This window comes from Paenibacillus sp. Marseille-Q4541 (assembly GCF_018310695.1).
Taxonomy (GTDB): Bacteria; Bacillota; Bacilli; order Paenibacillales; family Paenibacillaceae; genus Paenibacillus.
In genome coordinates this window covers 1-57,671 of the sequence record NZ_JAGXCY010000011.1, presented here as the reverse complement: position 1 = coordinate 57,671, position 57,671 = coordinate 1, and the positions used below count along the sequence as shown (strand labels likewise).

Genomic DNA, 57,671 nt, shown 5'->3' with positions numbered 1-57,671 from the left:
ATGATCGCTATGCAGAAGGAAGCATAGAGTCCAATCATGGGACTAACCCCTGCAATCAGGGAGAAAGCAATCGCTTCCGGTATTAATGCTAATGCAACGACCATACCGGATAAAATATCTGCTCTTACATTAAAAAACCAATTACTTCTCCATCGCTCTACCAACTTTACTCCACACCTCTTCTTTTAAATATATTTAGGTAGTCCTTCTCAATCCCATAAGGCCAGACTATACTAAATAACTGTAATAAAAATCCTTCGTTAGTCTATCACGAATCGTTCCTAAATGGAACCTTTTTGATACTAATGATTATGTTATGATAATAATTAAAAAGTGTAATTTAGGAGAAACACCTATGTATATCGGATATATGAGACCCTATCAGGATGACGCTGATCTGAGCATTCAGACAAGCAATTTAGGTAAGTTATCTTGTGATAAACTTGTCGTAGAAGAACACGCATCCGCCAAAAGAAGAAATGATCTCGATCAATTAATCAGCGATCTAAAACCAGGAGATATTATCGTCGTATACAAATTGTTTGCACTCGCCGATTCTACAAGGCATCTCGTTGAACTCTTGCAAACGCTTGAAAAGAAAAAAGCATATATCTGCTCTCTTTTTGAGGGGATTGATACAAGTAGACCCGAAGGATATCCTTTTCCGGATATCGTCAAACATCTAGTCGATTTTCAAAGTGATGTCATTAGTGAAAAGACAAAAAAGGGGCTTTATGAAGCCAAGCAAAAAGGAAATAACCCAGGACGTCCTCGGAAAGCAGACGATAATGTAAAAAGAGCCATAGTAATGTATCAGAGTAATCAGTATAGTCTTGCGCAAATCCGCGAGGAAACGGGAATTAGCAAATCCACGCTTTATCGCTATCTGGATTCAGAGAATTAATAATCTCTAGTTTAATGAAGAAAAAGAGCTTTTCCGCCATGATGCTTGGTAGAAAAGCTCTTTTTTATAATGCAATATTGCAGATTATTTAATAATTCATGTTGTTACTTACTGTCACTTATTAATCTTCAGTTTCGGAGTCCAGGTTTTCCCCCCGTCCTTGGTCAGATAAATGGCCCCTTCAGAGCTAGTATCTGCCATCCATACCGTTTTTCCATTTACAAAATCAATATCGTTTTCAATTCCGGTGATAGAAGGCATGTTGGTCCAAGTTTTTCCTGATTTATCAGAACGCCCCACTCCAATCTTCTCACCCGCTGGGGAGAATCCTCCAAGATAAGCAACTCCCCCAAATATGGATAGGTTACTAGGGTGACCTCCAGGAGAAGCTGGGCCTTCTTTAACGACACCACTTGAATTACCTGGCGCATTTCCACCGCCTGCTGTATCTTGACTGATCACTTTCGTCCAATCCTTACCTGCATTATTCGATGAATATAGTGCATAAGATTGTTGCGACATACCTGCACCGCCGTTCAGACGCACCCATACTTGATGCCCCTCTACAGCAATTTCTCCACCGCTGATTTCTTTAGAAGGTACGGATAAAACGGAGCTCCAGTTCTTACCGCCATTCGATGTTTTATGAATTTTATATCCATAACCCGGAACGACTTCAAGTGCATACCCGTTCTTCGGATCTGAGAACTCAGCATATCTGGTATTCGCCGGTGTTTTCATTTTCGTCCATGTTTGCCCGCCGTCCGTAGTGCTGTAGGTGAAGGCTTTAGAATAGCCAAACCCAATATTTTCGTTCTTAAAGTCGATACGTTCAAGATTCATCGAACCTGTCTTGATTTTGGTTAGTGTCTTGCCTCCATCTTTAGTATAGAGTAATGCATTGGGACCATTCTCTGCAGATTTGGCAAGCATCCAACCTGTCGTATTATTAATAAAATCCAGCTGTGTAAATTGCCATGTACCTTTATATATCGATTGCCACTCGTCCCCGGAATCCGAAGTCCCAATCATGAACCCATTTCCGGCAGCTCTTCCTGTACTCCCTGTTAAAAACTGAATATCACTAAATTGAAATTTTTCTGAACCAGCTGGCTTGTTACCCAATAAATCATCCGCTGAAGATGGAGCAGCCCCTGCTGGAGCTACACTCATTGTCATCGCGGCAGTGAGTGCAAGTGCTGTAATTCCTTTTGCTAATTTTCTTGGTTTCATAGGTAGTGCCTCCTGTCTTTTTCTCTGATGTTCATTTAGTAATTACCCTACTATGTACTTAAACCATATGCTCATATGTAATCAGTACCATACAAGAATTACGAAAAAATCCAATAAAAAAAACAGACGAAATTTCTATAGCTCGCCTGTTTTTTCGTATCAAACAAAGTATGAAATTATAGTGTCTGTTTATATACTCTAGCCTCATACGGACGAAGAGTCACTCCCTCATTGTTTGCATCCTCTATGGCGGAATAATTAGATATCAATAATTGTTTCTTATTACCGACAAAATCAGATGGATAATTAAAGTTTGCCTCCCGATCCGAGTAATTCAAAATGACGAGCAACTTGTCCTTATCTAGCGTACGCAAGTAAGCATAGATTTGTTCATCATCCTCATACAGCAGTCGGTAATTACCATAAACGATGACGTCATGTTGCTTGCGAAGCTGAATCAGTTTCTTATAATAATAGTAAATCGAATCTGGTTCAGCTAAAGCTTGCTCTACATTCACTTCCTTATAATTCGGATTTACCCGAATCCAAGGCTCTGCTGTTGTGAATCCTGCCTGTTTCCCACCATTCCATTGCATTGGAGTTCTGGCATTGTCCCTGCTACGCTCGTGAATAGACTTTAGTAGTGATTGTTCTGTGTGCCCTTTTTCTTTATATTCTCTGTACATTTGCAGTGTCTCAATATCTTTGTAATCCTGAATGGACGAAAACCGGGCATTGGTCATTCCAATCTCTTCTCCCTGATAAATATAAGGAGTTCCTTGCAGCGTATGCAGTAAGGTCGCCAGCAGTTTTGCAGATTCTATGCGATAGTTCCGATCGTCACCGAATCGCGATACCATACGGGGCTGATCATGGTTATTGAGATACAGGCTGTTCCATCCTTTTCCATCTAGCGTTGTTTGCCACTGATGCATCACTTTCTTGAAGTCTGTAAGCTTCCAGGGGATGATATCCCATTTTCCTTCAGGTCCACAGCCCACATTCATGAGATCAAAATGAAAGACCATATTCAGTTCTTTTCGATCTTCACCCACATAACGCAGCGCTTCTTCAGGAGGGACATCCAAACATTCTCCTACAGTCATTACATCATATTTAGACAATACTTCACGGTTCATCTCTTGCAGAAATTCATGAACTCTTGGTCCATCCACAAAATAGGAACCGCCCCAGGCATAATGATCGTTCTCATGTTCTTTAGCGGCATTTGGAAAACGCTGATCTTTCGAAATCATATTAATAACATCCATCCGGAATCCGTCGATTCCTTTATCCAGCCACCAGGTCATCATATCATATACTTCTTTACGCACTTTCTCATTTTCCCAATTCAAATCAGGCTGCTTCTTAGAGAACAGGTGCAGATAGAACTCATTTGTATTCTCATCTTTTTCCCAAGCCGAACCTCGAAAATAAGACATCCAGTTTGTCGGCTCCTTGCCTTCTTCGCCAGAACGCCATATATAATAATCCCGGTAAGGGTTATCTTTGGATTTTTGCGCTTCGAGGAACCACTCATGTTCATCCGATGTATGGTTTACAACAAGATCCATAATGAGCTTCATTCCACGTTCATGCAGTCCTTCCAGCAAATCTTCCCAATCCTTCATTGTGCCAAACTCATCCATAATGGCTTTATAGTTACGAATATCGTATCCATTATCATCATTTGGTGAGTCATAAACAGGACAGAGCCAAATGACATCTACGCCAAGGTCTTTCAGGTAATCCAGTTTAGAGAGGATTCCTTTCAAATCACCAACACCATCTCCATTGGAATCCATAAAGCTGCGTGGGTAAATTTGATAAACTACGCTTTCTTTCCACCACTGTTTCTTCATCGTGTTAACAGCCCCTTACATACATAACTATCATCTAAAAATGTATTATTACCCAAAATCATAAACAATAAAAAAAGAACTCACCATGAGATATCTCCCTCAGTGAGTTCAAATCTTCTTTCTATTTCGTAATTCGAAACGATCCCGTACCGAGTGCAACCAGTTCTTGATCACGATCTACGATTCGTGATTCGGTCGTTAGGGATCGTCCAGTTTCATGAACAATTTTTGCGGTAACCGTAAGCGGCCCATTCTTGGCCGGTTTGACGAAATGGACATTCAGATTACTTGTAACCGAAGATTCTCCAGGACGTCTTACCATAACTGCAATGCCCATAGCGTTATCCATCAGCGAAGAAAGAACCCCTCCGTGAACAATACCCATGAGATTTAGATGATGTGGCTCTGGTTGTAAAGTAACAATAATCTCATCTTCTTTAATTTCAGTAAGCTCACATCCAAGGTACCCCCAAAACGTAGGTTCCGCGGCTTTCGTCATAGATTCAATATATTGCTTGCCTTCTGTACTCTCCATGGAAAGAGCCTCCTTCTCTGTCCCAGACCCTGTATTCATCCTGCCGAAGTTTCTTCCTCTTCTTCAAGCAATTTACGGCGTAACACTTTACCTACAAGGGTCTTAGGAAGCGATTCACGGAATACATATTGTCTCGGTACTTTATATGCCGCAAGCTGGGAACGGCAAAACTTCTCCAGATCTTTCGGATCGGCTGTCTGCCCATCCTTGAGCACAATAAAAGCTTTCACTGTCTCACCACGGTAAGCATCTTTGATCCCTACGACGACCGCTTCTTTTACCGCAGGATGTTCGTAAAGTACTTCTTCAATTTCTCGTGGGTAAATATTGAATCCGCTTGCAATAATCATATCCTTTTTCCGGTCAATAATTGAAAAATAACCTTCTTCATCCATCGTCGCCATGTCACCGGTAAATAGCCAGCCATTTCGAATCGTATCGAATGTCTCTTCCGGCCTGTTCCAATATCCCTTCATGATCTGTGGTCCTTTGACAATGAGTTCACCTGGTTCACCCAAAGCAACTTCCTCGCCCGTATCTGGGTTTACGACTTTTGCTTCTGTATCTGGAAGCGGAATACCAATCGTTCCAATTTTCCGTTTCGCCCATATTGGATTGGCATGAGTCACAGGCGAAGCCTCTGTAAGTCCATATCCTTCAATCAGTCTTCCTTTCGTCAACTCCTCAAAGCGATCCTGAACTTCAACCGGAAGTGCAGCAGAGCCGCTAATACAAGCGTTAATGGAAGATAAGTTATAGTCTTTTATCTTAGGATGATTAATAAGGGCAATATACATGGTTGGTGCGCCGGGAAAAAGGGTCGGTCTTTTTTTCTCTATCATTTTGAGAATGGAGTTTAGTTCAAACTTTGGAACCAGAATCAGCATCCCTGCGCGATAGATCCCTTGATTAAGAACGACAGTGAGTCCAAACACATGAAAGCAGGGTAGCGCCGCAACGTAACGTTCTTTCCCTTCCTCCACCTGATAACACCAATTGGCGGATTGGATCGTGTTCGCAATCAGATTCATGTGTGTTAGCATCACCCCTTTGGGGACACCCGTAGTTCCTCCTGTATACTGCAATAACGCTAAATCATGTTCTGCATCCACCGTTTCACAGTATGGTGTTTTATCAGCAGCAGCAATGATTTTAGTAAACGAATGTACGGTTGCACTGTATTCCACTTGAGGCAGCGGTCCATCTTTTTTAGCGACAAACGGATACAACACTTTTTTAAGCAAAGGTAAATAATCTGGGATAGAAGTGACAATCGTATGCTCCAGCATCGTCTCACCAGTAATCTTCTGAAGCCTAGCATAAAACTGATCCAGCGTGATGATGATTTTTGCTCCAGCATCTTTTAGCTGATATGCAAGTTCCCGCTCCATATAGAGCGGGTTGGTCATGACAGCGATCCCCCCTGCCAGGAGGGTGCCATAATAAGCAATGACCACTTGCGGACAGTTGGGTAGCATAATAGCTACCCGGTCCCCCTTCTTCAGCCCTTTACTTCGTAGTGCGTTTGCCATACGATACGCAGACTCCAGCAGCTTTTTATAACTTATCGTCTTGCCCATAAAGTGCATTGCTGGCCGATTCGGATACTTATGTGCGGAACGGACCAGGAACAGCGCCAGATTCTGTTTCGGATAATCAAAAGCGGGGGCCACTTCGCTCGGGTAAAACGGCAGCCAGGGCTTTGCATTCATAGAATATCAATCCTTTCCTCTGGAATGCTTCCTGCTGACCTACTCCTCATCCAAAACAATTGTATATCTAGCTAAATCAAGCGTCTGTTACACAGTGTATCTTTCGTTATTCACTACTCTAGCTGCTATACTACGTTTGAGTGCAACCGTATCTGCCGGCGTAAGTCTTGTTAATTTCTTCAGAACAGATAATTGCATGCGGAGCATATCCCCAGATTCAACAGAGGTCAGTGTTTCTTTTGCAAAGGCTTCCACTCTTTCCAGCGCTTCATAAGCATATACTTTCGTCATTTCAATCATGTTCGCTGCTTTCTCTTCGGAGACGCGAGCAATTTGTTTCTTGGTACGGAACAGCGCGCTTTCCAGTGCAAATACGTCAATCAGTATATCTGCCAGATTAGACAAAGCTTCTTGTTCCTTTTCAAGTTTGGTGCCAAATTTCTGTACGGCGAGCCCCCCTACGAGCAGGAAGATTTTCTTGGTCATGTCAAGTATATGCTCTTCTTGTCCGAGTGGACCTTCAAATTCTTGTGTCGGCACGATTTGCAGCAATTCACCTTGTAGACCTTGCGCTTTTTGCAAAAGGGCGATTTCGCCTTTCATTGCTTTTTTCACCAGCGTACCTGGAATAATGAGGCGATTGATTTCGTTTGTTCCTTCAAAGATACGATTAATACGGGAGTCACGGTAGATCCGTTCAATTTTATACTCCTGAATATATCCGTATCCGCCGTGAATCTGTACACCCTCATCTGCAATGAAATCTAGGCCTTCCGAAGAAAAAACTTTATTAATGGAGCATTCAATCGCATAATCTGAAATGGCGTTAGCTGAATGGAGCCCCGCATCTGGGCTGTTATAATCAATGTCTGCAAGTGCTTCATCCAGAAGCCCCGCTGTACGGTAAACCATACTTTCCATAACAAAAGTCGTGATGTTCATTTCAGCCAGTTTTTTGCGCATGAGCGGGAAACTCGAAATAGGGGTATCGAATTGTTTCCGCGTATTGGCATATTTCGAACTGAGCTCAATGGACTCTTTTGCTGCACCGACTGTTCCAGCTGCGAGTTTGTAACGGCCGATGTTTAGGATATTAAATGCGATGCGATGACCTTTACCAATTTCACCCAGTAAGTTTTCTCTCGGTACTTTTACATCTTCGAAGAAGAGCGGGCGGGTGGATGAACTCTTGATCCCCATTTTCTTCTCTTCAGGTCCCAGTGTGAAACCTTCCATCTCTTTTTCCACGATAAAAGCAGTAAAGTGTTCTCCATCTACCTTGGCATATACAATAAAAATATCTGCAAATCCTGCATTCGTAATATACAATTTCGAACCGTTTAGGATATAGTACTCTCCGTCATCGGATAGGCGAGCCGTTGTTTTGGCTCCCATTGCATCAGAACCTGATGTTGGTTCGGTCAGACAGTAGGCTGCAATTTTAGCTCCGCTTGAAAGGTCAGGTAAATACTTTTCTTTTTGCTCTGTCGTTCCAAAGTAGACGATAGGCAGTGTTCCGATTCCTACGTGTGCTCCAAAAGAGAGAGCAAAACCAGATCCTTTTGCGAGAGATTCATTAATAATGGTTGAGCTTACTTTATCAAGCCCGATCCCACCAAAAGCTTCCGGAACATCTGCACCCAGAAGTCCGAGATCGCCGGCTTTACGCAGCAGTTCTACGGTCAATTCATAATTCAGTTTTTCAAGCTCCTCATCTCTAGGAACTACTTCTCCATCAATAAAATCACGCACCGTTTCGCCAATCATGCGGTGTTCTTCTGTAAAATCCTCAGGTGTCACGATACGATTTACATCTAAGTTATCGATAATGAAACTTCCGCCTTTAATTCTTGGTTCTTTTGTTTGGTTGTCGCTCATTTGGTGTTACTCCTTTCGGATGATGGATTTGTGGATGATTAATGGTCGTGGTGCTTGGGAGGGTGCTTGGATGGCTGCTTCGAATGCGGATCGTCTTTCGATCGCTGTTACATCCGGATATCTTGATGATATGAGCTGAGGATGAAATCCGGATGTAAAGGCGAGCGCTTCGCTTCTTCAGTCGATTCCGCCTTCTCCGCAGCAGTTTTGCACTGTGCCTCAAGTACCTCAAAAGCTTACTTTCCCTACACAAATTGTGGTGTAGGGAGGGCGAGTTTCGAGGGTTTCTCCTTGAAACCGCCCCATCTTAGTTCAAGTTAGTACCCCACGCTGAACTGTTTCTCCGCGTGTACCTCGAACACCCCTGCGGCTCCCATTCCTCCCCCGATACACATACTCACCACGCCATATCCGCCTCCGCGTCTCGCCAGTTCCGAGATCAGGCTGATGGTAAGTTTCGCTCCTGTACAGCCAAGTGGATGACCCAGTGCAATAGCCCCGCCGTTAACATTGACTTTGTCCTCATCTAGCTCCAAAGCTCTGATAATGTGAAGACATTGCGATGCGAATGCTTCATTAATTTCGAATAGCTTCACATCGTCTTTTTCAATTCCAGCCATTTTGAGTGCTTTGGGAATTGCCTCAACAGGACCTACTCCCATCACCTCAGGTTCAACGCCAGCAATAGCAAAAGAACGGAAAGTAGCTAAAGGAGTAAGCCCAAGTTCTTTTGCTTTTTCACGGCTCATCACCGCTACCGCAGCTGCTCCGTCACTGGTCTGGGAAGCATTCCCTGCGGTTACGGAACCTTTAAGTGCAAATGAAGGTCTGAGACGTCCCAATCCTTCCATGGAGGTGTCTTCGCGAACGCCTTCATCTGTATCAAAAGTAAACGTACGGCTGCGTACTCTACCTTGGTCGTCAACCGAAGTAGAAGCTACCGTGACAGGTACGATTTCCTCTCTGAATTTACCGGAAGCAATCGCGGCTGCTGCCTTCCGATGACTTCCTACAGCAAAGGCATCTTGTGCTTCGCGATCCACATTGAATCTGCGAGCCACCTCTTCCGCCGTGTGCCCCATCCCCATATAGACTTCCGGCATTTCTTCGACAATCCGGTAGTGCGGGGAAGGCTTGAATCCGGTCATAGGTACATGGCTCATGCTTTCCACACCGCCAGCAATGATAACGTCTGCGTGTCCGAGCATAATACGCTCTGCAGCAAAAGCAATCGCTTGTAAACCAGAAGAACAGAACCTGTTGACCGTAAGTGCCGGAACGGTTACCGGATACCCTGCATAGAGCGAAATGATCCTCGCTACATTTAACCCTTGCTCGCCTTCCGGCATAGCACAACCGAGAATGATATCTTCGACATCTTCTTTTTGCAGACCAGGTGCCCGATCAATTACGGCTTCTAGTACCGCTTTTCCTAAATCTTCTACTCTTGTCTCCGCAAGACTTCCCTTTTTGGCTTTACCAATCGCAGTACGAGCCAGCGATACAATCACTGCTTCCCTCATGATTTTCACCTCATCCTTTGGATTCAAGATTAGTTACGTAGCGGTTTACCTTTGGACAACATGTGCTGCATGCGCTGCTGTGTTTTCACTTCTCCAAGTAGACTCAGGAAAGCTTCACGTTCCAGATCAAGCAAGTATTGTTCACTGACGACCGTTCCTGGTGCCACATCTCCTCCTGTCAGGATGTTCGCTAATTTCTTCGCTATCAAATAATCATGGTCACTAATGTACCCGCTATTTTTTAATCCAAGTGCTCCCATTTGCAGAACCGCGCGGCCGTCTCTTCCAGCCACTCTTGCTTTACCAGATACTTTAGGCTGGTACCCTGCTCGTTCCATTTCAAGTACCGCTTGTTTCGCTTCATAAATTCGGAAATCTTGATTCATGACGACGCTATCCTGACTTCGTCCATACATACGTAGTGCTTCATGACCGCTGGTCGATGTTTTGGCCATCGCAATCATTTCGAAGATACGGTTCAGTTCAGGTTGTAGATCTGCATCAGGACTGAGCCGGTCGCTTGTCATAAGTGCTAGTTCTTTACAACCTCCACCCGCTGGGATCAAGCCTACACCCGTCTCAACCAATCCAAAATAAGATTCTGCCGAGAAAATAATACGATCTGCTGGTAGACAAGCTTCTACTCCGCCTCCAAGCGTCATTCGGTGAGGAGCTGCCACTACTGGTTTCTCAAGACCTTTTAGCTTCATCATGCTGCCTTGGAATAAACGAATGATATCGTCCACTTCATCCCAGTCTCCACTTTGCGCTTCCATCAGCATGAGCATGAGATTTGCACCCACACAGAAATTACGTCCTTCATTCGCAATCACAAGACCACGATAATTGGCTCTCACTTCCTCAGCACTTTGCTGGATCATCACGAGAATATCTGCACCAATCGCATTATTCGGTGAAGTAAACTCTAAGCAAGCGACATCATCGCTAAGATCAATGAGGTTCGCACCTGAGTTTTGGCGGATGATTTTATTCTGAGCTTTCAAGCTTTGAAGTGAAATCAATTCAGGCTGAGTTTCAACTTCTTTGTAAGCTCCTTTGAAGAAATGAAGTACGGCTCCCTCTTTTTGTTGGTAGAATGACTTGTTACCAGCGGCGATCCAATCTTTAACCCAAGCAGGTACGACAAGGCCCTCTGCTTCCATCCGCTGAACCGACTCTGGCAGACCGATCAGATCCCATGTTTCGAATGGTCCCATTTCCCAGTTAAATCCCCATTTCATCGCGTTATCGATGTCTTCAATAGAATCTGCGATTTCACTGAGCTTGTCGGCAGAATAGATCAAAACTTGTTTCAATACGTTCCACGCCAGTTCCGAATAGCGGTCCTTTGTGCCGAGGAATGCTTTTATTTTCTTCCTTGAACCTTTCACTGCTTTCGCAGCTTCAAGAGAAGCTGACCTTACTTTTGCGCTTGGATTGTAGTCCATCGTAGAAAGATCCAGGGAGAGTATTTTGCTTCCTTGATCCCCTTTGACCTTCTTATAGAAACCTTGACCACCCTTTTCTCCAATCCACCCTTTGGATACAAGTTCGTTCAGTACATCCGGCACGGAGAAAATATCTTTCTCGAGTCCGTCCGGTACGGAATCGTATACGTTCTGGGCGACATGAACAAAAGTATCAATCCCTACAAGATCCAGCGTTCGGAAGGTGGCGCTCTTTGGTCTGCCCAAGACAGGACCTGTTGCTGCATCCACTTCTTCCACGGTGTAGTTGTTCTCTTTCATTTCATGTAAAGTAACGAGCAGTCCATAAGTGCCAATACGGTTGGATATAAAATTAGGGGTATCTTTCGCGAGAACGACCCCTTTTCCAAGACGTTTCGAACAGAAATTCACCATAAACTCACTGATCTCCGGATCTGTATCGAACCCCGGAATGACCTCCAAGAGCTTCATATGTCTAGGGGGGTTAAAAAAATGGGTTCCAATAAAATTCCTGCGGAAACTTTCGCTACAATCCTCCACCATAGCGTTTACCGAGATCCCGGAAGTGTTGGTACTAACGATCGTTCCTTCTTTTACAACTCCCTCGATCTGTTTCAGAATCGATTTCTTTATATCGAGCTTTTCCGTCACCACTTCGATAATCCAGTCCACGTCTTTAAGTAGATGGAAATGATCTTCCGTATTTCCTGGTGTAATTCGGTTTACAAAATCAGCTACGTAAAGCGGAGCCGAACTTGATTTTGGAAGAGCTGCAATTGCTTTTGTTGCCAGTTTATTTCTAAACTTAGGATCCGTAAGGCTTAAACCTGCTTTTTCATCCTCTGGGCTTAGTGATTTCGGAACCATATCAAGCAGCAAACAAGGAATTCCTGCATTGGCGAGATGGGCTGCAATTCCCGACCCCATGACACCAGAGCCAATAACGGCGGCTTTTGAAATCGTTCTAGAAGCAGTTTTGTGAGCGAAAACTTGCGCTAACGTTTTGTTCATTTAACAACGACCTCCTGTACGTGGATTTCCTTCATTCCGAATACGGACTCTTCCAAAATCTCTGCAATATCCCGGGTTTTCACCTGCTCTTCTACTTCCTTCAGCTTTGTGCCATCTTCAAGCATTGTCAGGCAGTAAGGACAAGCGGAACTGATCATCGTCGGTGATACCGCCAGCGCTTGTTCTGTACGAGCCAGATTCACCCGTTTCCCTTCATCCTCTTCCATCCACATCTGCCCGCCTCCGGCACCGCAACACATTCCATTTTCTCGCGTTCGATCCATCTCGAGCAGCGTTACCCCTGGAATGGCTTTAAGAACATCACGAGGTTGATCGTAAACATCGTTGTAACGACCAAGATAACAAGAGTCGTGATACGTAATTTTTTCGTCAACTGCATGTCTCGGTGATAGTCGTCCTTCTTTTACAAGTTGGTCTAGCAGCTGTGTGTGATGAAGGACTTCCGCCTTCAGTCCAAATTCAGGATATTCATTTTTGAAAATATTGAATGTATGTGGACAAGCAGTGACGATTTTATGGGCACCATATTTTTCAAATGTCTCGATATTCTCTGTACAAAGTTGCTGGAACAGAAACTCGTTACCCATGCGGCGTGGTGTGTCGCCTGAATTTTTTTCTTCGTTGCCCAGAATAGCGAAGTTCACTCCTGCTTCATTCATTAAACGAATGAAAGCACGCGTAATTTTACGGCTGCGATTATCGTATGAACCCATGGAGCCAACAAAAAACAAGTAGTCAAACTTCGGATTCTCTTTTACGGTTGGAATCTGTAGATTCAGTGTTCCTTCCGGGTCTATTTCCTTCACCCATTTACTGCGTTCAGACCGGCTAATACCCCATGGGTTACCTTGACGCTCAATGTTCTGCATCGCACGTTGCCCTTCTTGCGGCACACTGCCTTCCATTAGCACCAAGTGTCTTCTTAAATCCACGATTTTGTCTACGTGTTCATTATCCACAGGGCATTGATCTTCACAGTTACGGCAAGTCGTACAAGCCCAGATCTCTTCTTCTGTCATAACACCGCCGATGAGCTGTACATCCTTCACGTTCACGCCTTCAACCTGGTGCCAGGCTTTCTTCTGAACTGCCATCGTGGGACGAATGTCTGTGATCCCTTCACCCTTCCACTCCGTGAGTGCGTGCTCTGTATCACCCATGGTATAAACACCGGAGTACCCAAATACGCCAGCTGGAATCCAAGGTGATTTCGAAGTTAATAGCGCTCCTTTTTCTGTCAAATGATCTCTTAGTTTTACGATCATATGCATCGGGGACAGAATCTTTCCCGTACTTGAAGCGGGACATACATTCGTACAGCGTCCACATTCTACACATGCATAGAAATCAAGCATTTGTTTCTGAGTGAAATCTTCTATTTTGCCTACACCGTAGGATTCAGCCTCTTCATCTTCAAGATCCAATTTGGACAATTTACCGGGAGGATCTGTTCTGCGAAGAAGAATGTTGATCGGTGCTGTAATTAAGTGAAAGTGTTTCGATTGGGGAACATAGATCAGGAATGACAGCAAGATGATCAGATGGAGCCACCAAAATACATAATATAGTGTGTTTACTGCCAGCTCAGGCATCCAGCTTAAACCAGCAGCTAGGCTCGATGAAATCGGTGCCAATGGAGATGATACCAAGCCTTCTCTTAATCTCTCGAATGCCATGGTAAACAGCACGGATATCATAAGTGTAGTAATGAAGATCACGACAATACTCGGTTTAATCCCTCGTTTTAAACGATCCAGCTTCTCACCATATCTGCGGAATGCCGCATAACCGATCGCCAGAAGAATCAGTACAACGGTAATCTCCTGCATGAGGATAAACCCCTCATAACCAGGAATCGGAAGTCCATGACCACTTATCCCTTTCCAGATAATATCAAGTGCACCAAATTGCAAGATGATAAAACCGTAAAATACTACAAAATGCATTATGCCGCTCTTTGGATCTTTAAACAGTTTCGTTTGACCAAATACCTGAATTGCAAAGGTACGTAAACGTTCGTTCAAATCTTTCTTAAGGTCAGCCGGCCTTCCTAAACGAATGTACAGATACCGGTGATACACGACTTTTATGAACATATATACCGCTAGACCTGTAACGAGGAAAAAGAGCAGCGCATTTATGATTTGCAAGATCATCCTCATCAGCCCCTTGTGTAATCAATCTTTACCTTGAACCTTTATGCGTTAGTTCCTTACCTATTGCCTCTCACTCCCTTCATTACCTCATCAAAGCCAGTACCAGGGGATTATATGAAGCGCTTACATTACATATATAAAATAGAGACCTTCATACACCACTTGCCCCAAAACAACCTAGGAACTGTCAAATACTCTGGATGATGAACGTCTCTATTATTTGTAATGTATAATTGCTTCAACATTTTCGTAAAACTTGTTAACCCATCGTTGACAATGACTATAACGTATTTTATGATGGTACCAAGAACTGAATGAGTATTCATTCATAAATTTAACTGTATTTTAACATCGGGGTGAAGATATGACAAGTAAAAAAACAGAAAAATATCATCTCATCCTTCAGGGCGCACTCAAGGTATTCGCCGAAAACGGCTATCACCGTTCGCAAGTTTCTAAAATTGCCAAGGCAGCTGGCGTAGCTGACGGAACGATCTATTTGTACTTTAAAAGAAAGGAGGATATTCTGATTCATCTGTTTCAGGAGAAGCTTGGGGAACTCGTAAGTAAGTTTCATGAAAGCGTAGCCGGAACTACAGATGCTGTAGAAGCACTTCGAATGGTATGTACCATTCATTACACGGAGCTTGAGAAGAATCCGGAGCTTGCTTATGTGACTCAGATTGAAATGCGACAAAGTGATCTCGAGCTTCGCAAAGAAATAGGAATTACGCTTAAACCTTACATTGAGCTTATCGAGAATATTCTTCTACAAGGGATTGAAAATGGGCAGTTCAGATCTAATCTTAATGTGAAACTTGTGCGAAATCTCATTTTCGGATCTATGGACGAAGCCGTAACTTCTTGGCTTATCTCAGGTCAGAAGTACTCCTTACGTGATCAGGTCGATGAAACACTTCAGTTTTTTATTAACGGAGTTTCCAAGTAGAGATGTTCTACATCTCTATTATCATCATATAAAAAACTCACAAGCATTCATTTTGAAGGGAGAGCGTAAACGATGAAAATTGTAGTGCTCATGAAACAAACTTTTGATACTGAGGAAAAAATCGTAGTGGAAAATGGCACGATCGCTGAAGATGGAGTCAAGTTTGTCATTAACCCTTATGATGAATATGCTGTGGAGGAAGCCGTCAAACTTCGAGATGAACTTGGCGGCAGCGTTACCCTCCTATCCGTAGGTCCAGACCGAACGGCAGAAGCACTTCGTACAGCACTAGCTATGGGTGCAGATGATGCAGTCTTAATCTCAGATGACCGGATTCCAGATGATGAATATGCAGTGTCAAACGTCCTATACGCCTACCTTTCGAAAGAAAATCCAGATCTGATTCTAGGAGGTAATTTCTCTGTCGACCGCGGATCAGGTCAGGTTGCTATTCGGCTCGCCGGGCTACTGAATATCCCTCATACCGGATCGATTACAAAACTGACAATTAACGGTACCGAAGCGGAAGTTCACCGTGATGCAGAAGGAGATCTTGAAATATTGACTGTATCTTTGCCCGCAATCTTTACTGCACAACAAGGACTAAACGAACCTCGTTACCCTTCCTTACCCGGAATTATGAAAGCAAAGAAGAAGCCTTTTAAAACATACATGCTTGAAGATTTAGATCTAACAGAAGACGACATGAAGCCTGCGACGAAACAAAAAGAACTGACTCTTCCTCCTGAACGAAGTGCTGGACAAATTTTGAAAGGCGAACCCGCTGAAGTCGTATCTGAACTTGTATCCTTACTTCGGACCAAATCAAAAGTGATCTAATATTTGAATCCGCTTTCAAATAGGATGTTTATATAACTGTATGGCTAGTAGAATGTCCTACATGCGCTTTTTTTGCGAACTCGTTCCCTTGTTTGATCCATTCTATAATGACCCGGGAGGTTACGTTTATGAGCAGAGCAATATTAATCTATGCCGAGAACCGTGATGGTAAATTACGTCAAGTCGCTATGGAAACGCTAGGTGCAGCTCAGATCATTGCAAATGAAGGAGATAAAATCTATGCTTTCGTAACTGGTTCACAAATCACCGAGGCGGTATCCGCGATTCTCCCTTACGATGCCGATCAAGTTGTTGCAATGGAACATGCAGATCTTGAGCACTATAATCCGGACGCTTATCTAGCTGCCATGACTGCTGTACTCGATCAAATAAAACCGGATGTTGTGCTTTTTGGTCATACTGCCATCGGTCGGGATCTTGCCCCTCTTGTTGCAGCCTACCTACAGGCAGGACAAATTTCCGATGTTACGGCGATTGAAAAAGAAGATGGGGAGGCAACGTTTACTCGTCCTCTCTATGCAGGGAAAGCATTCGAGAAACGTGTATTCGAATCCACTCCCGCTGTAGTTACGATTCGTCCTAATAATATTAAACCTGCCGAAGCAAGTGAGACTCCTGCATCACCCAATGTTGAGGATATCGCTTATCCCGCTCCTTCTCTTCGTACCATTGTTAAGGATGTGGTGCGAAAAACGACAGGTAAAATAGATCTTACGGAAGCCAAGATTGTCATCTCAGGTGGCCGAGGGGTCAAAAGCGAAGATGGTTTCAAACCGCTTGAGGAACTTGCTGATTTGCTAGGAGGTGCAGTGGGTGCCTCCCGCGGAGCTTGCGATGCTGGATACTGCGATTATTCACTTCAAATCGGTCAAACCGGTAAAGTAGTTACTCCTGAAATCTATATTGCCTGCGGGATTAGCGGTGCGATTCAGCATTTAGCAGGCATGAGTCAATCTAGAGTCATTATCGCCATCAACAAAGATCCGGAAGCACCCATTTTTAAAGTAGCAGACTATGGTATTGTCGGGGATCTGTTTGATATTGTCCCTCTTCTTACAGAGGAATTCCGTAAAGTATTAGTGTAATCAACTTTATATACCCATTATTATTAGGTCTACCTTTTTTCAATAAGGGTTAAAAAAAAGAACTCCCCCCTGCTTGCATCCTTATTGGATCATGCAGGTAGGTAGTTCTTTTTTATGGTCAAGATAATCGCGCTCATGTTTATTTACGCATGAACCGCTTCCAACCATGCTTTACTGATAAGTGCATGTCCTGCAGGTGTCGGATGTACTCCGTCTTCTGCCCAATAAGCAGGATCAACCTGGGTACTATTCGCAGCAAATAATCCGTCTAATGGAACATACCTTGTTTTAAATTCTCGAGCAAGTTCACGGATGACTTGGATTTTCGGGTCAAGGTCTTCTCTCCATTTTTTCCGGTCTTCTGGAACGGGGAGAACAAAAGGTTCGATTAGAACAATTTTGGCTTTGGTTTGTTCCTTGGTTTGAACAAGCAAATCACGGTATGTACGATAAAAATCTTCCGGCGAAGTATACTGACCTGAATCATAATGACGCCAAGTGTCATTAATACCGATATAGATGGACAACCAATCTGGCTGATGAGCAATACAATCTTGCTGCCATCTTTGCGCAAGATCCGTCACGCGGTGCCCATTGATGCCTCTATTCAACACCTTAACTTCTTGCTGAGGGTACCGCCTTCCAATTTCGGCAGCCGTCAGTAAGGCATAACCTCCGCCGAGACTCCATTTGTTCCCGTAATCTCTACCGCAATCCGTAATACTGTCTCCAATGAATAAAACCGTGTCCCCATGTTCGAATGGAATCGTCATAGGTTAACCCCCTTATCACATCAATTCACATTCATTATGATAACGCCAACAATAGGAATTGAAAATACTAATTTCAGTATAACAATTACTTATCCGCGTCTATTTTAATTAGAGTAGTTAATCCATCAGCGGTCCCGATAAGTAAGCTTTGTCCGTTGCTCAGAGGTTGCACCTTTACCCCTGCATCGTAATTGGCCCGATGAATAGATTTCGTCCATTTTGTATTCCCATGAGAATCTAATTTCCAGACCCACTGGGTAGCTACAGTACCGTGCCAATCTTCATTTACTTTACCTGTAGCAATATAACCACCATCTGGAGTATGCTGAATATCATTTAACATACTTCTATCCAAAGCGGGGTCCGGGGTTTTTATCCATTGCTTCGCCCCTTCTGCATCAACAGCTAACACAAAACCCGTAGTTAAATAACGGTAACCTCCATCCGAGTTCGGATGATTATAATATCCAGAGGCTACGATTTGTCCGTCAATTCCCTCTGTAGTAGACAGAACCTTGATATTCTGAGAATCGTCTGCCGGAGTGAGGTATTGTTTCCATACTACGCTACCTGTGTGATCGTATTTAGCCAGATAGATGTTTTCTTCAGTTTGTCCTGAGCGATATACTTCTCCGGACAAGACAAACCCTCCATCTGAAGTAGGCTGAATGGATTGAATGTCATTGAATGATTCATCCTGCACCTCTATTCTTCGAGTCACTTCTCCAGTAGAGGATAATTGAATGATAGAAATTTGGTTCGTATTCGTTTGATTGTTATGGGCACTTGCTACTCCTACGAAACTCCCATCCAATAACTGATCGATAGAACGGATATACACCTCTTCTTCGTCCATTGCGTAGGTCCATTCTATCTCACCATTTTTTGTAACTTTATATATTTCATTTCCTCCAGCCAGTAAATATCCTTGATCTGCCGATTGAAGAACGTCTGATACATATTCTAGGGGCGCTGAAAAGTTACTTTCAAGTCTAATATGTCCATATGCACCAATGGTTTTGGTGACGATCTCATCTCCCTGTATCCCGGTAAAGGACATGCTGTCATTCCTATGTTCAAATATACTTCCTCCTGGGACATCCACTTGATTATAAGAGAGCATTTCAGGCGGTTTTTGCTCGGCAGCTTCTGCAGTAACTTCATAACTTGTCGGAAACAGCAGCATACAAATAGCCGTTGTCATCACGAAATTCCGTACAATTACTGTAGTTTTTGAACGTTTCTGCGTCTTAAAAAACATCACTTCATCTCCTGACTATATTTGAAATCAGTAACATTATGCATCTCATCTGAGGTGGGTACAAGTGGTAAAAGTCGTATCTATTGCTGAGGGATGCAGTCTGACGAACCAGTCTTAAGGGACTAACTGAAGCCAACAGAATACAGGTAAACTTCATTTGAAAAGCAAAAAGGAACCGCCTAAAAGGCGATTCCTTTTGTTTATTTTATATCTAGTTCAAGCAATACCGGGCAGTGGTCACTTCCAAGAACATGACAATCTGCCGATGCATCACTCAGCAGTGGAGTCAGTCTCTCTGACGCCAAGAAATAATCGATACGCCAGCCAATATTCCGTTCTCTTACTTTGGCCATATAAGACCACCAGGTATATACGTCCGTCTTATCAGGATAGAAATAACGGAAAGTATCAACAAACCCCGAACCTAGTAACATCGACATTTTCTCCCGTTCCTCTTCTGTAAAACCGGAGTTTCCCCGATTGCTTTTCGCATTCTTCAAATCGATCTCTTGATGAGCTACATTCATGTCCCCGCAGACGATAACAGGCTTCTTCTGATCGAGTTCCACAATATATGCGCGGAATTGTTCTTCCCACTCCAGCCGCAGGTCCAGTCTCGAAAGATCTCTTCGAGCATTCGGTGTATACACGTTAACCAGATAAAAATGTTCAAACTCTAACGTAATCATTCTACCTTCTGCGTCCGGATCTTCTTCGCTCATGCCATATTGGACTGAAAGCGGAGGAATTCGAGTGAATACTGCAGTTCCGGAGTACCCCTTTTTCTCCGCATAACTCCAGTAATCCTGATACCCATCCCCAAGCTCCAGTTCAATCTGTCCTTCTTGAAGTTTGGTCTCTTGAAGACAGAAAATGTCTGCATCCATTTCATGAAAATAATCCATAAATCCTTTTTTGACACAGGCTCTAAGCCCGTTTACGTTCCATGATACCAGTTTCATAACGCTCTCCTTGATGTGTGTACTTCCCTACTATTCTAGCAAAATATTTGTGCTGCGTCCTTCATGGAGTGCAGGGTTACAAAGCGGTTGTTCCATACATTTTCATGGTGCTTGATGATCATTTCTGCATCCATAATAGAACTGCTTAACGTACTATGCGCATCTCTAAATGCAATATTGTTTTGATATCCGAGGCTATAGGCCATTCGAATCGTTGTATCCAGGCAAAATTCAGTCTGCGCCCCAGCAAAAATCAATTGCTCTATTCCTTTTTCTTGCAAGTAGGACAACAAATCCGTTTTGTAAAAAGCATCCCATTTGGTTTTCTGGAATACCGGATCTTCTTCTATTCTATCGAGTCCGCTATAAAGCTTCCAGTCTTCTTTCCCTTTAAATAGTTCATTCTCTTCTTTAAGGTCGGTATGTTGAACAAAAATGACAGGGACCTTCTGCTGTCTTGCGTAACCAATAAGTTCATTTACATGAGATACGAGCGACACATGCTGATGCAAATGATATTCTTCATGCCGGAAAAATATTTCTTGCAAATCAATAATAATGAGTGCCTGGTTTCCCTTTTTCATTATTCTCACTCTCCCATTTACGAACGTATTGAACTACTTTTACAAAAAGAACCCCCTGTCGCGTATTAAGGCGATATGGAGGTTCTTTTATGTGAACAGTCTATGCTCTCTCAGGCATTTCTTAGAAACGACTACTCTTCAAACTCAACGTTGTGATACACCTGCTGCACATCTTCTAGATCTTCAAGCACATCAATCAGTTTCTCAAACTGAGCAAGTGCGTCACCTTCTAATGAAACAAAGGTTTGCGGAAGCATCGTAAGCTCGGCAACGGTAAATTCAGTAACACCTGCATTTTTGAAAGCATCTTGTACGACATGGAATTGATCCGGCTCTGCGTATACGATCACTGCATCGTCTTCTTCCACAATATCACGTACATCAAGTTCTGCTTCCATCAGAAGTTCAAGAACTTCTTCCGCTGTTTTTCCTTCTACACCGATAACAGCTGTGGAATCAAACATGTAATTAACGGAACCACTCACGCCGAGGTTTCCGCCATTTTTACTGAATGTGGAACGCACTTCGGAAGCTGTCCGATTCACATTGTTCGTGAGGGCATCCACAATAACCATGGAACCGTTAGGCCCAAAACCTTCATAACGAAGCTCGTCAAAGTTTTCTTCGGAACCGCCTTTTGCTTTTTCCAGTGCGCGGTCGATGATTGCTTTCGGTACGTTATAAGTTTTGGCACGCTCAAGTACTACTTTCAGTGCACGGTTAGACTCTGGATCAGGTTCTCCCTGACGAGCTACTACATATATTTCACGTCCAAATTTGGCATAGACCCGGCTAGTACTCGCGTCCTTGTTTGCCTTTTTCTCTTTGATGTTATTCCACTTACGACCCATAATATATCGCTCTCTTTCACATAGAATCAGGCTTAATCCTTTCTATTATAGCTTTTATGGAATGAGTTGAAAAGTTAACAGATCACTTTTATTGCGAAAGATATATGAATAAACACATAAGAACAAGGCCTACTTGATCTTGATTTGAAGATCTTTTTTCACATAACCAGGGTACTCAGACACCTTAAATGACAAGGGCTTCTCGTACTTTCCTTTGGGGATAGAAAAAGTCATTCCTGGCTCTCAGAATTAGGGGTCCCCGAAAGTTACAAACTAGCGTCAGCCATTGGGTATTCTTTACCTGTAGCATCTGTGAGCATGTTATCTTCATTAAATATTTGAACATAAGGGTTAAAATAAGGATATTTTGTATTCACATAAAGTCCTTTTGTACTTATGCTAATCTGAATTTGGTCTTCTCTTTCCTCCACCTTATCTAAGACAATGTGTGAGTCAAGAGTCTGTATGGTCTCCACCGTCTCCGTATTAAACGTAAATACCTGCTCTGGCTTGCTCATAAAGAATCCTTTAGCCTCTAAAGTCAGAGAATCCGTCTCCTTAAAATGCAATGCCGTATAATTTATGTTTATCTGCATCCATTCGTACCAAGAAAGCTTCTTCTGTCTTGCTCTAGCAGCCATTTCATGAAGATCCACTCATTCCATTCTCCTCTCTGCTATCCAAGAAGCGATTATTTCGAATCCAATAGAATTTTGACTTTTTCTTTCACATAACCGGGATACTCATTGATGGCAAAAGTCAGCGGCTGTTTATAGTTTTCTTTAGGAATCGAATAATATGACATTTGTTCTGCCTTGCTTCCTTCTAAATGATTCCATCCTGTTCCAAAGTCATTAAGTATTTTATATTCGTTATCCTCTGAATCTGTAAAAGTATACCTGCTATCTAGTAACATAAAACTCCTAGATTGATTAGGAACAGGAAGGTCAATCTCTTTTGTGAGAATACCGATTTCTATCTGATCATCCTTAACTAGGACCTCAGACAGGGTAATATTATCACTTGGTGTCTCCAAAGTTTCTTTCGTATCTGTATTCACAACTAATTTTGTATCCTTATCTGAGATATAGGCCCCCTCTGACACCAGATACACTGGCGAAGAATCATCAAAATAGGTGCTAAAAAATCGGGCAGTATATCCATCCGTTAAAGATACATCTCCGTATCCACCTTGCTCTGGATAAAATCTCCTTTCCTTATTCATCAGGGATAAGGAAATCATACCGTTGATCTTTCTTGTATTCAGCGGATCAGCTGTTAATTTTACATAAGCCGTAAGGGGAGTAATGACAACTTCATGGACCGTCAATTTTTGATCACCAATAGAAAAGGTTTGTTCAGGTTGGACCGTTTTTTTCATATGAGCATATCGATTTTGATCGTTTTGGATGGTCACATGAAGCTGTTTATCATCTATTTTGATGTTTAAGATTAATGTATCTGGGATGATTCCCTCTACACCTGCTTCAACTGTATGTATACTCGCGTTTGTCAACATTTTTTCTTTACTTTCCTTTTCATTTGTTCTTACTGGCAGCCATCCGTAACTGCTTAATGCAACTCCATTCCCATCAAGTATTTCCACTTCAAGTAAAGAATCTTTTCTACTTTCTTGATTAGGTATTTTTAATGTATATAAAATAACAGCTTTTTTTTCATCGGCAATGAGTCCATCTACCGTTAGTGAATAATCTACGTTGGTATCTGTGATGTTCACATCCTGCAATAAATCATGCTTCACCGCATTATACAGCGTGGGATCTCTGCGAATAAAATCGATGTAGCTTACTTTCCCTGACAATGTAGTCTGTAACATGCTTTCTTCGGATACTCCGTTCCTTTCCAATATGAGCAAAGCGAAAAGTAACACGGCCGTCGATCCAATAATATATAATACTCGCTTACTCCATTTCGGTTGAGGTGATTTTGTGTTACGATGTGGTGTTTTTGTATTCGTACGTTGACTTTTCGGGGATTCATCCGAATTTTTTTTCATCACTTTGGCTACATTTTGATCTTCTATATCGTCTTTCATGTGGGCTTCCCACCATTTCATAGTAAAAGTAATGAAGATATATAGTTAACACCTTGTAGCATGCTTTGGTTTGCTAAACTAAAAAAGAAAGAGGAACATCCATGCCACTCACCTTTGCTCATCCCGCAGCCGTGCTGCCATTTATCAAAACGAATACCTATTTCCACTTCACTGCACTCGTACTAGGTAGTATGGCTCCAGATTTCGAGTATTTTCTGAGAGGTAGACCTGCCGGGGAGATCGGTCATTCCTTACTTGGTTTTTTCATTTACAACCTCCCGCTGGTAGCCCTCATTTATATCGTATATCGTTATATTATTTTTGATCCGTTTTTCCAAAATCTTCCCCATCTTGTGCAGCCGGTTTTCACCGAGTCAGTAAAATCAAATAACGGAACTAGACAGACCTGGATATCGGTTATTGTCTTTCTTTATTCTGCGCTCCTTGGAATGATAACGCATGTAGTATGGGATTCCTTTACGCACAAGGGAGGTTTCATGGCAGTAAGATGGGGGATTTTGCAAGAAACAATATCCATATCCACTTTCGACATTCCTGTATATAAATTATTGCAACATGGCAGCACTTTGCTTGGATTATTTATTATATTCATCTGTTTCTTGACCCTCCTATGGAAAAAACGAAGTGGTAATTCACTCTCTATAGATGGGATAAACCTACGCTCTGGAAAATGGAAGTACTGGATATCCCTCATTCTTCTCATGATTTTGATCCTGTTCCTCTGGATGGTGATTGAACCGATTACCCTATCGGAATATGGAGTATTCGTCGTTCGAGTAATTGATTCAGGAATCCTCAGCGTATTATTTGTATCTGTAACCTTTCAGTTATGTTCACGTTTTTCTACCTCGAATAGGCAATAACTCATACAAAAAAAGGAAAATAGTCACATATCACTTAATAGGAATTTATGGTAAATTTTTCAATGTCTTATCACTAGAACATTGGAGGTATGTAAAAGTGAACAAATGGTTTGAAGTAAAAAAGAAAAAAGGATTAACCTTTGCTCTTGCCTTAACGATGGCACTCAGCATTCCATTCTCAACTGCACTAGCAAGTGAAAGTGTGCCTAATGAAGACGTGACGAGTGAAAATGTAGCAACTCCGGGTGTGGCTACGAACGGTGTGGTTTCACCTTTGGGAGCGGGGGAATGGGATTACTTGGGATCGTCCACCTTCACTACTTCCAGTGCAATTGCTAATTCCAGCGGAGGGGACTTCTTGGTTTGCCTTAATTCTGGACCATCAGGCTATTATAATTTGTATGAATATGATCCTAGCAACGCAGATGATCGGGTTGGCTATGTATATTTAACTGCTGGTGATTGCGGAGCCTTCCGCAGCATTGGCGGATTCGTTGATGGTGACAACAAGAAAGCTGAATTTTATGTATATAAAGCATTTGGAGGATCTGCGACCGTTTCTTTCTATGATTGATATCATAATGTAACGTAAATAGCCGTAAGACGGATATACCTTTAGAAACAATCCTCCCGTCTTACGGCTGTTTAACTACCCAATTATTTTACTCTGACATCAAATCCAGAATTTCTTCCTCTCTCAAAGCTTTGTTATATATGCTGACTTCATCCAGACTTCCACTTAAATAAGGATCTGCTGCAAATCTGCTTTTCCCTAGGTAAGCTTCCGTTGTAAGCAACTCTTTCGGATCATACGTCATCTCATTGTTAGTTGCGACTGGCTTACCGTTTACGTACAGCTTCCCTGTATTCCCGTCTAAGGTAACCGCTACGTGTGTCCATTCATTAACAGGAAATTTCGCTTGTGAGAGCAAACTTTGATCTACTCCGTTATGAATCGTGAACTGTAACACGCCAGAACTTTGGGAAGGAGTAAGGAACATATGCTTTCCTAGCCCATTACCAAAATCAAAGATACGCTGCCAGTCTCCTCCCCCATTCCATTTCACCCAAGCTGCAAAAGTAAAATCATTCGCATCGGTTACGAGGTTAGGAACCTGCATATACCCGTTACCTCCGTCAAACTGCAGTGCTGCACCTTTTTTACCTGTAGACTGTGAAGAAGCTCCTCCTTGAAGTACTCCGGTCAGCCCATTTCCGCTTACATCATTCACTTTTGTCCCCTGAAGATCTTCAAAATGATAACTCGCTATTACAGGCCCCGTTATTTGAGCAAGTACTTTTACATCAAATGTTTTTGTTTCCTTCACTGTTCCTTTTTGGATCGTTGCCGTAAGGCGAACGGTTGCCTCACCAGTACTTGCTGCAGGTCTTGTGACGACCCCTTGATCAGAAATGACCGCTTTATTGGACGATACCCAATTAATTGTGCTGTTCTCACTTCCTTTGACTGGTAACTTAAGATCCTGATATACCGCAGACGTGTCTCCAAGAGATAATTCATTTTTGACCGCAGTCACTACATCACGATCTTTCCGCTCTTCCATACGACTGCCCCAGAGAGAGACCCCTTGGTCAGAAAGAACGGTAAATGTGACCACGGTTTGTTCGCTGACTGACTCCCATTCTCTTGAGAAAACACCACTATATTTTTCACCATCTACATTCAGAACAGCCTCTCCGTTTTTCCCAAGACTCCACGTGCCCTTAATGTCACCTGTAATCTTCCCTTTTTTCTCAAAAACAGCATTCACCGAAGTTTTGATAGTCGAGGAAATATCCTTTCCGTGATTAATTATTTTATAAATTCCTTGGATGTCATTTGCATTGATATTTTTCTTGTGCTCGATATCGGTATAACGATAAGGTGCTACCACAGGCCAGCCGTCTGCATTCATATACATTTCGTGAACCCGTATTTCATGTTCTTCTCCTCGATCAGGAAAGCGGGTATGGAAAATTAGAAATGACTTGCCTGTCTTCTTATCGTAGTAGGCAGAGTTGTGACCCGGAGATACGTAACCAATGCCGGAACCTGATCCCGGATCTCCAATTTCTCTTGTAAACTGATAGTTCCCCATCAGCTTTACGCCGAAAGGTTCAATGGAGCGATCATCAAAAAGAGGCAGAGTAGGGTCTGATTTGACCTGGGTCATGTCATTCCCTTCAGCATCAAGGTAAGGTCCATCGGGGTTTTTAGATCGAGCCACTCGCATGTTGTATCCGCCGTAAGAGTCTAGCCCACCATATGATAAGTACAGATAATAATAATCTGTTTTCGGATGATATAGTACATAAGGCCCTTCAATACGGCTGTGGTTACCGCCAATTAATCGTTTGCCGTAACCTTGGTCTGGGAGTGTTTTGCCTGTTTTCGGGTCCAACTCTAAGATGAAAATACCTCCAGAATACGATCCATAGACCATCCACAGCTTTCCATTCTTATCATAAAAAACGTCAGGATCGACGACATTCGGATGCTTCGTGGCATCATAGATGGTACCATCTTCTCCCGCTTCGCCCCACATTCCTGATTTCAGTAATATCCCTTCATCCTTATAAGGACCTTCAATTTGATCAGCTACTGCAACACCAAGCGCAGATCTTGGAGAATCTCCTTTACAGGCATTGTAGTACATATAGAAACGCCCATCCTCCAGCTGAATGACATCCGCTGCCCAGAGGGTATCTGACTGTGCCCATGAAAGGGTCTCCTTCAACTCTTCGGTAACATTCGGAATTAACTTGTTCCCGTCCCTAACCCCGGAATCAATTAAATTCCAACTCATGAGATCCGTTGATTTCGCTGCTGCCAGGTGTGAGCCGAATACGTAATACGTGTCATCTACCTTAATGACAGATGGATCATGAACAGAAGCCTCTTGAAAAACAGGAATTGTCTCATGATTAGAACCCTTTGCCTCGCTAACAGAAATGGAACCGCTAGAACCTACAACACTGCATAAAACGGTTAGTGTTGTCGTCAGTATAGCCGCTTTTTTACTTCGCTTGAATAATGGATACAAACGCGATCCTCTCCTTTTTACGTTCATAAATAATGAAGACTATACCCAGGATAAAACGCTTACAAATACAAATACAATTATAATTATAATTAACACTTATATAAACCTATTTAGTTGTTTGTTAAATAATAACATTGAAGTCAAACACTTTTCAACACAAATTTGGAAACCCTTACAAATTTAAGACCCTGTCTTACTATTTTCAATGCTAAACCAACTGCGTCTTTTCATTAATATGTTCGTAAAATAAAAAACGGCTCTTCTGAAACGTTGCTCACAGCATCTTGCTGTAATCCGTTCCGAAGACCGTTTATTGAAATCATTGTAATAGCAACTAATGCTGGATATGAAACTCATCTAGAAGATTTCCATCCAGATCGTATGCTTGATACGTCAGCGTATGATCCTGAATCGTAATTCCAGCAAACATTTGCTTGTAATTCTGGAAATGGACCTTGTGATAAAATTGATCAACTTTTTGCTCATTAAACTTAGGGCCACTTGCATTAGCAACTACATACACAGTCCCCTCGTGATTACGAATAGAATCTGAGCCATCGCCCGTAATTTGTCCGTCTCGTACCGGATAGGATCTCGAATACTCATGATTGTGGCCCTGAAGGACCAAATCAACCTCATATTCATCGATTACTTCTGCCCAATCCTGAATTTTCTTATAGGTATTTCCTCCATATATAGGCCGGTGCATCGCAACAATTTTCCACTCTTTATCCGTATTTGCCAAATCTTCTTCTAACCACTCCGTCTGTTGCTTAATACTGCCCTCCGTATTGAGTACGGCAATATGTGCACTTCCGTATTCAAAAGAGTAATTGGTTTCTGTTCCTGAAAGTTTGGAAGCACCGTTGTCTGGTGTATTGAAAAAAGAAGCAAACCGTCCGAATTCGCCGTCCACGACATCGTTATTACCAATCACGGGTACGATAGGAATTCGACTAATCCATGCAGTGCTTGCTTCCATAAAAAAGTTCCAAGCATCGCCTGACCCCGCATCTTCAACAAAATCTCCCGCATGAACAACAAAAGAAGCACCCGAGAACGTCTTCAAAGCCTTATCCATTGTATTCTTCCATAATTCAAAATCGCTTCGCGTCTCCCCTTGCGAATCCGTAGTGTAGACAAATGTAAAGTCATTAGTAACAGGGGCAGTTTCAAAAGTAAGGACTTTACTCCATCCTTCGTCGGATCCATCTCCTACACGATATTGATATTTCGTACCTGGCTTAAGATTCGTTGCTTCAACTTTATGAACCCATACGGTTGAGCCTGTATCCAAGTCAATGGAAGACGTTGTTCCTTCATAGTTCAATATCTGATCCCCTTCAAAAGTAGCTTCTTCCCCTTCCATAAGCTGAAGTTTGGCAGGTAACTTATTCCCATCCGTTTGCCAAGTAAACGCTCGGCTTGTGGTGGAATCTTCACTTATCGTATTCACAATAATCGGATTACCATTTTTTTCTGAATCCGCTTGTGTGAACCACCTCATACCGAGCACTACAGCGATGATGACGAAAGCGACTATGACAATCCACATCGTATCCTTGCGGTTCATCTCCTTCCTCCATTCTATCTATTTCTTTTAGTCTAACGTTGTACATGCAACTGTTTGATAAGATACACCCCAGTGAAAGTAGAAGTCAAATCGGCATTTTATAAAATCTGTTCGCTAGTTTTGTAAAGAGAATGTAAATTTCATCTATTTTTAAGGTTCAGTTCAAATACAGTTCACAGAGTCCAAGTAAGATGTGTCTCAAGCCAATAACAAACCAACAATCCAATTAGCGAAATAAATTGATAGATTTGTTTCATCTTCATTATGATCTGCTAAGCGGAGACCATCTTAGAAAGAGAGGTGTAATTTATGCTTACCCCCGTTCATGTAGAGCTGAATAAACCGGTAAAGTACCGTCATGAACTCAAGTTTCTCATTAATCAGCATCAGTATACAATTTTACGGCAAAGACTTAAAAACATTGTGAAGTACGATGAGAATGTGGGAGATACCGGCGAGTATCACATTCGGAGTCTGTATTTTGACGATATGGACAACCGTGCTCTTCATGAAAAGTTAGGTGGGATTCGTGATCGGGCTAAATACCGGATTCGAATCTACAACGTCGAAGACAAAGTCATTCATTTTGAGAAAAAAGTGAAAAAGGGCGATTTTATTGCCAAACAAAAAGTATCCCTGACAAGAAAAATGTATGAATCCATTATTGCAGGTGATTTTGAAGTACTGAATGTTCCCGATCAACCGCTGATGTATGAAATTTATCATGAAATGCGTGACCGGATGCTTCGTCCGAAAGTCATTGTTGATTATGTAAGGGAGCCTTTCGTTTGTCACCATGGCAACGTCAGAATTACGTTCGATAAAGATCTGCGAACAGGTCTTCACGCGCTCGATATTTTCAACAAAGATCTAGACCCGGTTAGAGCCATTGACGAAAACCTGATGATTCTGGAAGTGAAGTTCGATGAGTACATTCCAGAATACATAAGGATAGCACTTCAGCTCGAAGGATTAAACCGGCAGTCTGCATCGAAATATGTGATTTGCCGCAAGTTTCTAAAGTATAACACTTGGGAGGATTATTAAAGATGGCAGCAACTACTTCTACTACGGCAGCAGCAACACAAGCTACTTCCGATACAACAAATTTTACAGATATTATTAAAAACTCGGTGATGGAGAATTTCGCATCCGATATCAGCATTTCGAAAATTCTCATCAGCCTAGCGGTAGCTTTCCTGATAGGTCTCTTTATCTTTGTCTTATATAAACGAGTCTTCAGTGGAGTACTCTACTCTAAAAGTTTTAACGTTTCCCTAATTGGTATGACGATGGTAACGGCGATGGTGATCATTGCGATTAACTCCAACCTCGTATTGTCTCTCGGTATGGTTGGTGCTCTGTCCATTGTTCGTTTCAGAACACCGATTAAAGATCCAACAGACCTCATTTTCTTGTTCTGGGCTGCAGCAGCAGGGATTGTATCTGGCGCAGGTTTCTTCACACTCGCTGCGTTAGGTTCTGCTATTATTGGTCTCGTTCTGTTCTTCTTTATTAAACGTACAACACTGGATACCCCTTATCTTCTTGTCGTGAACTGTGAAGACGATGCTAGTGAGAAACAAATTCTTGAACAGCTGAACAATGTCGTGAAACGTTACAACGTAAAACAAAAGACAGTAACGGCTGGCAACATTGAAGTAACCGTCGAAGTCCGCCTGAAAGATAGCGAAGGCAGCTTTGTAAACAAAATTACCGAAACCCGCGGTGTCAGAAATGCCGTGCTCATCAGCTATAGCGGTGATTATGTATCATAAAGATAAGGTGGTGCTCTAGATGAAGACCAAATTTTCAACTCTTCTTCTATGCTTCTGCTCCATCTGTCTGATTCTGGCCGGCTGTCAAATTGGCAGCTCGTCCACTTCTTCGGAAACTGCGGATACCGCTGTTTCCGAAGAACAACAGAAAATAGAAGAAACGGTATTTCCAAAAGACAAAGTTGTAGATGTCAAAATTACGATTGATGAAGATGAGTTTCAAGACATGTTAGATAATGCTAGTGCAGAAGAGTACAAGTCTGCAAGTGTGGAATATAATGGGATCAAACTTGATAACGTTGGTATTCGTACCAAAGGCAATTTGAGCCTTCGCAGTGTTGTTCAGATGGAAGACTCGGATCGCTACAGCTTCAAACTATCGTTTGATGAATATGTGAACCAAAAGCTTGAAGGGATCAGTAAAATTAACCTGAACAATAACTACAGTGACCCGACAAGTATGAGAGAGTTCCTAACCTACGAACTAGCAGAACAAATGGGTCTTCCGACTCCTGAATTCTCTTATGTAAATGTATATGTGAATGATGAGCTTTGGGGATTTTACCTGGCCATTGAACAGATTGATGAGTCCTATCTGGAGCGGAATTTCGATAGCTCCTACGGCTCTCTCTATAAAGGGGTAATGACTGGGCAAGGTAGTGATTTGACCTGGCTTGGCGATGATGCTGATCTTTATACCGGACTTGAAGTGAAGTCTGAAAAAACAGACAGTGAAGCACTCATTGCTATGTTAAATGAACTGAATAACGGGACGGATTACGAAAAATATATCGATGTAGAAAATGCCTTAAAATACATCGCTCTGAACGTCGTGACCAATAACACGGACAGTTATCTCGGTTCTAATAAACAAAACTACTATTTATATGAAGAAGATGGTGTCTTCTCTGTATTGCCTTGGGATTATAATATGGCCTTTGGCGGTTTAGGCAGATCAAATCTGCTCATTGATGAACCAACTCAAGGAGCGGTTGCAGAACGTCCACTGATTGCAAAACTGCTTGCTGTTGACGAATACAAAGAGCTTTATCATCAGATTATTTCTGAGGCGGTCAACGGATATCTTGCCACTGATACGTTTACAGCAAGAGTTGCAGAACTCAAAACGATGATTGCAGAACATGTAAAAGCAGATCCGAACGCTTTTTACACGTACGATGAATTCGAAAAAGGTATCACTAGTCTGATCGCGACAAATACGTCGCAAGTTACAAATATATCCCAGCAACTTGACGGTACCATTCCTTCATCCGGTGATGGTTCCGGCAGCGGAGGCGGCATGGGTGGTGGTGGCATGGGACGCGGTGGTGAAGCAAACGGTGCAGCTCCGAATGGGAATGCGCAGGAGCAGAACCAAGCGGTACCTGGTAATGCTAATGCAACGGGAAATGCGACAGCAACGAGCAATGCTAACAATAAGGTTGCTCCAAATGAAACGGGAGAAGCGGCTGTTCCTCCTCAGAATACCACCACGCCTGAAAGCGGAAATGCAACTACTGGTGAGCAGTCAAATAACGCGGTTCAGCCGCCTACTGGAGAAGCTCCACCAGATCAGACGGATACAAACGGTAATCAAAACAATAATACAGAAGCTGTTCCAGGTGCCGATCAAGGAGACAATCAGGCCGGACAAGGTGGCGGAATGGGAGAACCACCAAATGGTTTTGGCGGCGGCCAAATGGAACGTCCTGAAGGTGGGATGATGGGAGGTGGTGGATTCCCTGGCGGAGAGCAGCAAAATAGGCAGCAAGGGACTACGCAAGATGTAATTACGGCGGCCGTAGCCCTAATCATTCTCTTACTAGCTTGTTTATTCATTACTTTCTACAAACGTAAACGTCTTTAGAGGTAAAACGTGAAGTAATATGGTGAAAATGAAATGACAACAACCTAAAAAGACTGTCCTCCAACTGGTGGGCAGTCTTTTTGGGCTCAGGCAAATCTCAAGGATCATATGATCGATGACCATATTTTGATTGCTGTTAACGTAATCAGTAACACCAGGGCATATCGTAAATACTTTACGTTCATCTTGGAACTAACCAAGGAACCGACAGGAGAACCTGCTACACTTCCAATAACTGCCAAAATAATGGGAATCAGCGGTATATCTCCCCCATTTATTTTGCCAATCACTCCGCCGATCGCAGAGATGAATACGATGGTCAAAGAGGTTGCAATTGTGATTCGAACTGGAATTCGAAGTAATTTTAACATAATAGGAATCAGAATAAATCCACCTCCAGCACCTACAATGCCGGAAACAATTCCAGTAGCAAAGGCTGAGCTACTAGCCAGAAACCGATTGAATTCAACTTCCTGTATATCCCTTTTCTCATCTCTGCCTTTCACGGGGAGCAACATCAAAACTACTGCTAGCACAGCAAGTAGACCATAAATAATATTGATCGTTTGTTCTTCAAATTGGGAAGACCATATCCCCCCGACTAGACTTCCAATTAGAATACTGGTTCCCATCCATGCGGCTAAAGGGAGGTGTATAAGCCCCTTCTTTGATTTTCGTGACTGCATCCCATACCCAACGATCCCGGACAATGATGAAAAAAACACCTGAAATATACTGATGCTTGCAACTTCATGTGCGGTAAATCCATCTAGGCCCATCAAGGGTGGAATAAATAAGAGTAGCGGATAATTGATAATAGCACCGCCAATTCCAAGCAAACCTGAGAAAAACGAACCAATGAATCCGAGCAGGATCATAAGTAGCACAAACATAAGATGTTCCCTCCTCTCGCACATAAAACATAAAAATGATCATTACTGGTTGTCAGACTACTATACAAACCTAACAAGGCAAGATATAATAATCCCAACTAAATAAATTGGAATAAAGGTGATTATGATGATAACCGGTTTGAGCCGACTCTTTCGCCAGCATTGCCCTAAGTGCAAGCATCCTTTATCCAGCAAATTCACTGCACTTTATGTGACCAAATCCTGCACTGTCTGTGTATATAGAGAAGAATCCTATCCCGCTCTTGGAATACGTATTACGTATGAAGAGCCTTCATTGAACCCTCCAGAAACTAAACACTAGTTCAAAGACAATGTTAAATTAATAATTGCTTTTGCCCACACTTTAGCTGTTCCATTCTCCATTATGACATAGATCTTTTTCTTCTTGTGTAAAAATTGATATAGTGAGATGAAAAGATTGGAACAGTTAAAGGAGTTCTCACATGGTAAGGTACTTACATCAAGAACAAGACCCCAGAGAAATTTATGTTTATGATACATCCGAAGTTTACGGTGAGAAAGGGAATTTCCGAGTGCTTGAGTTCGGAAATGATGCAATTCAGGGCATTCTTGATCTTAACGAACCGTCTCGGATTCTGTTTGAATACCCTAGAGCCATACTACATTTGATGGAAGTGAACAATTCTGCCTATGAGGATGTATTCCTTATTGGGCATGGTGTCGGCACTCTTTCTTCTGCCCTATCTGACAAACAAATAGTTATCTCGGAAATCGACCAGCAAGTATCAGAGCTCAGTACACAATATTTCAATTATAAGGGTACCCCTATCATTATTGAAGATGGATATACATTGCTGCAAAAAATGACGAATGATCGTTTCGATTATGTGGTGGTGGATGCTTTTCATGAGGGAGGTATCCCCAAAGAGCTTACAAGCCGTTCTTTTTTTGAAACCGCTCGTGATAAACTGGACTCTGAAGGGAAAATTTTGATGAATATCATTGGAAGAGGCCCCCATGATCCTTATGTGCATCACATCTATCGTTCTCTTGCCTCTGTTTTTCCTATCATTGATCTCTTTTATCTTGATACCGGAAATACAGGCAGATCTCAGAATATGATTTTGGTTGGTGGATATCGTACTCTACGTTATCAACAAAAAGGATTGGCACAATTTCGTAAAGTAACTTCAGGACTGCCTATTGTAGAAGCGGATTAAATTGTTTCAGAGCGAAAAACAAACCGCCCCTTTATTCTGAGTCGGTTTGTTTTCTTATTGCTCTCTGATATAAATTGAAATAAGTATTTCTGCAATCCTGTCCATTTTCTTATCTGACTTGACTCAAATCAAGAGTATACGTGTTCACTACGTTGTCTGATTTATTTTTATATTGAAATGTCATGATCCCATCTATAATCCGATCAAAAATAATAATATGATCCCTTTCCATTTCATTATTACGGTCAAGCCCTGCCTGTTCCAGATCATCCTTTTCGCTCTCAGGAAGCGAGATCATTTCATGCACATACACTGCCTGTTCTGACTGTACATTGTAGACGATCAGATGTTGCGATGCATACTCACGTAATATCATAAAACGCTGATTATAATGCTCTACCATGTAAATTTCATCTTTTTGCATCATATCTGTTAGATGATATTCCGCTTTTACTACACCGTTCTTATCTAGAAACCTCGCCTTCTTCCCGTTCGTCATCAATACGTTTGCGTGAGACTTGTGAAGTGTCGTATCCGGATAATACCCCATGAAGGAAAAGCTGTCCTCATCTAATACTTTGCCATTTTTGACAAGAGCTTGTCCTGTATTTCTACTCGTCCCTGACATACCATAATTCTCATTCATCCGCAGATAGTAAGTTCCTGCAGCAATATTCTCCACTTGAAAGTCTTTCATTGTTTTAAACTTATTACTTACATTTCCGATCTTAGTCCCTATCTGATTTCCTTTTGCTTGATACAACTCCCCTGTAGAGAGCTTGATCCAGTAAGTCATTTGATTCTCTGTTCCCTTCGCATAAGTTCTTGGAATGGTAATTTCCTTCAAAGAACGATCCCAAGTCACCTTCTGCTTCACGGATGAAGCAACGAATTGTAAGGGGATGTAAATCTTACTTTTTTCCATTTGAGGAGGGACATCAAGCGTTACTTTTTTCTTGTCTACATACGCTGTAATGCTCCCAAGAGTTAACTTGATCTCCTTATTAACGCCATATAAAGTAACTGATTTCGTCTTCTGATTCCATTGTACATTGAGACTTAGCTGATCACTGATGTCCCTAATCGGCAGCAGAATTCTACCCTGATCAATAATGATTGGATCTTTTAATTGTGAATACTGATCTGCACTTTCTACACCTGCTTGCACATAAACTTTAGCATTTTTGGCCACGGCTTCATTAGTGAATTCAGTCGCTGAAAAGAATATGCTACCGCACAGGATTGCTGTGACGGAAATCTTTTTACTAAGAGATGGCATCGCACTCTCCTCCTGTTATAAGAGTTACCTCTGAACAAATCTACCCACTAGATGAGGTAAACGATGAACATCGGCTCTATAACTAATTACAAGAAAATACTGTAAATTAAACATGTTTCTTATAAAAAGTACAGATTCCCACGAATGAAACGCATAGATTGGGCCTTGCTAGTGTCATTCACTCTGCTACAAATCTTTTATTCTTAATATCTAGTACATAATTTACTTCTTTCAACTCTTCCTTGGATGAACCTGCTCTCTCTTCTGGAACAATAACCAATCTTTCTTTTTTATTGATCGGTGGATTCAAACTGCTATAAGTAATATGTTCAAGAAGATATCCTCCTTTTATGAAATGGAGAGGAATTGGTTCTCCTCCCCCGTTTGGAATCGCCATAGCGTAAAATTGGATTCCATACCCTGAAGTGTAGCGTGGATTAAATAGATAAACATCGGCATCCTTGAAAACTATTTTGTCAAAAGATAAAAGCTTGTCCGTAGGTTGAATCAAAGTTAGCTCAGGTAAAGATAAGATGGTTAGTCTTTTACCGTTATGTTCATACACAATATCGTAATTACTCTGAAAAGTGGTGTCTCCCTCTATTCCAGACATACTCGGAACAGTCAAATGCCCGATCTCCTCTCTACCTCTAGAGACAAGAACTAAAGTTCCGTTTTCTGTGGAAGTTTTTGCTCTGATGGACGGTGTTTCCTTCGTAAAATCGATTTCGATTACGTTAGAGAACTCACTCTTCGAAAACTGACTTACGATTTCCGTAGGTTTTTCTATCTTTGTTGTAACTTGATCAGTAGCTTTTATGTTAGTACGCCCTTCTTTGAGATTCACAACTTCTACTATAGACTCTTCATTCATATTCAATAAATGCTGCGGTACACACGAAGTCAGCAAACTAGATATAAAAAAACAAGTAAAAATATCTATAAGCTTATTCTTACAATTCACGTCTTTTTCTCCTTCCATATCTACTTCTTTCCTTAACACGTAAACACTCGGTTTTGTTACAAAAAACAAAAAAAGCCTGATTTCTCAGGCTTAGCATTTTGATATTCCAACTTCACTTTATGATTCACTTTATGATCTATTTTGTTTCTAATTCCTTTGTCATAAATACGCTGTTCGGATCTTCCACATAGTCTGCAAAAGGATCACAATACTCAAATCCTAATTTTGCATACAGCCGAATAGCTGGTTTAAAACTTTCCATCGATCCTGTTTCCAAACTGAGCCTTTGATATCCGCGCCTCTGAGCTTCCTCTATCATTTGTTCCAGAAGCCGATTGGCTACCCCTTTTCTAATATGTAACGAAGACGTACGCATCGATTTAATCTCTCCGTGAGTTGAATCAATCTCTTTTAGCGCACCACAACCAAGTAACTCTTTATTCTCCCAGGCACTCCAGAATGTTATCTCAGGTTTTCTTAAATTTTCTAAATCTAAGGCATGCATACTTTCTTCTGGGGATTGAGATTGCATATCTTGAAAATGTTCCTCTACTAATGCGATAATTTCGGGTCCGGTTAAATCATCAATTCTAATATCCATGAAGTTTGCTCCTATTCCGTGATGTTCTGCCCTCTGTGATAGATATGTACGTTATTCCACGTTGAAACTTTATTTATTTAGATTCATGAATATATATTATATGGTTGATCGTTACTACGTCTACGCCTATGTCAGTTATAAATCGAAATCAGACTATTAATTCCAACAACGCCACAATTTTTGCATAGGCAGTTTCGTTTATCCCATAAGTTTCTGTATCATTAATATGATTACGATCATAGATAATGAACCCCAACCTCTTTTCTTCATGGTTCTTTCATGGGTTTCCCCTCTCCATAAAAAGCTTATAAACAGATAACAATGAAAGGTCGCAAATGGTAACGAAAAAAGATAAAAAGAAAGATGCCTGTAAACATCCCCTGCCGGATATGCTTAAGGCATCACTTCTATAATTGCTATTGATTTACGAGCCGTTTACCCATGTTAGGATTTCGGCTCACTTTTACCATCGTATCGTTTGCTCCATTCTTCAAGTACAGCATCGCGAGTAGAAGCAGCTTCTTTCAAATCGTATTTGATCAGTTGATCCATTGGATTTTTTTCATATCCTTCAGGGATCGCACCTGAATCATTAGTTACCGATGTAATCGGATAGTTCACGCTGTATTCCTTCATCGCTTCGTCACTAATTGCCCAGTCAAGAAAATCTTTCGCTGCTTGTTTGATGTTATCTTTTTGCATTAGTGCATTTGCTTCTACATCCCAGCCTGAACCTTCTGCCGGGAATACTACTTCTACAGGAGAACCATCATTTTTCTCCGTGATCCCACGGTATCCAAAAGAAATCCCGATCGGATATTCCCCTGTTCCTGCCAGTTTCGCTGGTTTGGAGCCGGAATGAGTGTACATTCCAATATTTTCATGAAGCTTGTCCAAATAAGTCCATGCTTGATCTGCACCGAGCAGTTGCTGCAATCCAGAGACTGTTAGGAAACCTGTACCGGAAGAAGCTGGATTTGGCATCGTAATCAGGCCTTTGTATTCTGGTTTGAGTAGGTCTTGATACGTCTTCGGAATCGCAAGTCCCTTCTTCTCCATCTCCACTGTGTTCACGATAACCGCAGTTTCCCAGGCATCAATCCCGACCCAATGTGCAGGCTCAGCGCTATCTTTAAATGCAGATTCAACTCTCTCAATGCCAGCTGGTGAATAAGGCTCCAACATTTGGTTCTGATCTAGAACGAGCAAACTAGTTGCTGCAACGCCCCACACGACATCCGCTTGGGGATTATCTTTCTCAGCCAGCAGTTTCGCAGTAATGACCCCTGTAGAATCACGGACAATGTTCAGTTTCACATCCGGATATTTTGCTTTATACGTTGTAAGATATTGCTCAATAATGTCATCTTCCAGTGCTGTATATACGGTCAGTTCTTCCCCTTTGGATCCTTCCTTATTTCCTGACTGCGCCCCCGAACCACTCGCTGTGCTTCCACCACTTGTACTACAAGCAGATAAGAACGTAGAGATTAACAAAATACTGATCAGTAAAAACCATCCTTTTTTCATCTTAGATATCCCCTCTTTTGTGTGGAGGATTCATGATCCTCCTATTAATATAACTCTTAGTTCTAACTATACTTCTCAATGTTCAACGCACTGTTAAACCCAAGTAAAAATAATGTTTTCTTTTCATTTTTAGTTGTTTTATTGTGGTTTTATGGGGAGGTGATAAAATAAGACCGCCCTATGCAATCTGCAACGGACGGTCTTACTTTCATTTCCTATGATATTATGCATTCCCGCTACTCTGTAACACCCTCGGCAAGAAGCCAATGTACATCCCGATCAGTTAATTTACTTTTCCATGCGCTCGGAGGCGGGACATCACTCACAATGATATCAATTTCTCTAAAATCGGCAAACTTGTGAAAATGCCGGGTACCGATTTTGGTATGATCGGCAAGAACAATCGTTTGTTTCGCCTGTTTAATGAACGTTCTAGCCAGCAAGCCGCGTTCATCTTCATAACTCGTAATCCCCGCATCAATCTCAATTCCGTCTGCAACGACAAACGCTTTATCAACATGAAATCCAGACATGAATTCAACAGCCAGCGATCCAGACGCGCGGTAATGCTTCGTATTAATCCGACCGCCAATAAGAATGATGTCCCCATCAAAAATACCTTTATTTTTATAAGTAATAAGTAAGTTCAAAGTATATATAGAAGATACAAGAACGGTAATATTTTTCTTAAGTACAAGCGAATCAATCATTTGCAGTGTCGTTGTTCCTTCATCAATAACGACAACATCATGATCTTCAATTAATGAGGCTGCCGTTCGCCCGATCCTTTGCTTCTCTTCGGCTTGAAGAACTTCCCGTTTACCATAAGAAGGTTCTTCTCTTTCCACATTGATTTTAACTGCTCCACCATACACCCGTTTTAATTTATTCTCGGATTCAAGTTCTTCCAGATACCGGCGAATCGTTTCCGATGAGACTTCAAGCTCTTGCACAAGTTCTGGGGTCCTTACTTTCCCCTTCCATTGCAGCATTTGCAAGATGCTCTGTTTCCGCTCTTCTCCAGCTAACGACATTGCTGATTCTCCTTTACAGGCGTGATATCTCGTATTTTATCACAGATGGATATACCCCTTACAATACGAAGCCTAGTTCTGATTCAGGCTCAAAAACAAAATCAGCGGTTGACCACTTGTGAATAGAAGCGCTACGGGTTCGGAGGTTTCTTACGATCGGTCTTTAAAGGCGAACACTGCCGTTTCTTCAGAATCCCTCCGACCCTCCGCTTTATTCGTACTTGGAGTCAATCTCTAATTTTTAGATTGAGCTCTTATTCAAAGCAATGTTTTTATCTGTACTTGAGTTAACTTCATTGTCAGATTTCTCGTTAACGATCTGTTTCACGACCCCCACAAGTCTCTTCATATCTTCGCTGTGGACATCTCCGATGCTTCCGATTCGAAAAGTGGGTTCTGAGGTAAGTTTACCAGGATATAAAACAAATCCTTGCTTTTTCAGGCGTGTGTAAAAATCCGAGAATGAGAATGTTTGATTAGGATATTTAAATGATGTAATGATAGGTGAATGCCACTCTTCAGGAAGAAGAACTTCAAACCCTGCCTCTTGCATTCCTTGAACAAGAATCTGCTGATTACACTGATACCTGTGGTAACGAGCCTCTACACTTCCTTCGTCTTCCAATTCACTTAATGCTTGATCAAACGCACGTACGACATGAGTTGGAGATGTGAAACGCCATTTCCCATGCTGTCGTTCCATTACATCCCACTGATCATATAAATCTAGTGATAAAGAACGTGCATTTCCCTTGCACTTAGCAATACTGGACCTTCTAGCAATAACAAAACCAAACCCAGGCACACCCTGAATACATTTATTACTACTGCTAATTAAAAAATCGATCCCCAGTCGATCCACAGGCAGCGGAATACCTCCAAAACTGCTCATTGCATCCACAATCAATGTTTTTCCATATTTATGAATTACGCTAGCAAGTTCTTCAAGCGGATTCAGTACACCTGTCGTTGTTTCACAGTGAACAATCGCGGCATGTGTGATAGATGGGTCGTTCTTTAGAACTTCTTCCAATACATCAGGGTCTACCGCCTGCCGTTCATCAAAACGAACTGCCGTAACGGGAATCCCTAATATTTCTGCCATCTGCACAATTCGTTCTCCATAAGCCCCATTTACCGCAACCGCAAGTTTCGCTCCTTCTCTTGGCAAAACCGTTCCGATGGTGGATTCCACACTAAAACTTCCACTTCCTTGCATAAGTACCGCTGTATACTCCTCCGGCGTAATCGGTGCTGCTAAGTGTACAAGTTTTTGCCTAATCGAATCTACGAGTTTGTTGTACTCTACATCCCAGGTACACCAATCTTTTAACATCGCTTCTTTGACACTTGATGTAGTGGTCAGGGGTCCAGGTGTAAGCAAAAGATAAGGATTATCTGTACGTTGATTTAGTTCTGCCATTGAACTTCACCTGCTTCTGTGTGGATGTTAATTTGTTCAATAATTTCATCCAGTTTGCCAATTTCAGAAATAACGTAATGCGCACCTGCTTTTTTGAGACGCTCCGCTACTTCATTAAACATACGTTCCTTATCCTGTTCATTTAGTACGGATGTCTCCTGTTCCGTAAGTCCTAATATATTTCCCCCAAACACGACACCTACAGTCCATACGCCCGCATTGCGCCCTTCCTCCATATCCGCTTCCGTGTCACCACATTTTACGATGGAGCTCATTGGATAGGTTCCAAGTTGTTCTGCGTTTCGATAGATCATCCAAGGGTGAGGGCGACCCGCTGCTGCTTCATCTGGAGCACATACAGAGTCTGGTTTATATCCATATTTGGCAGCCTCAGGTACGATAACGTCTAGCATAGCGCGAGTGTACCCCGTTGTAGTACCTATCGTAATTCCTTGTTCATGCAAACGATCTGCAAGTTCCACTGCCCCAGGTACCGGAACAGCAAACTGTTCTAAAAGAGAAAATAATTTGGGCTCAAATGCTTCATACATCGTTTGAATATCTTGCTCGTTCGGCAAACGATCATATATGCTATACCATGCTTTAGATACACTCTCATCCTGACAAATATCTCGTAAATGATCTATTTTCATGCGGCCCATCGGTTTACGAATGACGTCTGCACTTACTTCAATTCCGTGATCTAAGAACAACTGTCTGAACGCTTCCACTGGTGCAAAACTTCCGTAGTCTACCATTGTACCTGCCCAATCCATAATCACTGTTTTAATCATCTGTAATTACCTCCATTAGTTTAATTTTATAGTGTTCCTCAACTACTCTTTATCTTCTTTGCCAAGCTGCTGAGCGTTTACGTAGTCTTGCGGTAAGTGCCTCATAACCGCCTCTTACCAGTAGATTTAACATAACAATCAGTATCGACATCGCCGCCGCCTGAGCTGTATCACCCGCATCATCCATATTTACGATAACAATGGAAGCCAGACGCAAATCCGCACCATACAAGAAAACGACAGCAGATATCGTAACCATTGCATTAACGAACAAGTATATCCCCATTTCGAGGATGGCCGGTAAGGATAGAGGAACGGTCACTCTCAAAAACGTCTTCCATCTGGAGACATTCATCGACTCCGATACCTGATCAAACTCCTTGTCCATCATTTTGAGCGTGGTTGTCGCCGTCATAAAGGGAACAGAATAAAAATGTATGATATTGGCAAGGACAAGAATTGCCATTGTTCCATAAATAAAGTTCAGCGGATTACTCGGGTGGTTAAAGAAGTAAATATAAGACAATCCGATAACAAGTCCCGGTAAAGCCACTGGAAGGATCGACAAAAAGTAAATCCCTTGGCGTACTGGCCTGAAGCCTTGGGTATTCTCAATTAAATAAGCAACCGTGAATATGATAATCGTCCCGAAAACCGCAGTGAGTGCAGCTACCTGTACACTATTCCAAAAAGGATGAAATCCTCCGGCTGCCGCTTTGCTGAAATCAAAATTAGCCAGCGTAAATGACATATTGTACGGCCATTTCTTCACAACCGCTGCAAGTAACACAGCGCCCATAAGCGTTAATATGAGGAATGAAATCGTTCCTGCATATAGATAGGAAACGGCGTTTCGGATCTTATGTTGTTTTATTGTGTAAGGTACCGAGCGGGATGTCACATAAGCCTGCTGTTTCCGCGTTACAACCCGGTCAAGTATAAAGGCAAGAACTGCAGGTATCGTAAGTAAAATACCAACGACAGCTCCCATCGGCATATTTTGCTGACCTACCACTTGTTTGTAGATGTCAGTGGCTAGAACATTATATTGTCCGCCGACCACTTTAGGAGCACCAAAGTCAGTAAAACTAAGTGTAAAACAGATCATCGCTGCGCTTAGCATCGCGTATTTAACAGACGGCAACGTAATGGTCCACATTTTTCTCAAATGAGATGCTCCCATCGAGTCTGCTGCTTCATAAAGTCTGTAGTCACTAACGGAAAGCCCTGCCAGCAAAATTAGAAAAGCTTGAGGGAATGTATAAATAATTTCTGAAAGAACAATACCTACGGGTCCATAAAGTGGAAAGTCCCATGTAAAAGGTAAGGCTCCAAAAAATCCGGTTGTAATCAGCCCCTGATTGCCAAAGAGATACGTTAGCGCAAGACCATGCATCATCGTCGGTGCAAAAAGCGGTAGTAAGGCAAGACCTTTAAAGAAAGCTTTCCCTTTGATATCTGTACGTGCCAAAATGTAGGCAAGTCCAAAGGCAAGTGGCAAAACAATACCTGTCGTAATAATAGAAATCGTTACCGAATGAAGTAAAGATAAGAGTAATGAAGGCGAACTAAAATATTTAGTGAAATTTGCGAGCCCTACTCCATTACCACTAACATCGAAAAAAGCTTGTCTAAACATATAGATTAGTGGCAGAACAACCACTGTAATCAGTCCGAGAAGGATAAGCAGCAAAACCCACCCCGTAAACCAGCCCTGCCTGATTTTCACTTTATGCTTGGTTTTCGTTTTATATAGAGGTCTAACGGGTTGTTCTAATGACCCTTTCATACATCAAGCCCCTTTCTTAATGGAACGATTTGGCGTCGTATTCTAGGATGCGTTCCTCGGGCAACCGAAACTTTAATAGTGAATCCTCGGAAAACCGAATGTTATGCGCCGTTTCAGAGGTAATATCAACCCACACCTGGTGGTGTGTTGCCTGACCTTGCCCATCCGCCAATTGGAGACTGATGCGATAAAATGCGCCTCGAAACTCAACATGTTTTACATATCCCTTAATATAATCTTCCCTTGTTCCAGTGACGTCGTCGTTGTGAGAAACCATCTGAAGATACTCGGGACGGATGGCAATCATCCTTTGTCCCTTCGCTTTTAGACCCGATAATTCGGTTGGTATGAAATTAATCGCTCCAATGAAATCGGCCACAAATGGACTACTCGGCCTGTCATATACTTCCTGCGGAGTACCGCTTTGCATGACATGACCATGATCCATGACGATAATCTGATCTGCCATTGTCAAAGCCTCTTCCTGATCGTGCGTTACCATCACCATCGTCATGCCTAGTCGCTGTTGTAGCTCACATAGATCAAGTCTGAGCTTCTCACGTACTTTCGCATCGAGTGCTGATAATGGTTCATCAAGCAATAGCACCTCTGGTGACAAGGCAATGGCTCTGGCCAAAGCAACACGCTGTTGTTGTCCACCGGAGAGCTGAGCGGGATAACGCTCTTCAATTCCTTGGAGACCGACAAGCTCCAGCATTTCTTTTACCTTACTTACTATTTGTTTGCGGGGAAGTTTCCCTTTCAGCCCGTATGCAATATTGTCTTGTACATTTAAATTCGGAAATAGAGCATAGGACTGAAAAACAATCCCAAAGTTTCGTTTCGCAGGTGGCAGTTCCGTAATTTCTATTTTCTCCATCATGATACTGCCTGTATCTGGATTCTCTAAACCTGCTATGATACGGAGTAATGTCGTCTTGCCACAACCGCTGGGTCCAAGTAAACAAGTGAGTTTCCCTTTGGGAATCGTAACATCCACCTCATGAAGTGCTGTAAATTTTCCAAACGACTTGCTAATACTTCGCATCGTTAATCCTTCGTTATTCATTATCCATTCTCCTAACAAGGTGGATTCTTTTGTTGTGCTCAGCATTTTTGTTTTCTTATGAGCTTGATATTAGTTTAATTTTTATTTGTTAAGAGAATATCAAACGCAAGTAAAATATGTGCGTTTGATTGCTTTTACTTTGTTCTTATACTTTACATTCACTCAGAAAAGGCGATAAAACCCTGTATTTCTCTTGTAGATACAAGCAAAACCAACTTATTTCCACTGATAAAATGACATGAAAAAGAGCCTTCCTTTTTGCAGGAAAGCTCTCGTTCTTTTTCATTCATGAAAAGATCTCCAAAATTCGCCGTCTTTATGAATAAGTCCCTTGATCTCCTCAAATGGAATCGTAAATGTGGGGAAACCAGCTGCGTACGGACCAATCTCATAGGGTGCAAAATACAGATGAAGTGCATGATCCGTAACATAGAAGGGTTGATCTGGTTTAATTCCCCGGTAGCTTTCGGGAAAAACATACGAATAAGCGGGATCCTCTTTTATTATTTCACCTATCCATTTACTCAATTCCTTCACATAATCTGCGCCTGCTTTGAACAAATCTCTTAACATAAATATACGACCAGTTCCAAGATGAATCAGGGAATGAGTCTTGGTGGGTAGACCATGTGCTGCTCCCAACGGATAGTGGTACCCATTCAGCTCAATGTTCAAAAGGTTCTTCTTGTAATAAGTAACATCGAAATCGCCTGAGAATGTCTCTGTTTTTGCTTGGTTTTCCGGAATTCTTTTGACTTCTGCTAATTGTTTAAGCCGGATGTTCACCCTTTGCTCTGCGATTTCATTGGTCATACCCTCTATTTTCGGATAATAAACAAGATAGCGACTATTGGGTTTATACTTTTCTTCTTTAACGAGTATTGTTTCGTTCAGCGGTATTTCTTTCAGCGGCTCCCATAGGATCTCCCCCATCTTATTTACATAGTACGGCCTTTGATCAATAAAAACTTCGATCACATTTTCCTCTTTCCGTGTTAAAGTACCGCTGCCTTCTATTATTGGGTATCCTTTTGCCTGATTTCCGCTTCGGTCTATAAAATAGGTCTGCTCTTTATCGTTCACTGAAGCGAGGCCATCTTTATAATCAGATACGTCATCGTACATAAATTCGGTTAACAGGTTCCCTGTTTGTTCTACAATTGCATAATGAGAGGAACCAAACGGCTGCTCAGCATCAGTAGATATTCCAATTGCCCATCGCTTGTCACCCAAATCACGAATATCGCTATATTCCGCTGCAATAACAAACGTTCCTTGTTTGTTAATCAATCCGTACCTCGGCTGAGCTTCATCTGATGTATTTACAATCGCTAGTCCATGATTAAAACCGAACGCCAAGGTAAAAGAAGGAGGAACGATGACACTTCCTTTCTCATCCATATACCCGTACTTTCCGGTCGCAGTCTCCTTAAACACAAGGAATCCCTCACCGTATGATCCGACATCGTTATAGGGGTATGTAGCTAGCCACTCTCCTGTTTCGTTAATTAGTCCGTACTCATCTTCTTTTTTCTTCACAAGTGCTTTCTGATGGTTGTAATCATTTGCTTCTTCATATTGAGCAGGAATGATTTCATTCCCCTCTGGATCAAGATAACCGTATTGTATGACCTCATTGTCCGTTCCGTTTGTCTTCATTTCGTAATATACTGCCCGTTTCTCATGTAAATTGGATATAAAAGGGTAAGACTGACGTGTAACAACTTTCCCCTTTTCATCAATCATTGCAAATTTCTGCTCATCATCAGATACGATAGCTCGATGTTCTATATAAGAGGAGAGGGATGAATAGATTGGATCTACTACATACCGTCCTGAAGAATCAATCAGACCATATTTTTGTTGTTCAGCTACAACAGCGAGCCCATTTTGTTGAAAATCACGCGCTTCACTATATATAGGACTTATGATGAATTCCGAATCTTCATTAATGTAACCCCACTTTGTACCATCGGTCGTTTTTTCAGATGCTGGAAATAAAGATACATTTCTTTTCCTCTGAGGTGCTGATTCCACTTCTACTTCCACGATTATCCGATCTTTCGTAATTTCGCTATCCATCTGTTTATAGATGTTTTCAATCTTCAATTTCAGCATTATAAGTTCGGTACGAGAAGGATAGGGATTTTGAAATGACAAGTTTTTATTAATCGATTGCAAAGCATCTGGCAACATTCCCGCATGGTACTGTGCATCTGCTAGATAATACCAATAAAATGGATAACTCGGATGCTCCTCTGTTTTTCGCTCATAATATCGCACAACATTTACAAAATAGTTAGGATATACATCCCACGCTTTTACAAACTTCCCTTCTTTCCAGCGTAGTACATTAACACGATATGCCTCCCCTGTGTCATGAATCCAAAGTGCAATTTGACTAGTCTTAGAATCTTTCGTAATTCCTGACATATTTATTATTTCAATAGAGCTATATGACATATCAGCTGGAGCCTCATTAATGAGTTCCCCTTCCTCCCACTTATAGACGGAAAGTTTGGACCAGATCGAGCCAATTTGCCATCCAATCACTAAATTTATACTATTTTCTTTCATTATCGGTTCACCCGTCATAAGCGTTACCCCATAACCCAACCCCTTTGTATTCAAAACGATCTTCCACTCATTATCTACATAGGACAGTACCATAAGATATAAATCTTCACCGATCCGATAAATGACAGAAATCTCAGGAATGCCGTCACCTGATAAATCTCCTATATAAATTGCCTGATGAGGCAATGGACCTTCTAGTTTCATGATCTCTGCGCCTTCCGGCAGATGGGAGAAAATAAGCTGGTTTAGTTGTGCTTCTCCATAGCCACTCATAAAATTAAACCTCCTTTTTGCAACAGTATCCATGCTAATCGTATTGTGTAGAAAAGATAAATATGCACTTCCAACTTTTTTTATGAGGTATATCTCCTAATGGACAACATATATTTAGCGCAAGGAGGCTATAAGATGATTATTTCGATTAGCGTCGCCGCGAGTGCAGCAGCTTTTATTGTGTTAGTTTATTATGTGGTTCGGGTTCTAATGAAAGGCATGGGCACTTTGGGTGAAACGAATAAAACATTATCCGAGGTCAGAAATGCCATTCATGGACTGACTCAAGAATCGACAAGATTAATTCAGACAGCAAATGTGATCACTTCCGATGTAAAAGGAAAAATCCGCTCGGTTGAACCGATCTTTAATTCTGCACAAGATGTGGGCGAAGCCATTCACAGTGTGACGAAAACGGTCAAACAAGCTTCAGAAGCGATTGGTGATGTTATTCATCCGACAGCAGAAAATGATTCTAGACAACCACTCAAGATCAAATTCAAGTAACTTAAAAAAAGCAATTTTGTAAAAGGGGGTGAATTATGCCAACCATACTGGTTCAGCTCGCTTATCTTGTTATCTTTATTTGGTCCATAGTGATGATTGTTCAAGATATTCAGCTCTCTCGAAAATCCTTGCTAAATATTTTGCTGCATATTGCAATAGCCATCGTCTCCCTTAACTGGTTTTTACATTCTATCGGATATCAGTTTTAAAAAATTCTTCAATTTGGAAACTAAAAGGCCTAGGATCATAAATGATCCTAGGCCTTTTATATAGAACATATTACTCGTTACTTAATTCCTTGTTTTGTTCGCTTCCTCTTCCAGCCTTCGATATCTTTTGAGATCCGCTTTACGAATCGGAAGGGGTTCTTTGCGAAGCAGCTTTGTCATAGCCACAATCAGTAATAACAATAGCACTGTAAATGGTAATGCCGCTATCAATGAAGCGGTCTGTAATGCTTCAAGTCCCCCTGAGTATAACAGCACACCCGCAATGGCAGCCATAAGTGTACCCCATACAATTTTCCCGACGGTCGGAGGATTCAGGCTTCCACGACTAGTCATACTTGCTAAGATATGCGTTGCAGAATCCGCAGACGTCACTAAGAAAGTAAGAATCAGAAGAATGGATAATACGGACATGACACTGGAGAACGGCAATTGATCGAACATTTGGAACAAGGCCACCGCAACATCCTGATTCACCGCAGCCGCAATTCCCGCATTCTCATGAAGGTCGAACCAAAGTGCCGTTCCTCCAAAAGTCGCAATCCATAAACATGCAATCACCGGTGGAACGACCATTACACCTACAATAAATTCCCTCACGGTTCTCCCTTTGGATACCCTCGCTATAAAAGCACCAACATAGGGTGACCAAGCAATAGCCCATGCCCAGTAAAAAATAGTCCAGTCTCCTACCCAAGTTCCTTCGGAATAAGGTTGCAGTCGCAAACTGTACTGAACAAAATTCGTTATGTAATCGCCGAGAGCAAGTGTAAAAGATTCAAGAATAAAGACGGTTGGTCCCATTGTAAACACAAAGAGTAAAAACAGAAGTGCAACGACGAGATTAAAATTACTTAAAATCCGAATTCCCTTATCGAGTCCTGTCATTGTTGACATCATATAAGCTATAAAAATAAAAACCAAAATAACAAGTTGAATAATGGTGTTATTCCCTGTACCAGCAACTGTATCAAGGCCCCCGCTCATCTGAATAACACCGAGTCCAATGGAAGTCGCGATCCCCATAACCGTAGCGATAACAGCTAATATATCGATTGTATTTTTCACTGTTGGTTTTTTTCCGGTGACGGGTTCTAAAGCGGTTGATACAAGACCATCTTTTTGTTTACGAAATTGCAGAAAGGCAATAACAAGACCCACTAACGCAAACACAGACCATTGACTGATCCCCCAGTGAAAAAAGGAATAACCCATCGCAATACGAGCTGCGTCCGTCGTACCTGCTTCAACACCCGCAAACGGAGTGTTAAAGAAATGACTCATCGGTTCTGCTACTCCCCAGAATACAAGACCAACTCCGAATCCTGCCGAGAATAACATGCCAATCCAAGTGAAAAAAGGGTAATCTGGTTTTTCCTTATCTCCTCCGAGACGAATAGAACCATATTTACTCGTAGCTACCCAGATCAGAAATACAATAATGACAAAAAGCGAAAGCAAGTAAAACCAACCAAACTTATCTTTTGAAAAGTTAAACAAATAGTTAGCCGTTCTTCCAAAAGCTTCAGGCATTAATGCTCCTGTCAATGCGATGATTGCTACGATAATTGCTGAAATTGAATACACTTTGTTCTCAAAAAATTTGCCAATCACAAACTCACCTCTACTATAATTTCGTTATAAACTCTTTACAGATTAGTTACTTAAACAAAAATGATTCGTTTAAATCAGTAGAGTTATCTTCAAATAAAAAAACACCCCCTGATTCCAAATTGGAATTTGGGCGTGCTTCGTCATGATCAAGACTCTTAAAGCCAGTGGCTCGGTATTTTCAAATGTTCGGGAAGTTTCGTTGTCTTATCGCCACGAGCCGAATTTACCTGCACTTGCGTAAGAAAGATACTCCCTGTTAGATTTGCCCCTCTAAGATCCGCATCCCGAAAATCAGCGCCGATGACATCTGCATTTCGCAGATCAGCTCCTTGTAGATCACAGGCAATAAATAAACAGCCTCGTAAATTCATTCCCATTAAGTTTGATTCTTTTAATTTTGCACCTATGTAATCTCTTTTTTTCATTTTCTTTTGTTGTCCTGTAGTTGCTCTTACAAGTTCACTTGCTGCGACTAGCACCTCGTTTATCATGGACCTATGCTGGGGTATATCAAACTGGATAAGTCTCAGTGGATTTAGAAACGTAATTTGATCTGTTTGTGATAAGTATTCTTGTATCTGGTTATGAAGAGAAGCTGTTTCTTCCCTTGAGAGGGCATCAAGAAGGTAATACATCATTTCGTGAAGCTGCTGCATCACAGGAAATACAAGAAACATTTCTTCGGCTGTTTGCTTCTTCTCTCTCCAATGAACTCCTTGATAGGTATAATTCGTCATTTTTTGACCTGCACCAAAACATTCATAAACGGTACAACCTTTGCAGCCTTTTTCCCTTAGTTTAGAGTGTATACTGCAGCGATCGTCGGCTTGCAGATGAGAACATGGAGTCCCTGCCTCTTTGTTCATCGCAAAATCAGTTGATTTGCCAAAAGGCAAAGCAACACAGCACAAACCAAAACAATGATCGCAATCCGCTTGAATCTCGCTTTTCTTATCTATCTGGTTAACCAGATTTCTATGCATAATCTCCACTTCCTCTACTCTTCTGGGGTATTATTCCAGTATAAGAGAATACCACAAGTAGAGGAATACAAAAATAGCAGGTAATAGGCTGCCAACGAGCATAGCTATATATGGAGTCGGTGTTTTCATGTACTGAGCAAAGTCCTTATCGATTATCTTTTTTTTCTCCGTAGTCAATAGAACTTGGTGCTGAATTCCATCTACGATCTTTTTGCTATCCGCTGGATTCAACGTAGAAATATGATCCCACATATTCATGTATTCCCGTTTACTCTGTTCTAATAGCTCTATTTTTGATTGCTCGATCTCCGAATTCGTTGTCTCTGACATCATAAGCCACCGCCTTGTCATAGTAATTGTCAAAATAAAAAACGACCAGACAGTATTTCTGTTTGGTCGTTCTCTAGATGAGTCGTTTCACCGCATGAATAAACGGTTTCGGATTTTCTTTTATTGTATAAGGATATACGCCCTGCTGGGTATGTATATATAACATGCCTCGGTCACCGCCTATTGAGCGGTAAGACAGATCGAACACCTTGTCAATTGGAAACTCCCGGTAAGCAGATGCTATTTTATCTGGATAAAGCTCCAGTAAGCGTTGATGTTCGATAATTTCCATATGCAAATGATCGATTTTTCGCTCTATTTTATAATAGGGCTGTGTCGCGATTGGTTTCATTTTTTACGATTCCTTTCCTGATCAAGTCTATAGTAACATTTCTCCCTTCTGTACGGTACCCTAAACTTCACAAAATGAATCTACAAACGGATGACGGAATACCTATTTCATGATAGTCTGTTACCAGCAATCCTCTTATATACTTACTCACCTCCCGTTTACCCATTACAGCTATACCAATCCAATGATTAGGAGTGATTTGTTATGAATCCTTTTTCACCCGATCTGTTAAAAGACAAAGTGATCATCGTCACCGGAGGGGCTACGGGTCTTGGACTTGCAATGAGTGAAATGTTCGCCGAACTAGGAGCAAAATTAGCTTGGTGCGGTAGAAGATCTGAGGTATTGGAAGAATCCGCGCGTATACTCGGTGCAAAAGGATATGATATCTTCCATGCGTGTTGTGATGTAAGAGATCCTGCACAAGTACAATCTTTTGTGGAAGCGGTTACTTCCCATTATGGCCGTATTGATATTCTTGTTAATAACGCGGCAGGCAATTTCATCAGTCCTACAGAAAGATTATCCCCCCGAGCAGTAGATGCCGTCTTGAATATTGTTTTACACGGTACCTTTTACATGACACTGGAGGTCGGAAAAAGATGGATTGAACGTAAGGAGACAGGTACGATGCTTAACATTGTAACTACCTATGCTTCCAGTGGATCTGGGTATGTTGTTCCCTCTGCTGCAGCAAAAGCAGGTGTGCTTGCCCTTACTCGTTCTCTTGCCGTCGAATGGGCTCCTTATGGCATTCGTCAAGTAGCGATCGCTCCTGGGCCGTTTCCAACCGATGGAGCCTGGTCAAGATTAACGCCAACCCCTGATCTCGAGCAAAAATTAATTGACCGTGTACCGTTAAAACGTGTCGGCAACAAAGAAGAACTGGGTGCTTTAGCTGCTTTTCTTGTATCAGACTATGCTGGTTATATTAACGGCGAAGTCGTTACTATTGATGGTGGCGAATGGTTACAAGGTGCAGGTCAATTTAACGGCTTGTCCGAAGTAACGGAAGAGCAATGGAATGATCTTGCGAAAATGACTCGCAAAGGCAAGTAATTCGCATGTTGTTTCCATCTCATGACTTAAATAAGAAAGGCCATCCCGTTATTTTATAAACAAGGATGGCCTTTCTATTTTTAATGAATTTGACGATTAGTCAGAATAAAGTTGTCCATTGAAAGATTCCGGTCCTACACGAACAGTGCCCAGCAAGTTCGAACTAACAAAAGCCGTGTATGTGAGCTGTGGAGTAATCGGTGGATTAAAGTCAGTAGCTGTAAAATTAATAATCTGCGGTGCTAGTACACTAAGGCTAAAGGTCGAAGTTGCTGAATAAACCACAGGGTCAGTAGGAACTGTTCCTCTTACAATCGTTACCGTAAGTCCAACTAGAGCAAGTGGAACTTGTACTGAGATCGTGCCACTAAATACTACACGCGGATTGGTACCTGTTCCTGCAGTTAACAAGCCTATTTGTCCAAACAATTGAGGCGTATTGATTACCGTAATGGGAATCGAAATTGAGTTCGCAAAACTAGCATTCTGTGATGTTCTTGAATCTATAAACTGAGTCATACTGATGCCCCTCCTATTCTCTTTAGGATAATGTTATTTTATGCAGTTTAGAATAGGAGAGAAACGGACAGTAATGTAATTTATTATATTAATTTTTAGTAGTATAGCTTATTTTACCAAACACATGATCAAAACCGGCTTTAGATTTTTCAAGCAGCTGATCAAGAGATTCTGTTGGTAGAGCCGAAGTTAATACTTCTTGTGAAACGACACCGTTATACCCAGCAGCTTGTAAACTTTGAACAAAATCGGATAGATCAATAACACCTTCTCCCGTATATAAACGGTCATTATCTAGAAGCTGATCTACTGGTTTATCATAAGCATCGTTGATATGAACATAGGCAATTTGACTGCTGTTCAGTTGCCCTAGTTCAGCTCCTGACAATCCGGTTGTATGACAGTGATAGGAATCAATCAGAAGGCCCGCATTCGTCACTCCCATTGCATCAATCATTTCCAAGGTTTCGTTCATTGTCCAGATAAAAGGGTAGCTCCAAGTAGAGCGAAGGTGATGCGGCCCTACAAATTCCAAAGCGAGCGTAATCCCATATGTACCTAACACTTCGGCACAAATACGGAGACGTTTGACAGCCCGGGCCATAAATGCAGCAGGTTTATCATCTGTAGAAGGTAAAATATAAGTGCAGCATACTTTACATCCAAGTGAACGGGCTGCTGAAGCGTAGGATGCAAGTTCTAAAAGTCCTTTTTGAAACTCCTCGTCACTCTTTCTCCACTCGACGTTAAGCCCGATAGCACCTACTGAAATCTGATGTTGTTCTAATATAGACTGTGCTTCTGACAGGCCAACGTGATCAATTAATCCTTTAGCATCCAAATCTACAGCTTCAAATCCGTATTCTGCTGCTTTGGTAATAAAAAGAATATCCTCTACTTCGCCAAGACCTGCTTTACTTAATCCTCTTTTCATCACATATCCTCCGTCTCTTTACATAATTCTGATAGACTCCCATCCGTTACCTGAATCAGCTTACTTGTATTGACTTCCATTTGAAGACCCACTTTTCCTGCGCTGATTATAATTTGGTCGAGTTCATTCGCCTGTTGATCAATAAATACAGGATACCGTTTCTTCATTCCAACAGGAGAACATCCCCCTCGGATGTAACCGGTAACCTGTAGCAGATCTTTGACCGCAATAAGTTCTATCTTTTTTTCCTTGGTCGTTTTAGCGGCCTTTTTCAAATCTAGTTCACACTGTACCGGTATGACAAATACGTAGTAACCTTTACTACCGCTACCTTGAGCAACCAATGTTTTATAAACGTATTCTGGGGCTTTCCCAATTTTGCTTGCTACAGATATTCCATCGATCTCTCCATCATCCGTTTGATAGATCAGCACTTCATAAGGTACTTTCTGTTTATCGAGCATACGCATTGCGTTCGTTTTCTCTGGTTTCATTTCCGATCCTGCCTTTCTTATCGTTGAAGATATGTTAAATTTAGTATAATCATAAAGCTGATGAAGTAAGAAAAAAAGTGATTTATAATATGACAGCGCTTTCTTTTATTTTGGAAATTGATTATAATATTAGGAAATATACGCTGGGAGCTAATTATCATATAGCTGAAGGAGATGTTTACCTTATGGATTCTACTACCGATGTAAGAAAAGAAATTCAAGCAGCTTGTGAGAAATATGATAATTTATATGCACGGTTAGTACAACCCATTAATGAAATGTTAATCGAAATAAATGCTTCGATATCCGAAGAAACAGCTAAGAAGATTATCCACAATCTGGAGGCCTTTGATAAAGGTGAAAAGTATATTGCTGATTGCCATTTTGACGAAAGTCAAAATTTTATGAGTGATGGAATTAGATCTTTGCAGCAAGGCGATCTTTCCAATGGAGCTCTGCAAATTTTCGGTGCAGGATTAAATTTTGCAAGCTATGCCTCCAAAGCAGCTGGGCATAAAAACGTTCATATACATGAACAGATGAATGAAGCCTTCCATTTAATAATTAATGAACTAAAATAAGGCACGGTTCGGGGCTAAGTACCGTGCTATAAAACAGTAAAAAAGAGAGCCGAAAAATTCGGCTCTCTTTTTAAGCTTTATTACCAAAGTAAACTTATGGTCAATAAATTAAACAAAGCAAGCGGGAGTATTACATTCGGATTCGGACCCGGCCCGGGTCCTGGGCCCCAACCGGGTCCGGGTCCGTGCCCAGGGCCAGGACCCCAGCCTGGTCCAGGTCCATGCCCAGGGCCATGTCCAGGGCCATGTCCAGGGCCATGTCCGGAACCATGACCACCCGGATAAAATCCGCGCTGATCTTCTACTTGCAAAAAGACGTAATGGTCATCCACATTCATTACGACACCTTCAATTGATTCCCCATCTATCGTAAGTACTTTCACCTTATGGTTAACCAGCTGGTGACATGCCTGTTTCACATGCTCTTTGTGTTTTTTCATGTAATCTGCAACATGATGCTCACATTGGTACATTAATTGATGTCCGCGATACGCCACTTCATATTCCTCCTTCATGAATCATCCTGATCACAATGTATGCAGATGACCCATAAAGGGTGTTTGCCTATGAATTTGTCTTATGGGTTTGTTGACCACATACCAGCAGACTTAATGAATATTCTTGAATTCAGCTTCAGCTGAGATACCATATATTCAGCCAGATCTTCAGGCTGCATCACTTTGTCCGGATTACCATCAGTCAAGTTCAGATCTACTGCCATATCTGTTGCCACGGTACTCGGAGTAAGAGCTGTTACACGAATGTTATGCTTTCTTACTTCAAGCATTAAAGATTCAGTTAGAGCTAGAACACCCGCTTTAGAAGCACTGTATGCACTTGTGACAGGGGCACCTTTTTGACCTGCTGTAGAGGAAATATTAATAATATCACCAGATTTACGCTCGATCATTTGCGGCAATACTGCTCTAGTTGTGTAGTAAACACCCATCAAGTTAACTTGAATGATCTTCTCCCAGTCCTTAGGATCGAGTTCCATGAAGTTACCAAATTTAGAAATTCCGGCATTGTTGATCAGAATATCGATAGGTCCTAATTCTTGCTTTATATGTTCTACAGCTTTTGTAATGGATTCAAGATCCGATACATCTGCAGTGGCAACAGAAACTTTTACACCGAACGGTTTCAATTCTTCTGCCACTTTCTCCAAGTGATCTCTATTACGCGCAATTAAGCCCACATGAATACCTTCTTTGGCAAATTCAATAGCAGTTGCTCGTCCAATACCACGACCCGCTCCGGTAATCAGGGCTATCTTCCCTTGTAGATTCTGCATGTTCTATTCACCACTCCTGTAAATTAATCTATCACAGTTACATTATACTTTTTCATCTACCCATTTACCAAACTTTCCGTGGTAGTTATACCATTAATTATGCTTACGAAAGTGAATGCTTAGTCACTATTGTATAAGAAGGGTTCAAAGTTTGCTTCCAAATAGTCTGCGGTTGATAGCTTTAATAAAAAAGACGATAGCTCTCGCAAGAGCTATCGTCCATAGTATGACTTGCTTACCTTGAGCAACTTATAGTTGCTCTGTTTTTTTCCAATCTGCAGCGAATTTCTCCATGCCTTGATCTGTAAGCGGATGTTTAGACAACTGTTCAATAACTGAAAAAGGAATGGTTGCAATATGTGCGCCAGCCATTGCGACACGTGTCACATGATCTGGATGACGGACAGATGCTGCAATGATTTGTGTATCCAGATTATGCGTATTGAACAACTCAGCGATTTTCGAGACAAGGAGAACACCATCTTCCGAAATATCATCGAGACGCCCAAGGAATGGGGATACATACGTTGATCCAGAT

Annotated in this window: 54 protein-coding genes (1 of these 54 running past the window's edge); 14 read left to right on the top strand and 40 right to left on the bottom strand. The window is 41.8% G+C overall.

The features are described 5' to 3' along the window. Window positions 1–164 carry the 5' end (the start) of a SulP family inorganic anion transporter gene (locus KFT32_RS13560; protein WP_211747757.1) on the bottom strand. Its footprint begins 1,300 nt before the window's first position, so the window shows 164 of its 1,464 coding nt (coding positions 1–164); the start codon lies at window positions 162–164; its stop codon lies beyond the left edge, outside the window. Window positions 165–355: 191 nt separating this feature from the next. Here KFT32_RS13560 and KFT32_RS13555 point away from each other — a divergent pair, with 191 nt between their 5' ends. Further along, window positions 356–904, top strand: a complete 549-nt coding sequence (locus KFT32_RS13555) for a recombinase family protein (protein WP_211747756.1) — start codon at window positions 356–358, stop codon at window positions 902–904. A 114-nt stretch (window positions 905–1,018) separates the two neighbouring features. Here KFT32_RS13555 and KFT32_RS13550 read toward each other — a convergent pair whose 3' ends face one another. The 8 genes from KFT32_RS13550 to KFT32_RS13515 form a co-directional block, all read right to left on the bottom strand. Further along, window positions 1,019–2,137, bottom strand: a complete 1,119-nt coding sequence (locus KFT32_RS13550) for a WD40/YVTN/BNR-like repeat-containing protein (RefSeq protein ID WP_211747755.1) — start codon at window positions 2,135–2,137, stop codon at window positions 1,019–1,021. A gap of 176 nt (window positions 2,138–2,313) precedes the next feature. Then, the gene (locus tag KFT32_RS13545; RefSeq protein WP_211747754.1) at window positions 2,314–3,999 is read right to left on the bottom strand and encodes a glycoside hydrolase family 13 protein; all 1,686 of its coding nucleotides are present in this window, start codon (window positions 3,997–3,999) and stop codon (window positions 2,314–2,316) included. Between the two features lie 121 nt (window positions 4,000–4,120). Continuing rightward, window positions 4,121–4,534 carry a PaaI family thioesterase gene (locus KFT32_RS13540; RefSeq protein ID WP_249435876.1) on the bottom strand — a complete coding sequence of 138 codons (414 nt, stop codon included), beginning with the start codon at window positions 4,532–4,534 and terminating at the stop codon, window positions 4,121–4,123. Between the two features lie 35 nt (window positions 4,535–4,569). After that, the gene (locus KFT32_RS13535) at window positions 4,570–6,246 is read right to left on the bottom strand and encodes a long-chain-fatty-acid--CoA ligase (RefSeq protein ID WP_211747752.1); all 1,677 of its coding nucleotides are present in this window, start codon (window positions 6,244–6,246) and stop codon (window positions 4,570–4,572) included. An 87-nt stretch (window positions 6,247–6,333) separates the two neighbouring features. Continuing rightward, on the bottom strand, window positions 6,334–8,124 hold the full coding sequence (locus tag KFT32_RS13530; protein WP_211747751.1) for an acyl-CoA dehydrogenase family protein: 1,791 nt from the start codon (window positions 8,122–8,124) through the stop codon (window positions 6,334–6,336). Between the two features lie 317 nt (window positions 8,125–8,441). Further along, the gene (locus KFT32_RS13525) at window positions 8,442–9,647 is read right to left on the bottom strand and encodes an acetyl-CoA C-acyltransferase (protein WP_211747750.1); all 1,206 of its coding nucleotides are present in this window, start codon (window positions 9,645–9,647) and stop codon (window positions 8,442–8,444) included. Window positions 9,648–9,676: 29 nt separating this feature from the next. Beyond that, a complete protein-coding gene (locus KFT32_RS13520) occupies window positions 9,677–12,106 on the bottom strand; it encodes a 3-hydroxyacyl-CoA dehydrogenase/enoyl-CoA hydratase family protein (protein ID WP_211747749.1) in 2,430 nt (809 codons plus the stop codon). Then, window positions 12,103–14,283, bottom strand: coding sequence for a (Fe-S)-binding protein (locus tag KFT32_RS13515; RefSeq protein ID WP_211747748.1), 2,181 nt, complete (start codon window positions 14,281–14,283; stop codon window positions 12,103–12,105). The genes KFT32_RS13520 and KFT32_RS13515 overlap by 4 nt, the downstream gene beginning before the upstream one ends. A 364-nt stretch (window positions 14,284–14,647) precedes the next feature. On the opposite strand from KFT32_RS13515, the gene KFT32_RS13510 reads away from it, so the two are divergent. From KFT32_RS13510 to KFT32_RS13500, 3 genes are all read left to right on the top strand, one after another. Further along, window positions 14,648–15,232 (top strand): TetR/AcrR family transcriptional regulator, encoded by a 585-nt coding sequence (locus tag KFT32_RS13510; protein ID WP_211747747.1) that lies wholly within the window; start codon window positions 14,648–14,650, stop codon window positions 15,230–15,232. A 72-nt stretch (window positions 15,233–15,304) separates the two neighbouring features. Continuing rightward, window positions 15,305–16,072 (top strand): electron transfer flavoprotein subunit beta/FixA family protein, encoded by a 768-nt coding sequence (locus KFT32_RS13505; protein WP_211747746.1) that lies wholly within the window; start codon window positions 15,305–15,307, stop codon window positions 16,070–16,072. 128 nt (window positions 16,073–16,200) lie between these two features. Further along, complete coding sequence (locus KFT32_RS13500) at window positions 16,201–17,178, top strand: electron transfer flavoprotein subunit alpha/FixB family protein (RefSeq protein WP_211747745.1); 978 nt, start codon at window positions 16,201–16,203, stop codon at window positions 17,176–17,178. A 143-nt stretch (window positions 17,179–17,321) separates the two neighbouring features. Here KFT32_RS13500 and KFT32_RS13495 read toward each other — a convergent pair whose 3' ends face one another. The 7 genes from KFT32_RS13495 to KFT32_RS13465 form a co-directional block, all read right to left on the bottom strand. After that, window positions 17,322–17,951 (bottom strand): SGNH/GDSL hydrolase family protein, encoded by a 630-nt coding sequence (locus KFT32_RS13495; protein WP_211747744.1) that lies wholly within the window; start codon window positions 17,949–17,951, stop codon window positions 17,322–17,324. Window positions 17,952–18,036: 85 nt separating this feature from the next. Next, window positions 18,037–19,212, bottom strand: coding sequence for a hypothetical protein (locus tag KFT32_RS13490; protein ID WP_211747743.1), 1,176 nt, complete (start codon window positions 19,210–19,212; stop codon window positions 18,037–18,039). 200 nt (window positions 19,213–19,412) lie between these two features. Then, window positions 19,413–20,174 (bottom strand): exodeoxyribonuclease III, encoded by a 762-nt coding sequence (locus tag KFT32_RS13485; RefSeq protein ID WP_211747742.1) that lies wholly within the window; start codon window positions 20,172–20,174, stop codon window positions 19,413–19,415. Window positions 20,175–20,209: 35 nt separating this feature from the next. Further along, complete coding sequence (locus tag KFT32_RS13480; RefSeq protein ID WP_211747741.1) at window positions 20,210–20,758, bottom strand: cysteine hydrolase family protein; 549 nt, start codon at window positions 20,756–20,758, stop codon at window positions 20,210–20,212. A 131-nt stretch (window positions 20,759–20,889) separates the two neighbouring features. After that, complete coding sequence (locus KFT32_RS13475; protein WP_211747740.1) at window positions 20,890–21,609, bottom strand: YebC/PmpR family DNA-binding transcriptional regulator; 720 nt, start codon at window positions 21,607–21,609, stop codon at window positions 20,890–20,892. Window positions 21,610–21,875: 266 nt separating this feature from the next. Further along, window positions 21,876–22,265, bottom strand: coding sequence for a hypothetical protein (locus KFT32_RS13470; protein ID WP_211747739.1), 390 nt, complete (start codon window positions 22,263–22,265; stop codon window positions 21,876–21,878). A gap of 35 nt (window positions 22,266–22,300) precedes the next feature. Continuing rightward, the gene (locus KFT32_RS13465) at window positions 22,301–23,665 is read right to left on the bottom strand and encodes a DUF4179 domain-containing protein (RefSeq protein WP_211747738.1); all 1,365 of its coding nucleotides are present in this window, start codon (window positions 23,663–23,665) and stop codon (window positions 22,301–22,303) included. Between the two features lie 101 nt (window positions 23,666–23,766). Here KFT32_RS13465 and KFT32_RS13460 point away from each other — a divergent pair, with 101 nt between their 5' ends. Continuing rightward, window positions 23,767–24,549 carry a DUF4184 family protein gene (locus KFT32_RS13460; protein WP_211747737.1) on the top strand — a complete coding sequence of 261 codons (783 nt, stop codon included), beginning with the start codon at window positions 23,767–23,769 and terminating at the stop codon, window positions 24,547–24,549. A gap of 97 nt (window positions 24,550–24,646) precedes the next feature. After that, the gene (locus KFT32_RS13455) at window positions 24,647–25,123 is read left to right on the top strand and encodes a hypothetical protein (RefSeq protein WP_349304908.1); all 477 of its coding nucleotides are present in this window, start codon (window positions 24,647–24,649) and stop codon (window positions 25,121–25,123) included. 88 nt (window positions 25,124–25,211) lie between these two features. Here KFT32_RS13455 and abnB read toward each other — a convergent pair whose 3' ends face one another. Both abnB and KFT32_RS13445 read right to left on the bottom strand, forming a co-directional pair. Next, window positions 25,212–27,593 (bottom strand): arabinan endo-1,5-alpha-L-arabinosidase AbnB, encoded by a 2,382-nt coding sequence (gene abnB, locus KFT32_RS13450; protein ID WP_249435875.1) that lies wholly within the window; start codon window positions 27,591–27,593, stop codon window positions 25,212–25,214. 334 nt (window positions 27,594–27,927) lie between these two features. Further along, a complete protein-coding gene (locus tag KFT32_RS13445; RefSeq protein WP_211747735.1) occupies window positions 27,928–29,166 on the bottom strand; it encodes a purple acid phosphatase family protein in 1,239 nt (412 codons plus the stop codon). Window positions 29,167–29,499: 333 nt separating this feature from the next. Here KFT32_RS13445 and KFT32_RS13440 point away from each other — a divergent pair, with 333 nt between their 5' ends. The 3 genes from KFT32_RS13440 to KFT32_RS13430 are packed head-to-tail and all read left to right on the top strand — an operon-like array spanning window position 29,500 to window position 32,811. Beyond that, window positions 29,500–30,213, top strand: coding sequence for a polyphosphate polymerase domain-containing protein (locus tag KFT32_RS13440; protein WP_211747811.1), 714 nt, complete (start codon window positions 29,500–29,502; stop codon window positions 30,211–30,213). A 2-nt stretch (window positions 30,214–30,215) separates the two neighbouring features. Further along, window positions 30,216–30,944 (top strand): DUF4956 domain-containing protein, encoded by a 729-nt coding sequence (locus KFT32_RS13435; protein WP_211747734.1) that lies wholly within the window; start codon window positions 30,216–30,218, stop codon window positions 30,942–30,944. A 19-nt stretch (window positions 30,945–30,963) separates the two neighbouring features. Then, complete coding sequence (locus tag KFT32_RS13430; protein ID WP_211747733.1) at window positions 30,964–32,811, top strand: CotH kinase family protein; 1,848 nt, start codon at window positions 30,964–30,966, stop codon at window positions 32,809–32,811. A 104-nt stretch (window positions 32,812–32,915) separates the two neighbouring features. Here the strand turns inward: KFT32_RS13430 and KFT32_RS13425 are convergent, their stop codons facing one another. After that, window positions 32,916–33,704: a sulfite exporter TauE/SafE family protein gene (locus KFT32_RS13425; protein ID WP_249435874.1), complete on the bottom strand. Its 789-nt coding sequence runs from the start codon at window positions 33,702–33,704 to the stop codon at window positions 32,916–32,918. Window positions 33,705–34,168: 464 nt separating this feature from the next. Here KFT32_RS13425 and KFT32_RS13420 point away from each other — a divergent pair, with 464 nt between their 5' ends. Further along, on the top strand, window positions 34,169–34,906 hold the full coding sequence (locus tag KFT32_RS13420; RefSeq protein ID WP_211747731.1) for a spermidine synthase: 738 nt from the start codon (window positions 34,169–34,171) through the stop codon (window positions 34,904–34,906). 109 nt (window positions 34,907–35,015) lie between these two features. Here KFT32_RS13420 and KFT32_RS13415 read toward each other — a convergent pair whose 3' ends face one another. From KFT32_RS13415 to KFT32_RS13370, 11 genes are all read right to left on the bottom strand, one after another. Further along, window positions 35,016–36,185 carry a copper amine oxidase N-terminal domain-containing protein gene (locus KFT32_RS13415; RefSeq protein WP_211747730.1) on the bottom strand — a complete coding sequence of 390 codons (1,170 nt, stop codon included), beginning with the start codon at window positions 36,183–36,185 and terminating at the stop codon, window positions 35,016–35,018. Between the two features lie 178 nt (window positions 36,186–36,363). Continuing rightward, complete coding sequence (locus tag KFT32_RS13410; protein WP_211747729.1) at window positions 36,364–37,149, bottom strand: hypothetical protein; 786 nt, start codon at window positions 37,147–37,149, stop codon at window positions 36,364–36,366. A 136-nt stretch (window positions 37,150–37,285) separates the two neighbouring features. After that, entirely contained in the window at window positions 37,286–37,750 is a 465-nt protein-coding gene (locus KFT32_RS13405) for a GNAT family N-acetyltransferase (RefSeq protein WP_211747728.1), read from the bottom strand. Window positions 37,751–38,194: 444 nt separating this feature from the next. Next, complete coding sequence (locus KFT32_RS13400) at window positions 38,195–39,280, bottom strand: putative 2-aminoethylphosphonate ABC transporter substrate-binding protein (protein WP_211747727.1); 1,086 nt, start codon at window positions 39,278–39,280, stop codon at window positions 38,195–38,197. 236 nt (window positions 39,281–39,516) lie between these two features. After that, window positions 39,517–40,314, bottom strand: coding sequence for a DeoR/GlpR family DNA-binding transcription regulator (locus KFT32_RS13395; protein WP_211747726.1), 798 nt, complete (start codon window positions 40,312–40,314; stop codon window positions 39,517–39,519). A 241-nt stretch (window positions 40,315–40,555) separates the two neighbouring features. Beyond that, window positions 40,556–41,737: a 2-aminoethylphosphonate--pyruvate transaminase gene (gene phnW / locus KFT32_RS13390; protein ID WP_211747725.1), complete on the bottom strand. Its 1,182-nt coding sequence runs from the start codon at window positions 41,735–41,737 to the stop codon at window positions 40,556–40,558. After that, window positions 41,725–42,531, bottom strand: coding sequence for a phosphonoacetaldehyde hydrolase (gene phnX, locus KFT32_RS13385; RefSeq protein WP_211747724.1), 807 nt, complete (start codon window positions 42,529–42,531; stop codon window positions 41,725–41,727). The genes phnW and phnX overlap by 13 nt, the downstream gene beginning before the upstream one ends. Window positions 42,532–42,580: 49 nt before the next feature. Further along, window positions 42,581–44,320, bottom strand: coding sequence for a putative 2-aminoethylphosphonate ABC transporter permease subunit (locus KFT32_RS13380; protein WP_211747723.1), 1,740 nt, complete (start codon window positions 44,318–44,320; stop codon window positions 42,581–42,583). 16 nt (window positions 44,321–44,336) lie between these two features. Continuing rightward, entirely contained in the window at window positions 44,337–45,389 is a 1,053-nt protein-coding gene (locus KFT32_RS13375) for an ABC transporter ATP-binding protein (protein WP_211747722.1), read from the bottom strand. A 158-nt stretch (window positions 45,390–45,547) separates the two neighbouring features. Then, window positions 45,548–45,679, bottom strand: coding sequence for a hypothetical protein (locus tag KFT32_RS27450; RefSeq protein WP_283246435.1), 132 nt, complete (start codon window positions 45,677–45,679; stop codon window positions 45,548–45,550). Next, window positions 45,672–48,239 carry a WG repeat-containing protein gene (locus KFT32_RS13370; protein ID WP_211747721.1) on the bottom strand — a complete coding sequence of 856 codons (2,568 nt, stop codon included), beginning with the start codon at window positions 48,237–48,239 and terminating at the stop codon, window positions 45,672–45,674. Before KFT32_RS13370 ends, KFT32_RS27450 begins: the two co-directional genes overlap by 8 nt. Before the next feature lie 135 nt (window positions 48,240–48,374). Between KFT32_RS13370 and KFT32_RS13365 the strand changes: the two genes are divergently transcribed. Then, window positions 48,375–48,746, top strand: coding sequence for a DUF948 domain-containing protein (locus tag KFT32_RS13365; protein ID WP_211747720.1), 372 nt, complete (start codon window positions 48,375–48,377; stop codon window positions 48,744–48,746). A gap of 35 nt (window positions 48,747–48,781) precedes the next feature. After that, entirely contained in the window at window positions 48,782–48,955 is a 174-nt protein-coding gene (locus tag KFT32_RS13360; protein WP_211747719.1) for a hypothetical protein, read from the top strand. 81 nt (window positions 48,956–49,036) lie between these two features. Here the strand turns inward: KFT32_RS13360 and KFT32_RS13355 are convergent, their stop codons facing one another. The 4 genes from KFT32_RS13355 to KFT32_RS13340 form a co-directional block, all read right to left on the bottom strand. Further along, complete coding sequence (locus KFT32_RS13355; RefSeq protein WP_211747718.1) at window positions 49,037–50,587, bottom strand: BCCT family transporter; 1,551 nt, start codon at window positions 50,585–50,587, stop codon at window positions 49,037–49,039. A gap of 155 nt (window positions 50,588–50,742) precedes the next feature. Then, window positions 50,743–51,570, bottom strand: coding sequence for a pentapeptide repeat-containing protein (locus KFT32_RS13350; protein ID WP_211747717.1), 828 nt, complete (start codon window positions 51,568–51,570; stop codon window positions 50,743–50,745). Between the two features lie 30 nt (window positions 51,571–51,600). Then, the gene (locus tag KFT32_RS13345) at window positions 51,601–51,903 is read right to left on the bottom strand and encodes a hypothetical protein (RefSeq protein WP_211747716.1); all 303 of its coding nucleotides are present in this window, start codon (window positions 51,901–51,903) and stop codon (window positions 51,601–51,603) included. A gap of 70 nt (window positions 51,904–51,973) precedes the next feature. Then, window positions 51,974–52,252 (bottom strand): hypothetical protein, encoded by a 279-nt coding sequence (locus KFT32_RS13340; RefSeq protein ID WP_211747715.1) that lies wholly within the window; start codon window positions 52,250–52,252, stop codon window positions 51,974–51,976. Between the two features lie 204 nt (window positions 52,253–52,456). Between KFT32_RS13340 and KFT32_RS13335 the strand changes: the two genes are divergently transcribed. Continuing rightward, window positions 52,457–53,311, top strand: a complete 855-nt coding sequence (locus KFT32_RS13335; RefSeq protein ID WP_211747714.1) for an SDR family oxidoreductase — start codon at window positions 52,457–52,459, stop codon at window positions 53,309–53,311. A 96-nt stretch (window positions 53,312–53,407) separates the two neighbouring features. Here KFT32_RS13335 and KFT32_RS13330 read toward each other — a convergent pair whose 3' ends face one another. From KFT32_RS13330 to ybaK, 3 genes are all read right to left on the bottom strand, one after another. Then, the gene (locus KFT32_RS13330) at window positions 53,408–53,830 is read right to left on the bottom strand and encodes a hypothetical protein (RefSeq protein ID WP_211747713.1); all 423 of its coding nucleotides are present in this window, start codon (window positions 53,828–53,830) and stop codon (window positions 53,408–53,410) included. Window positions 53,831–53,918: 88 nt separating this feature from the next. Continuing rightward, the gene (locus KFT32_RS13325; RefSeq protein ID WP_211747712.1) at window positions 53,919–54,764 is read right to left on the bottom strand and encodes a sugar phosphate isomerase/epimerase family protein; all 846 of its coding nucleotides are present in this window, start codon (window positions 54,762–54,764) and stop codon (window positions 53,919–53,921) included. After that, a complete protein-coding gene (gene ybaK / locus KFT32_RS13320; RefSeq protein WP_211747711.1) occupies window positions 54,764–55,258 on the bottom strand; it encodes a Cys-tRNA(Pro) deacylase in 495 nt (164 codons plus the stop codon). Before ybaK ends, KFT32_RS13325 begins: the two co-directional genes overlap by 1 nt. Window positions 55,259–55,347: 89 nt before the next feature. On the opposite strand from ybaK, the gene KFT32_RS13315 reads away from it, so the two are divergent. Next, the gene (locus KFT32_RS13315) at window positions 55,348–55,839 is read left to right on the top strand and encodes a hypothetical protein (RefSeq protein ID WP_249435873.1); all 492 of its coding nucleotides are present in this window, start codon (window positions 55,348–55,350) and stop codon (window positions 55,837–55,839) included. A gap of 80 nt (window positions 55,840–55,919) precedes the next feature. Here KFT32_RS13315 and KFT32_RS13310 read toward each other — a convergent pair whose 3' ends face one another. The 3 genes from KFT32_RS13310 to KFT32_RS13300 all read right to left on the bottom strand — a co-directional run. Continuing rightward, window positions 55,920–56,336, bottom strand: coding sequence for a hypothetical protein (locus tag KFT32_RS13310; RefSeq protein ID WP_349304907.1), 417 nt, complete (start codon window positions 56,334–56,336; stop codon window positions 55,920–55,922). 80 nt (window positions 56,337–56,416) lie between these two features. Then, window positions 56,417–57,133 (bottom strand): 3-ketoacyl-ACP reductase, encoded by a 717-nt coding sequence (locus KFT32_RS13305; protein ID WP_211747709.1) that lies wholly within the window; start codon window positions 57,131–57,133, stop codon window positions 56,417–56,419. Window positions 57,134–57,382: 249 nt separating this feature from the next. Beyond that, a partial coding sequence (locus KFT32_RS13300; protein WP_283246434.1) for a transaldolase family protein occupies window positions 57,383–57,671 on the bottom strand: 289 nt, incomplete at its 5' end.

Excerpts from the sequence above, each read along its gene's own strand:
- KFT32_RS13555 (WP_211747756.1), top strand. The coding sequence starts at position 356 with ATGTATATCGGATATATGAGACCCTATCAGGATGACGCTGATCTGAGC.
- KFT32_RS13550 (WP_211747755.1), bottom strand. The coding sequence starts at position 2,137 with ATGAAACCAAGAAAATTAGCAAAAGGAATTACAGCACTTGCACTCACT.
- KFT32_RS13545 (WP_211747754.1), bottom strand. The coding sequence starts at position 3,999 with ATGAAGAAACAGTGGTGGAAAGAAAGCGTAGTTTATCAAATTTACCCA.
- KFT32_RS13540 (WP_249435876.1), bottom strand. The coding sequence starts at position 4,534 with ATGGAGAGTACAGAAGGCAAGCAATATATTGAATCTATGACGAAAGCC.
- KFT32_RS13535 (WP_211747752.1), bottom strand. The coding sequence starts at position 6,246 with ATGAATGCAAAGCCCTGGCTGCCGTTTTACCCGAGCGAAGTGGCCCCC.
- KFT32_RS13530 (WP_211747751.1), bottom strand. The coding sequence starts at position 8,124 with ATGAGCGACAACCAAACAAAAGAACCAAGAATTAAAGGCGGAAGTTTC.
- KFT32_RS13525 (WP_211747750.1), bottom strand. The coding sequence starts at position 9,647 with ATGAGGGAAGCAGTGATTGTATCGCTGGCTCGTACTGCGATTGGTAAA.
- KFT32_RS13520 (WP_211747749.1), bottom strand. The coding sequence starts at position 12,106 with ATGAACAAAACGTTAGCGCAAGTTTTCGCTCACAAAACTGCTTCTAGA.
- KFT32_RS13515 (WP_211747748.1), bottom strand. The coding sequence starts at position 14,283 with ATGATCTTGCAAATCATAAATGCGCTGCTCTTTTTCCTCGTTACAGGT.
- KFT32_RS13510 (WP_211747747.1), top strand. The coding sequence starts at position 14,648 with ATGACAAGTAAAAAAACAGAAAAATATCATCTCATCCTTCAGGGCGCA.
- KFT32_RS13505 (WP_211747746.1), top strand. The coding sequence starts at position 15,305 with ATGAAAATTGTAGTGCTCATGAAACAAACTTTTGATACTGAGGAAAAA.
- KFT32_RS13500 (WP_211747745.1), top strand. The coding sequence starts at position 16,201 with ATGAGCAGAGCAATATTAATCTATGCCGAGAACCGTGATGGTAAATTA.
- KFT32_RS13495 (WP_211747744.1), bottom strand. The coding sequence starts at position 17,951 with ATGACGATTCCATTCGAACATGGGGACACGGTTTTATTCATTGGAGAC.
- KFT32_RS13490 (WP_211747743.1), bottom strand. The coding sequence starts at position 19,212 with ATGTTTTTTAAGACGCAGAAACGTTCAAAAACTACAGTAATTGTACGG.
- KFT32_RS13485 (WP_211747742.1), bottom strand. The coding sequence starts at position 20,174 with ATGAAACTGGTATCATGGAACGTAAACGGGCTTAGAGCCTGTGTCAAA.
- KFT32_RS13480 (WP_211747741.1), bottom strand. The coding sequence starts at position 20,758 with ATGAAAAAGGGAAACCAGGCACTCATTATTATTGATTTGCAAGAAATA.
- KFT32_RS13475 (WP_211747740.1), bottom strand. The coding sequence starts at position 21,609 with ATGGGTCGTAAGTGGAATAACATCAAAGAGAAAAAGGCAAACAAGGAC.
- KFT32_RS13465 (WP_211747738.1), bottom strand. The coding sequence starts at position 23,665 with ATGAAAGACGATATAGAAGATCAAAATGTAGCCAAAGTGATGAAAAAA.
- KFT32_RS13460 (WP_211747737.1), top strand. The coding sequence starts at position 23,767 with ATGCCACTCACCTTTGCTCATCCCGCAGCCGTGCTGCCATTTATCAAA.
- KFT32_RS13445 (WP_211747735.1), bottom strand. The coding sequence starts at position 29,166 with ATGAACCGCAAGGATACGATGTGGATTGTCATAGTCGCTTTCGTCATC.
- KFT32_RS13435 (WP_211747734.1), top strand. The coding sequence starts at position 30,216 with ATGGCAGCAACTACTTCTACTACGGCAGCAGCAACACAAGCTACTTCC.
- KFT32_RS13430 (WP_211747733.1), top strand. The coding sequence starts at position 30,964 with ATGAAGACCAAATTTTCAACTCTTCTTCTATGCTTCTGCTCCATCTGT.
- KFT32_RS13425 (WP_249435874.1), bottom strand. The coding sequence starts at position 33,704 with ATGTTTGTGCTACTTATGATCCTGCTCGGATTCATTGGTTCGTTTTTC.
- KFT32_RS13420 (WP_211747731.1), top strand. The coding sequence starts at position 34,169 with ATGGTAAGGTACTTACATCAAGAACAAGACCCCAGAGAAATTTATGTT.
- KFT32_RS13415 (WP_211747730.1), bottom strand. The coding sequence starts at position 36,185 with ATGCCATCTCTTAGTAAAAAGATTTCCGTCACAGCAATCCTGTGCGGT.
- KFT32_RS13405 (WP_211747728.1), bottom strand. The coding sequence starts at position 37,750 with ATGGATATTAGAATTGATGATTTAACCGGACCCGAAATTATCGCATTA.
- KFT32_RS13400 (WP_211747727.1), bottom strand. The coding sequence starts at position 39,280 with ATGAAAAAAGGATGGTTTTTACTGATCAGTATTTTGTTAATCTCTACG.
- KFT32_RS13395 (WP_211747726.1), bottom strand. The coding sequence starts at position 40,314 with ATGTCGTTAGCTGGAGAAGAGCGGAAACAGAGCATCTTGCAAATGCTG.
- phnW (WP_211747725.1), bottom strand. The coding sequence starts at position 41,737 with ATGGCAGAACTAAATCAACGTACAGATAATCCTTATCTTTTGCTTACA.
- phnX (WP_211747724.1), bottom strand. The coding sequence starts at position 42,531 with ATGATTAAAACAGTGATTATGGATTGGGCAGGTACAATGGTAGACTAC.
- KFT32_RS13380 (WP_211747723.1), bottom strand. The coding sequence starts at position 44,320 with ATGAAAGGGTCATTAGAACAACCCGTTAGACCTCTATATAAAACGAAA.
- KFT32_RS13375 (WP_211747722.1), bottom strand. The coding sequence starts at position 45,389 with ATGAATAACGAAGGATTAACGATGCGAAGTATTAGCAAGTCGTTTGGA.
- KFT32_RS27450 (WP_283246435.1), bottom strand. The coding sequence starts at position 45,679 with ATGAATGAAAAAGAACGAGAGCTTTCCTGCAAAAAGGAAGGCTCTTTT.
- KFT32_RS13370 (WP_211747721.1), bottom strand. The coding sequence starts at position 48,239 with ATGAGTGGCTATGGAGAAGCACAACTAAACCAGCTTATTTTCTCCCAT.
- KFT32_RS13365 (WP_211747720.1), top strand. The coding sequence starts at position 48,375 with ATGATTATTTCGATTAGCGTCGCCGCGAGTGCAGCAGCTTTTATTGTG.
- KFT32_RS13360 (WP_211747719.1), top strand. The coding sequence starts at position 48,782 with ATGCCAACCATACTGGTTCAGCTCGCTTATCTTGTTATCTTTATTTGG.
- KFT32_RS13350 (WP_211747717.1), bottom strand. The coding sequence starts at position 51,570 with ATGCATAGAAATCTGGTTAACCAGATAGATAAGAAAAGCGAGATTCAA.
- KFT32_RS13345 (WP_211747716.1), bottom strand. The coding sequence starts at position 51,903 with ATGATGTCAGAGACAACGAATTCGGAGATCGAGCAATCAAAAATAGAG.
- KFT32_RS13340 (WP_211747715.1), bottom strand. The coding sequence starts at position 52,252 with ATGAAACCAATCGCGACACAGCCCTATTATAAAATAGAGCGAAAAATC.
- KFT32_RS13335 (WP_211747714.1), top strand. The coding sequence starts at position 52,457 with ATGAATCCTTTTTCACCCGATCTGTTAAAAGACAAAGTGATCATCGTC.
- KFT32_RS13330 (WP_211747713.1), bottom strand. The coding sequence starts at position 53,830 with ATGACTCAGTTTATAGATTCAAGAACATCACAGAATGCTAGTTTTGCG.
- KFT32_RS13325 (WP_211747712.1), bottom strand. The coding sequence starts at position 54,764 with ATGAAAAGAGGATTAAGTAAAGCAGGTCTTGGCGAAGTAGAGGATATT.
- ybaK (WP_211747711.1), bottom strand. The coding sequence starts at position 55,258 with ATGAAACCAGAGAAAACGAACGCAATGCGTATGCTCGATAAACAGAAA.
- KFT32_RS13315 (WP_249435873.1), top strand. The coding sequence starts at position 55,348 with ATGACAGCGCTTTCTTTTATTTTGGAAATTGATTATAATATTAGGAAA.
- KFT32_RS13305 (WP_211747709.1), bottom strand. The coding sequence starts at position 57,133 with ATGCAGAATCTACAAGGGAAGATAGCCCTGATTACCGGAGCGGGTCGT.